The following is a 56,373-nucleotide window of genomic DNA, read 5'->3' on the forward strand; positions in this document are numbered from 1 at the left end:
GCGCCGATGTATTCGCCGGAAATCAGCTTCGGCAGGTACTTGCGTTTTTGTTCTTCGGTGCCGTTGCGCTTGATCTGGTTGACGCACAGGTTGGAGTGGGCGCCATACGACAGGCCGACCGATGCCGAGGCGCGCGAGATTTCCTCCATCGCCACGATATGCGCCAGGTAGCCCATGTTGGCGCCGCCGTACTCTTCCGACACGGTGATGCCGAGCACGCCCAGCTCACCCATCTTGCGCCACAGGTCCATCGGGAACTGGTCGCTGCGGTCGATTTCCGCCGCGCGCGGTGCGATCTCGGCAGCGGCGAACTGCTGCACGGCCTCGCGCAGCGCGGCGATATCCTCGCCATGGTCAAAGGTCAGGCCTGGGAGATGGAGCATGTCTTCCTCTATTCTGTTTTGGGTCCGGAGCAGCCATCATACGCCGATGTGACGTTAACGTAAACGTCAACTCCGGTGTCAGGTCTGACAATCGCACACAAGCTCATGTACTAATGTCAGACCTGACACCGGATTGGGTGGCCAGCATGCGTTGGCATTCGTCTTCGTGGGCCTGGATTTCGGCCAGCGACATTTCGATGTCTTCGCGCTGCTGTTCCAGCGTCTCGCGGTGGTGCGCCAGCACGCCCAGGAAGCGGTGCATCTGCGCCACCGAATCCTTGGGCGTTTCGTACATGTCGACCAGGCTTTTGATTTCAGCCAGCGACAGGCCCAGGCGCTTGCCGCGCAGCGTCAGCTTGAGGCGGGTGCGGTCGCGTCCCGTATAGACGCGGTTGCGACCGCCAGCGCCTTCGCGCGACGGGCTCAGCAAGCCCTGGTCTTCATAAAATCGGATGGCGCGCGCGGTCACGTCGAATTCGCGTGCCAGTTCGGTAATGGTGTAGGTGGACATGTTTTGTATGGATTTCCGTTTACGTCAACGTCAAGCCATTGTAGCGTGAAATACACCGTTCAAACGTAGACTTGGTGGCAATTCGTGACCTGCAAGATGCGGAATGGTATCGTGCGACGTGAAGGGCTGCGCGGCAGGATCATAGCCATCGCCGCGCTTGCACGCCGAATAAAATTCGTCTGCGGATTTCCCGGGCGTTGGCGCTGGCAGAAGATTGAATGTTAATTATAATGTCGCATTAAGTCACACTTTCCGCAACCCTCGCAGAGACTGACTTTCATAACGCAACATGAAATAGTGCAACTATGAATTCTTCTAATGAACGCGAAAGCTTTAGCCAGCGACTCCAACAGGCTCTCAAGAATGCCCACTACTCGCCTGACAGCCCGACCCGGTTGGCGCGTGAGTTCAACATCCGCTTCGATGGCCGGCCCATTACCGTGCATGCAGCGCGGAAATGGCTGGTCGGCGAGGCGATCCCGACGCAGGAGAAGCTGCGCATGATCGCCCAATGGCTGGGCGTGCCTGCGGAATGGCTGCGTTTTGGCGGTCCGGAAGAAGGCGCACCGGCGGGTGACGGCGGCGGCTCGCTGTCGCGTTTTGAATCGGCCGACGTCAAGCTGATCGCGGATTTACAGCGCCTGGATGAGCATCACCGCCAGATTGCGCGTGAATTTATCCGCATGCTGGTACGGGTCAACTACCAGAAGTAGTCATTTTTAAGTAGTACTACGGAGAGATGTTGACCGCGCCTGCTGTACCTGCTGCTTAATGATATGAAACTGGTTTAACAATAAACCGGTTTTTGTTCGGGCCTGGGCGTGCCGTCGGCAGCGCCCTTTTTATTTTCGCTACCTTTGCGAATTGTCATAGTTCCGACACGGATTTCAGGCACAATAGGGCAGAGCCTACATTTCGGGGAGTCACGCTTTGAGCCGTTTGATGAAAAGCAACTACAGCAATGCCGCACAGCTGAAAGATTTGATGACCGCCCCTCCCATGAGTGCCGCCCAGCATGCCGAAGTGATGCGCAAACGCATCGCGCAACGCCGCATGGTGGAAGAAGCCCGGGAACTCAAGCGCGCCAGCAGTTCTTACTTCGACAAGCGCTAAACCTGTTCCGCGTCGCCAGTGGCGGCGCCCTTCATGCCCGCCCAGCGCGGCGCCAGCGCGTGCTCGATGCCGAACAGGTCGATCACGCGTGCGACCGTGTGGTCGATCATCTCGTCTAGCGTTTGTGGATTGTGGTAAAAGCTCGGCAGCGGCGGGAAGATGACGCCGCCCATTTCCGTTACCGCCGTCATATTGCGCAGGTGCGCCAGGTTGAAGGGCGTCTCGCGCACCATCAGCACCAGCCGGCGCCGTTCCTTGAGCACCACATCGGCGGCGCGCGCGATCAGGTTATCCGACAGGCCGTGGGCCACCGACGCCAGTGTTTTCATCGAGCAGGGGGCGATCACCATGCCGTCGCTCTGGAACGAGCCGCTGGCGATCGAGGCGCCGACATCGCGCACCTTGTGCACCACGTGCGCCAGTGCTTCCACTTCGCGCCGCTGCAGGCCGGTTTCCTGGTGCAGCGTGAGGACTGCGGCGTCGGAAATCAGCAGATGCGTTTCGACGTCCTTGATATTTCGCAAATGTTGCAGCAGACGCACGCCATACACCGCGCCGGTGGCGCCGGTGATGGCAATCACCATCCGCCGTGGGCGATCAGGCATCCAGCAGGGCTTTCAGTTCGCCGGACTCGAACATTTCATTCATGATGTCCGAACCGCCGATGAATTCACCCTTCACGTACAGCTGCGGAATGGTTGGCCAGTTCGAGTAGTCCTTGATGCCCTGGCGAACCTCCGGATCTTCCAGCACGTTGACGGTGGCGATGTTTTCGACGCCGCACGCTTTCAGGATCTGGATGGCACGGCCGGAAAAGCCGCATTGTGGGAACTGGGCGGTGCCCTTCATGAACAGCACCACCGGGGTGTTGGTCACGGTTTCTTTGATCCAGGTTTGTACGTCGCTCATAGCTGCCTCTAGGTGTAAAAGATGTGGAATACCGGCATTTTATAAGAAAACGCCGGCGCCGGCATTTTACCCCCGCAGCTTGGCAAAGGCTGCAGCCATGCTGCCGCCGATGGCCGGCTCGCGCGCGGTCTGCCGCTGTTGATCCTTCTGCTGCTGGCCCATGGCGCGGCGGTCGTTGCGGTCGCCACGCTGCTGCGGCTGCGCACCGGCCTGCGGCGCGCTGTCGGACAGGCGCATGGTCAGGGCGATGCGCTTGCGCTTTTCGTCCACTTCGAGCACCTTGACCTTGACCACCTGGCCGGCCTTGACCACCGTGTGCGGGTCCTTGACGAAGGTGTTTGACAACGCCGAGATGTGCACCAGGCCATCCTGGTGGACGCCGATGTCGACAAAGGCGCCAAAGGCGGCCACATTGGTCACCACGCCTTCCAGGATCATGTCCGGGCGCAAATCCCTGATTTCCTCCACGCCTTCCTTGAAGGTGGCGGTAGTGAATTCCGGACGCGGATCGCGGCCCGGCTTTTCCAGCTCCTTCAGGATGTCGGTCACGGTCGGCACGCCGAATTTGTCGTCGGCATACTTGGCCGGTTGCAGTCGCTTGATCAGCGCGCTGTCACCGATGACACCCTTGATGTCTTTCTGGATGTCGGCCAGGATTTTTTCCACCACCGGATAGGATTCCGGGTGCACCGCCGACGCGTCCAGCGGATTCTCGCCACCGGTCACGCGCAGGAAGCCGGCTGCCTGTTCAAAGGTCTTGTCGCCCAGGCGCGGCACCGCTTTCAGGCCGGCGCGCGAGGTGAATGCACCCTTGACGTCGCGGTAGGACACAATCGCCTGCGCCACCGACGACGACAGGCCGGAGACGCGCGCCAGCAGTGGCGCCGAAGCGGTGTTGACGTCGACGCCGACCGCGTTGACGCAATCCTCCACCACCGCGTCCAGCGTGCGCGCCAGCTGCGTCTGCGAAACATCGTGCTGGTACTGGCCGACGCCGATCGATTTCGGATCGATCTTGACCAGCTCGGCCAGCGGGTCTTGCAGGCGGCGGGCGATCGACACCGCACCGCGCAGCGAGACGTCCATGTCCGGCAGTTCGCGCGAGGCGAATTCGGAGGCCGAGTACACCGACGCGCCGGCCTCGGAGACGACGATCTTGCTCATTTTTTGCTCAGGGAAGCGCTTCAGCAGGTCTTGCGCCAGCTTGTCGGTTTCGCGCGAGGCGGTGCCGTTGCCGATCGAAATCAGCGACACATTGTGCTTGGCGGCCAGCTTGCCCAGCGTGTGCAGCGAGCCTTCCCAGTCGTTTTTCGGCTGGTGCGGGTAGATCACGGCGGTATCCATCACCTTGCCGGTGGCGTCCACCACCGCCACCTTGACGCCAGTGCGCAGGCCAGGGTCCAGGCCCATGGTGGCGCGCTGGCCGGCGGGCGCCGCCAGCAGCAAGGCTTTCAAGTTGGTAGCGAAAACGGTGATGGCATCCGATTCGGATTTCTCGCGCAGCGCGCCCATCAGTTCGGTTTCCAGGTGCATAAAGCTTTTCACGCGCCAAGTCCAGCGGGCCGTGTCGGACAGCCATTTGTCGGCCGCGCGGCCGGCGCTCTTGATGCCGAAACGGGCGGCGATGTGGCTTTCGCATGGATTGTGCGGCGCGTCCCATTTTGGTTTTTCCGGCTCGCTATCCAGGCGCAGCGTGACGTCCAGCACGCCTTCGCGGCGGCCACGCATCAGCGCCAGCGCGCGGTGCGACGGCACAGTGCCCAGGTTTTCCGAATAATCAAAGTAATCAGCGAATTTTTCGCCTTCTTCTTGCTTACCTTCAATAACTTTCGACTCAACAATGCCATGCTCTTGCACATATTCACGCAAGGATTGCAGCAGCGTAGCATCTTCGGCGAAGCGTTCCATCAGGATCTGGCGGGCGCCGTCGAGGGCGGCCTTGGTATCGGCCACGCCCGGATTATTACCGTCGGCACTGGTGAACGCTTCACGCAGGTACTTTGCGGCTTCGGTTTCCGGGTTCAGGTCGGGATTGCCCAGCAGGCCGTCAGCCAGTGGCGCCAGCCCGGCTTCGATGGCAATCTGGGCCTTGGTGCGGCGTTTTTGCTTGTACGGAAGATATAAGTCTTCCAGGCGGGTCTTGTCTTCGGCGTGCATGACAGCATCTAACAGCTCTGGTGTCATCTTGTTTTGCTCGGTGATCGAGGCGACGATGCTGGCGCGGCGGTCTTCCAGCTCGCGCAGGTAGCGCAGGCGCTCTTCAAGCAGGCGCAACTGAATGTCATCCAGTCCTCCGGTCGCCTCTTTACGGTAGCGGGCGATGAAGGGAACGGTGGCGCCTTCGTCCAGCAGGGCGATGGCGGCGGCAACCTGAACTGGCTTGGCGGACAGTTCCAGGGCGAGACGTTGTTCGATGGAAGGCAACATGGTGATGATTCCTAGACAGACAAGCCCGGAATAATACGGCATCGGCACGCAGTTGCCAGTCTTGACAGGCAAAAAGGACGGTGAACGTTGGCAAGCCCACTTTTATGGACAGGTTTTTAAAGAAAGCATAAACACGAACGCTTCAATGGCGGATAATATTGCCTGTTGCCGTTTTTGAACCATCTTGACCAACAATGCGACCTATGGATTTTACCCGCGACGACGCCACTGATGCTCCAGCTGCTCCAGCACCGGCTGCGCCAACACGCCCCGCGCCGCCGGCGAATCAATTGTCCTATGCCGTGGCCACCTGGCTGCAGCGTGTGGATGCCGCAGCGCATCCCAAGGCCAAGCTGAGCCCGCCGCCGGTCGATAACGATCCGAAGCAAACCCAATACAAGCTGATCTACGTGCTGGCCCCCACCAGCGGTGGCCGCCATGTGGCGCTGTGCCTGTACAAGGCCCGCCTGCGGCCGAACGGTGACGTGGCGGCGGCCAGCCCGGTCAGCGAGGTGTTTTCGCTGCTGTCGACGCCACCAACTTTCATGACGCTAGCCGACGAAGACCTGATCCGCTTCTTTGTTGCCATGCGCAGCGGCCAAAATTCGCAGACCGGTTCGGCAACGGAACCGCGCGGCAAGATCGGCGCGGCGCTGCTGGACATGCTGGCGCAACAGGATAAGTTGCTGTGGGCAAATTCCTGGTCCGACGTCGGAAACGGTCTGGTTTATCCATTGAAAGGCGGCGTGCTGCGCGAAGCCAACCTGGCCTGGCGCGAGGAAGGCAAGGGCCTGCGCCTCGGCTGGCAGGTGGCGCCACCGCCCGGAGCCAAGCATGTCGGCGCCGACCAGGTCGACTACATGCTGCCGACCGATCCGCCGTGGTATATCGACAACCTGTCGTGTGGCGTATTGCAGTTGAACCAGGGCGGCACGGAAATTCCGCTGGCGGATTTGCAGGCGCTGGTCGCCCAGGCGCCGCTGCTGACCAATAACGACAAGATGCGTGTCTCGCAGCTGCTGCTGGCGCACGGCCTGCAGGGCCTGATGCCGCTGCCGCAGGCCTTGCCGCAGCGCGTACGCGACGACGTCAAGCCGCGTCCGGTGCTGACGCTGGACGCCGCCATGCTGGCCGACGGCTCGGTGCAGCGCTGGCATGACTTTGCCGTGCTGTCCTATGACTACGATGGCGAGCGCGTGTCGTTCGACCCGTCGCAGCGCGTGGTGCGCCAGAAGGGCGACGTCACGGAAATCATCCAGCGTGACGAAAGCGCCGAAGCCGATGCGCTGGCGCTGCTGAGCGAACGCCATTTCGTGCCGCCGACCACGCTGCCGCTGAGCAGCGTCAAAGGCGGGCTGTTGCTGCCTAGCCAGGCCGAGTGGATACGCTTCGCCCGCGATGGCGTTGCCGCGCTGAAGGAAGCCGGCTGGAAAATCGAAAAAACCGTCAAGTACCGTTACGACACGGTGGAAGTCGGCGACTGGTATGCCGACGTGGTGGAAGACGAGGCCGATGGCGGCCGTGCCTGGTTCGACCTGGAACTGGGCATCATGGTCAACCAGGAGCGCGTGCCGCTGCTGCCTGTGCTGGTGCAGCTGATCCGCAATGCGCCCAACGATTTCAATCCGAAAGCCATCGCCCACCATGGCGAGGAAGACCAGATGCTGGCCACGCTGGCCGACGGCAGCCGCGTCGCGCTGCCGTGGGGCCGGGTGCGTCCCATCCTCGCCACGCTGGGCGAGTTGTATTTCAGCGACAAGATCAAGAACGCGGTCCACATGGCCACGCTGGACGCCGCTCGCCTTGACGAGCTGGCGCGCAATGTCGAGATGACCTGGACCGGCGGCGAGGAGCTGCGCGAAATGGGCGCGCGCCTGAATCAGTTCGGTTCGGTGAAGCGCGTCGCCACCCCGGCCGGCCTGCAAGCCACGCTGCGCGATTACCAGACCGATGGCTTGTCGTGGATGCAGTTCCTGCGCGAATACGGCTTTGCCGGCATCCTGGCCGATGATATGGGCCTGGGCAAAACCGTGCAGACCCTGGCCCACATCCTGGTCGAGAAAGAAGCCGGCCGCCTGACCGCGCCGGCGCTGGTGATCGCGCCGACCAGCCTGATGGGCAACTGGCAGGAAGAAGCCGCGCGCTTCGCGCCGGGCCTGAAAGTGCTGCTGTTGCAGGGCAAGGAGCGCATGGGCCAGTTCGACCAGATCGACGAAGCCGACCTGGTGCTGACCACTTACGCGCTGCTGCCGCGCGACGAGGAAAAACTGCGCGAGCACGATTTCCACCTGGTCATCCTGGACGAGTCGCATTACATCAAGAACACCCGCTCGAAGGCGGCGCAAAGCGCCGGCCTGCTGCGCGCGCGTCACCGCCTGTGCCTGTCCGGCACGCCGCTGGAGAATCACCTGGGTGAGCTGTGGTCGCAATTCCACTTCCTGCTGCCCGGCCTGCTGGGTGACGAGAAGGGCTTCAACAGCGTGTTCCGCCATCCGATTGAACGCGCGGACGATCCCTTGCGGCGCGCGCTGCTGAACCGCCGCATCAAGCCCTTCCTGCTACGCCGCACCAAGGACAATGTGGCGAAAGAGCTGCCGCCGAAGACCGAGATGGTGCGCAAGGTCGAGCTGACCGGCGCCCAGCGCGACCTGTACGAAACCGTACGCCTGGCGATGGACCAGAAAGTCCGCGAGGAAATCGACCGCAAGGGCGTGGCGCGCAGCCAGATCGTCATCCTGGAAGCGCTGCTGAAGCTGCGTCAGGTGTGCTGCGATCCGCGCCTGGTCAAGTCGACCACCAAGAAACAGCAGCAGGCCGGCTCGGCCAAGCTGCTGGACCTGATGCAGATGGTTGAAGACTTGCTGGAAGAGAAGCGCAAGATCCTGGTGTTCTCGCAGTTCACCAGCATGCTGGAACTGATCCAGGAGGAACTCGAAGCGCGCGACATCCCGTATGCCTTGCTGACCGGCGACACCAAGGACCGCAGCGCCCAGGTGGCCGCGTTCCAGCAGGGCGCAGTGCCTATCTTCCTGATATCGCTGAAAGCCGGTGGCGTCGGCCTCAACCTGACCGCTGCCGACACCGTGATTCACTATGACCCATGGTGGAATCCGGCCGCTGAAAACCAGGCCACCGACCGCGCCTGGCGTATTGGGCAGGACAAGCCGGTGTTTGTGTATAAACTGATCGCCAAGGGCACGCTGGAAGAAAAGATCCAGGTCTTGCAGCAGAAGAAGTCCGATCTGGCGCAATCCATCCTGGCGGAAGGCGAGTCGCAGAAAATGGCGCTCACGCAGGAGGATCTGCAACAAATCTTCGCACCTTTGGTGGAGTAATCAATGGGTCAGACGATAGCGGAACTCCAGGCAGCATTACAGCAATCCCAAGCCAACGAAGCCCGCTATCGGCTGCTGTTGGACCACAGCAGCGAGATCAGCTGGATGGCCGACTGTGCCACGCGCCAGCTGACCTGGCTCAGTCCGGCCGCCGAACGCCAGTTCGGCTACACGCTGCACACTGCGCAAACGCTGGCCGCCGGCCTGCTGAAAGACTTGCAGGCGCGCCTGACGCGCTATGCCGATGGCGATCTCAGCCGCCGTCGCCTGCTGCGTGAAACCGAACTGGTCCATGCCGACGGCTACCTGGTGCCGGTGGAAATCGAATCAACCTTGATCCTGGATGGCAACGGCGTGCCGGCCACGGTGATCGGCGTGGTGCGCGACCTCAGCGCCCGGCGTGAGCTGGCGGCGCAGCAGAAGAAATTTGCCTCGATGCTGTCGCATGAATTCCGCACGCCGCTCTCCACCATCGACGGCGCCGTGCAGCGGCTGGAAATGACCGGCGCCCATCATGACGAAGGCACCCGCAAGCGCTACCGCAAGATCCAGACTGCGGTGGACCGCATGCTGGCGATGCTGGATGAATACCTGTCCCCCGAGCGCATGGCCAGCATCGGCCGCGAGCGCCAGCCCAATGAAATCAATCCCGCCACGTTGCTGGAAGGCGTTGCCGAGCAAGCACGCCGGCGCCGCCAGCCGGTCCGGGTGCAGACGCTGGGCTTGCCGCAATGGATGCGTTGCGACCCGGCCGGCATGCGTTTATGTCTTGAAATATTGCTGGATAATGCAATAAAGTACACAAGAGATAATATTCCGATAGAATTGGTGGGACGAATTGCCACAGAAGGTGGCGTCGAATTCCTGGTGCGCGATCACGGTGACGGTATCGTGGAAGCCGAATTAGCGCATGTTTTCGACAAAGCCTTCCGTGGCAGCAACGCTGTCGGCGTGGCTGGGTCGGGCCTGGGCCTGTATATGGCGCGGTCCATCATCGATGTCCACGGTGGTACTGTTACGGCAAGAAATGTTTCTGAAAGCGGCACGGAATTTCGGATTTGGTTGCCGGTGGCGGCCAATGCCGGGAAAAGCCTTGCGCGTGCCGATGCCAGCAGTGATAATTCCCTGGACGCAAGCTCGTAGTGTTCCCAGGTCTGGGCGCAGCTGTGCTCAACAATTGAACGAATGGCGCATCAATGACGCAAATACTGATCGTGGAAGACAATCTGGACTACGCCGAAGAGATGGCGGAGTTTCTGACTGAGCTTGAACACGAAGTACATATCACCAACAACGCTGGCGATATGTGGTCTGCCCTAAGCCAGGGCAATGTCGGCGTGGTCGTGCTGGACCTCGGCCTGCCGGATGAGGATGGCTTCAACGTCATCCCGCGCATGCGTCAGCTGTATCCGCAAATAGGCCTGCTGGTGCTGACCGGCCGCGTTGCTTTCGACAACCGCATCCTCGGCCTGCGCCTGGGTGCCGACCATTACCTGACCAAGCCTATCAAATTTCCGGAACTGGCGGCGCACATTGAAGCGCTCGACCGCCGCGTCGGGCCACAGGAAACCGTCCCGCTGCCTAGCAAGTGGACGCTGAAAGTGAGCGCTCGCCAGCTGGAGCTGCAAGGCATGGCCATTACGCTGACGGAAAAGGAATGCAACTTCCTGCACCTGCTGACGATTAATACCCGGCCGGTGCCGCGCCAGGTGATTGTGGCTGGCATAGGCGGCGACGATCCGGATGCCGGCCGCCGCGTCGACATGCTGGTGTATCGTCTGCGCAAGAAAGCGCGCACCGGTCTGGGCCAGGATCTGCCGCTGCGCAGTGCCTATGGCGAAGGCTACAGCCTGTCAGCCAGCTTCAACTTGTCCTAATAGGGACGGAGTCAACACGAAAATCTGTCCAGCGAAATTAATCAGGGACAGAGTCAGTCGACAAGGGTAGAATCGGACTTCCGATCTCCCCTTTTTTGTTATCCGCATGGCCCGACTGCCCCGTTTAATCATTCCCGACCAGCCGCACCACGTCATCCAGACTGGCGCCAACAACCAGGACGTGTTCCTCGACGCCGAAGACTACCAGACCTTCCTCGGCTGGCTGCGCACCGCCGCCAAAACCTACAAAGTCGCCATCCACGCCTACTGTCTGATGCCCAATCACGTGCATTTGCTGGTCACACCGTCCGATGACACCGGCCTGGGCCAGATGATGCAATGGATAGGCCGCTACTACGTGCCCTATTTCAACCAAAAGTATGTCCGCAGTGGAACTTTGTGGAACGGACGCTACAAAACTTCGCTGATCGATGCTGACGAATACTTCATGTTGTGCAGCCGTTATATCGAATTCAACCCGGTCCGCAATGGCATGGTCAGCCGCGCCGAGGATTATCCCTGGTCCAGCTATTGTCATCACGCCGGCATCCGCCCGGACGGGCTGGTGACAGATCACGCCAAGGTCTGGGAACTGGGCAACACGCCATTCCAGCGTGAAGCCGCCTACAGTGCGCTGTCCGAGCCGGCACTGACGTTGGAGGAAATCACTTTAATTGGCAAATCCCTGCTCAAGGGCTGGCCGCTGGGGTCGCAGACATTCCAGGCCGCCCTGCAGAACAAGGTCAAGCGCCAGGTATTGCCGGCCAAACGCGGCCGCCCATTCAAAATAAAGCCTGGTACAGAATAGGGCTATGACTCTGTCCCCAATTAAATAAATAAGCTTCTGAGGAAAATTTAATTCGACTCCGACCCTAATTGTTATGCTTGAGGTTTACGCTGCGTTGCACTAACCTTGTTTTTCAAGCCAATCAGTTTTGGAGTTTAGCCATGGAAGCACAAGGTCTGTACGATCCGTCCAATGAACACGATGCCTGCGGTGTCGGTTTCGTCGCCCACATCAAGGGTAATAAGAGTCACTCGATTGTGGAACAGGGTCTGCTGATCTTGAAAAACCTCGATCACCGGGGCGCAGTCGGTGCGGACCCGCTGATGGGCGACGGCGCCGGTATCCTGATCCAGATTCCGGACCAGTACTACCGCGACGAAATGGCCAAGCAAGGCGTGGAACTGCCGCCGCCAGGCGAATACGGCGTCGGCATGGTGTTCCTGCCGAAGGAAAATGCTTCCCGCATCGCTTGCGAACAGGAAATCGAACGCGCCGTGCGCGCCGAAGGCCAGGTGGTGCTCGGCTGGCGTAATGTACCAGTCGACTGCGACATGCCGATGTCGCCGACCGTGCGTGCCAAAGAGCCGGTCATCCGCCAGATCTTCATTGGCCGTGGCGCCGACATCATGGTGACCGATGCGCTGGAGCGCAAACTGTACGTGATCCGCAAATCGTCGGGCCACGCGATCCAGGCACTGAACCTGATACACGGCAAAGAATTCTTCGTGGCCTCGCTGTCGGCCCGTACCATCGTCTACAAGGGCCTGCTGCTGGCCGACCAGGTGGGCGTCTACTACCGCGACCTGCAGGATGCACGCTGCGTGTCGGCGCTGGCGCTGGTCCACCAACGCTTCTCGACCAACACCTTCCCGGAATGGCCGCTGGCCCACCCGTACCGCCTGATCGCCCACAACGGCGAAATCAACACTGTCAAAGGCAACTTCAACTGGATGCGCGCCCGTGAAGGCGTGATGAAATCGGCCGTGCTGGGCGACGATCTGCGCAAGCTGTTCCCGCTGATCTACGAAGGCCAGTCGGACACCGCCTGCTTCGATAACGCGCTGGAACTGCTGCTGATGGCGGGCTACCCACTGGCCCAGGCGATGATGATGATGATCCCGGAAGCCTGGGAAAATCACGGCACGATGGATGACAATCGCCGCGCGTTCTACGAATATCATGCTGCCATGATGGAGCCATGGGACGGCCCGGCCGCCATGGCCTTCACCGACGGCCGCTACATCGGCGGCACGCTGGACCGCAATGGCCTGCGTCCAGCCCGCTACATTGTCACCGACGACGACCTGGTGGTAATGGCGTCGGAATCCGGCGTGCTGCCGATTCCTGAGTCGAAAATCATCCAGAAATGGCGTCTGCAACCAGGCAAGATGTTCCTGATCGACCTGGAAGCCGGCCGCATCATCGACGACAAAGAGCTGAAAGACACCTACGCCAACGCCAAGCCATACAAGGCATGGATCAATGCGGTGCGTATCAAGCTGAACGAAATCAAGCTGAGCGAAAGCCAGCTGGCGCACAACCGCGCCAAGGACAAGCCGGCCGTCGGCGAAAAAGCCGTGCCGTCGCTGCTGGACCGCCAGCAAGCCTTCGGCTACACCCAGGAAGACCTGAAATTCCTGATGGCGCCGATGGCTGCCGCCGGCGAGGAAGCCACCGGCTCGATGGGCAATGACTCGCCGCTGGCCGTCATGTCCAACAAGCTGAAGCCGCTGTATTCCTACTTCAAGCAGCTGTTCGCCCAGGTGACCAACCCGCCGATCGACCCGATCCGCGAAGCGATGGTGATGTCGCTGGTGTCATTCATCGGTCCGAAACCGAACCTGCTGGACACCAACAACGTCAATCCGCCGATGCGCCTTGAAGTGTCGCAGCCTATCCTGGGCTTCGACGACATGGAGCGCCTGCGCAACATCAGCCTGCACACCGGCGGCAAGTTCAAGTCCTACGAACTGAGCATCTGCTACCCGCTGGCCTGGGGCAAGGAAGGCGTTGAAGCTTGCCTGGCGTCGCTGTGCGCGGAAGCGGTGGATGCGGTCAAATCCGGCCACAACATCCTGATCGTCTCGGATCGTTCGGTCGGCCCGGACCGCGTGGCGATTCCTGCGCTGCTGGCCACCTCGACCATCCACCAGCACCTGGTCAGCAAAGGCCTGCGCGCCTCGACCGGCCTGGTGGTGGAAACCGGCTCGGCCCGCGAAACCCACCACTTCGCCCTGCTGGCCGGCTACGGCGCGGAAGCGATCCACCCCTACCTGGCGATGGAAACCCTGGCCGATATGGCAGCCGGCCTGCCAGGCGATATGTCGGCTGAGAAAGCCATCTACAACTTCACCAAGGCGGTCGGCAAAGGCCTGATGAAGGTGATGTCGAAGATGGGTATCTCCACCTATATGTCGTACTGCGGTGCGCAGATCTTCGAAGCGGTCGGCCTGAACAAGTCGCTGGTCAACAAATACTTCAAGGGCACCGCGTCCAACGTGGAAGGCATCGGCGTGTTTGAAGTGGCGGAAGAAGCGCTGCGCCTGCACAACCTGGCCTTCGGCGACGATCCTGTGCTGGCCAACCACCTGGATGCCGGCGGCGAATACGCCTTCCGTATCCGTGGTGAAGACCACCTGTGGACGCCGGACGCGATCGCCAAGCTGCAACACTCGACCCGCGCCAACAATTTCTCCAGCTATAAAGAGTATGCGCAGATCATCAACGACCAGAGCAAGCGCCACCTGACGCTGCGCGGCCTGTTCGAATTCAAGATCGATCCGGCCAAGGCGATTCCGCTGGATGAAGTCGAGCCGGCGAAAGAAATCGTCAAGCGCTTCGCCACCGGCGCGATGTCGATGGGTTCGATTTCGACCGAAGCCCACGCCACGCTGGCGGTCGCCATGAACCGCATCGGCGGCAAGTCCAACACCGGTGAAGGCGGCGAAGATCCATCGCGCTACACCATGGAGCTGAAAGGTATCAAGATCAAGCAGGGCGAGACCATGGCGTCGGTCATGGGCAAGGAACAGATGGTGGTCGACATTCCTCTGCAAGAGGGCGACTCGCTGCGTTCGCGCATCAAGCAGGTGGCGTCGGGCCGTTTCGGCGTGACCGCTGCTTACCTGAACTCGGCCGACCAGATCCAGATCAAGATGGCGCAGGGTGCGAAGCCTGGTGAAGGCGGTCAGCTGCCAGGCCACAAGGTGTCGGAATACATCGCCACGCTGCGCTTCTCGGTGCCGGGCGTGGGCCTGATTTCGCCGCCGCCGCACCACGATATTTATTCGATTGAAGATCTGGCGCAGCTTATCCACGATCTGAAAAACGCCAATCCGCGCGCTTCGATCTCGGTCAAGCTGGTGTCGGAAGTGGGTATCGGCACCGTGGCTGCCGGCGTCACCAAGGCCAAAGCCGACCACGTGGTGGTTGCTGGCCATGACGGCGGCACCGGCGCATCGCCGCTGTCGTCGGTCAAGCACGCCGGCACCCCATGGGAACTGGGCCTGGCGGAAACGCAACAGACCCTGGTGCTGAACGGCCTGCGTAGCCGGATTCGCGTCCAGGCCGATGGCCAGATGCGTACCGGCCGCGACGTCGTCATCGCCGCCATGCTCGGCGCCGACGAAATCGGCTTCGCCACCGCACCGCTGGTGGTGGAAGGCTGCATCATGATGCGCAAATGCCACCTGAACACCTGCCCGGTCGGCGTTGCGACGCAAGATCCGGTACTGCGCGCCAAGTTCTCGGGCAAGCCTGAGTACGTGGTGAACTACTTCTTCTTCGTTGCCGAAGAAGCGCGTCAGCTGATGGCGCAACTGGGCATCCGCACCTATGACGAGCTGATCGGCCGCGTCGACCTGCTGGACAAGTCGAAAGCCATCTCGCACTGGAAAGCGCAAGGCCTGGACTTCAGCAACATCTTCTACCAGCCGCAAGTGCAGGACGGTCATTCGATCTACCACACGCTGGAGCAGGATCACGGCCTCGACAAGGCGCTGGACCACAAGCTGATCGCGCAAGCCAAAGCGGCGCTGGAAAAAGGCGAGCGTGTCTCCTTCATCTCGCCCGTGAAGAACTTGAACCGCACGGTCGGCACCATGCTGTCGGGCGAAGTGGCCAAGCGTTACGGTCACGCCGGTCTGCCTGACGACACCATCCACATCCAGCTGCAAGGTACTGCCGGCCAGTCGGCCTGCGCTTTCCTGGCGCACGGCATCACCATCGACCTGGTGGGCGAGGGTAATGACTATGTGGGCAAGGGCCTGTCGGGCGGCCGCATCATCGTGCGTCCTAACACGGAGTTCCGTGGCTGGGCGGTCAACAACATCATCATCGGCAATACCGTGCTGTACGGCGCGATTTCCGGTGAAGCCTTCTTCAACGGCGTGGCTGGCGAGCGTTTCGCGGTGCGTAACTCGGGCGCTACCACCATTGTTGAAGGTACCGGCGACCATGGTTGCGAATACATGACCGGCGGTACGGTTGTCGTGCTGGGTAACACCGGCCGTAACTTCGCGGCAGGCATGTCGGGCGGTATCGCTTACGTCTACGATCCGGATGGCGACTTTGAATCGCGTTGCAACACCTCGATGGTGACGCTGGAACGCGTGCTGAGCGCCAAGGAACAGTCGGTCGACAGCGCCACCTTCCACGTGCAGCACAAAGACCATGGCCGCGAGGCCGACGAAGTGATCCTGAAGCGTCTGATCGAGCGTCACTTCAAGCATACCGGCAGCACGCGCGCGCGCCTGTTGCTGGACAACTGGGCCGACAGCCGCGCCAAGTTCGTCAAGGTATTCCCAAGCGAATACAAACGCGCTCTGGCAGAAATGGCCGAAGCCGTGGCGAACGAAGCCGCCGTTGTGCAACCAGTTGCTGCTTAAGTCAGCCTTACAAGATTACGAAGGAAAAATATCGTGGGTAAAATCACCGGCTTCATGGAATTCCAGCGTCAGGAAGAAAGCTATCTGCCGCCAGCGACGCGCCTGAAAAACTACGCGGAATTCGTCATTCCGCTGACTAACGAGCAAGCCAAGGTCCAGGGTGCGCGCTGCATGGATTGCGGCATCCCGTTCTGCAACAACGGCTGCCCGGTCAACAACATCATCCCGGACTGGAACGACCTGGTGTATCGCGGCAACTACCGCGAAGCGCTGGACACGCTGCATTCGACCAACAACTTCCCGGAATTCACCGGCCGCATCTGCCCGGCGCCATGCGAGGCTGCCTGTACGCTGGGCATCAGCGAAGATCCGGTCGGCATCAAGTCGATCGAACACAAGATCATCGACGAAGGCTGGGCACACGGCTGGGTCATCCCGCAGCCGCCTAGCAAGCAGACCGGCAAGAAAGTCGCTGTGGTCGGCTCCGGTCCGGCCGGCCTCGCCGCCGCCCAACAGCTGGCGCGCGCCGGCCACGCGGTCACCGTGTTTGAGAAATCCGACCGCGTCGGCGGCCTGCTGCGCTATGGCATTCCAGACTTCAAGATGGAAAAGTCGCACATCGACCGCCGCGTCAAGCAGATGGAAGCCGAAGGCGTGACCTTCCGCACCAGCGTACTGATCGGCAAGGACTTCCCGGCCAACGTCAACAACTGGGCCAAGGAAACCATCTTCCCTGAAGACCTGCAAAAAGACTTCGACGCCGTGGTGCTGGCGGGCGGCGCGGAAGCCCCGCGCGACCTGCCGGTGCCGGGCCGCGAGCTCAAAGGCGTGCACTTCGCCATGGACTTCCTGCCGCAGCAAAACAAGATCAACGCCGGCGACAAGCTGAAAGACCAGATCAAGGCCACCGGCAAGCACGTGGTGGTGATCGGCGGCGGCGACACCGGTTCCGACTGTGTCGGCACCTCGAACCGCCAGGGCGCCGCCTCGGTGACCCAGTTCGAACTGATGCCGATGCCACCGGAGCAGGAGAACAAGTCGATGGTCTGGCCTTACTGGCCGACCAAGCTGCGCACCTCGTCGTCGCACGAAGAAGGTTGCGAGCGTGACTGGGCCGTCGCCACCAAGCGCCTGGAAGGCAAGGGCGGCAAAGTTGAAAAACTGATCGCCTGCCGCGTCGAATGGAAAGACGGCAAGATGGCTGAAGTGCCGAACTCGGAATTCGAGATGAAAGCCGACCTGGTGTTCCTGGCCATGGGCTTCGTCTCGCCGGTCGCCAACATCCTCGACGCCTTCGCTGTTGACAAAGATGCACGCGGCAACGCCAAGGCCAGCACCGATGGCGAGGGCTGCTACAAGACTTCCGTATCCAAGGTATTTGCCGCCGGCGACATGCGCCGTGGCCAATCGCTGGTGGTATGGGCGATCCGCGAAGGCCGCCAATGCGCGCGCGCGGTCGACGAGTTCCTGATGGGCAGTTCCGAGTTGCCGCGCTAAGCTCAAAGCAAGGCATCAGGCTCGGCCTGATTTCCCTGCCGGATGCAGATGGGTGATCCCTGACTGCATCCGGTTTTTTTCATTTAAGCGGCGCTGGACTGTAACAATTAGTGCCCGGTGTAAATTGCTGACTTTGGGTTCAGTAGTGTTGTATTATCTGCTACCCAATGTTGGCTCTTCATGGGCCCTTCAGCAGAGATTGACCTTTCTGCACTACAATACGGCATTCCAAAAAATGAGTTCAGTCGTGCCTAATCTCGTCGAAATCCGTGACCTACACTTCTCCTATGGCAAGCGCGCGATCCTGTCCGGCTTGAATATGGACTTCCCGCGCGGGAAGGTGATCGCGGTCATGGGCGGTTCTGGCAGCGGCAAAACCACGGTGCTGCGCCTGATCGGCGGCCAGCTGCGTCCGCAGAAAGGCCACGTCAAGGTGCAGGGCCAGGTGGTGCACAAGCTGAATACCGCCGGCCTGTATCTGTTGCGCCGCAAGATGGGCATGCTGTTCCAGCACGGTGCGCTGTTCACCGACCTGACGGTGTTTGAGAACGTCGCCTTCCCGCTGCGCGAACACACTGACCTGCCGGAAGAGCTGATCCGCAACCTGGTGCTGATGAAATTGCAGGCAGTGGGCCTGCGCAACGCCGCCAAGCTGAAACCGGGCGAAATCTCCGGCGGCATGGCGCGCCGCGTGGCGCTGGCGCGTTCGATCGCGCTGGACCCGGAACTGATGATGTATGACGAGCCGTTCGCCGGCCTGGATCCGATCTCGATGGGCGTCACTGCCAACCTGATCCGCAACCTGAACACGGCGCTGGGCTCGACCACGATACTGGTGTCGCACGACGTCAAGGAGAGCTTTGCCATCGCCGACTATGTTTATTTCCTGTCGCAAGGCAAGATCGTTGCGCACGGCACGCCGGCCGACATGCTGGTGTCCACCGACCCGTATGTGAAGCAGTTTGTCCACGCGGAAGCGGACGGCCCGGTGCCGTTCCATTATCCAGGCAAGTCCCTGGCCGACGATCTGGGCCTGGGAGTGCAAGTATGAGCTTGAAGAACTGGTTGTCCAGCCTGGGCGCGCCGCTGCGCGACTATGTAGAGAGCATCGGCTATGGCGCGCGCGCCTTCGCCAACCTGCTGAGTGTGTCGCCCGGCCTGCTGAAGCGGCCGCGCCTGGTGGTCGAGCAGCTGCATTTCATCGGCAATTACTCGATGCTGATCATCACCCTGTCCGGCCTGTTCGTCGGCATGGTGCTGGGCCTGCAAGGCTATACCACGCTGAACAAATACGGCGCCGAGCAGTCGCTGGGCGTGCTGGTGGCGCTGGGCCTGACGCGCGAACTGGGGCCGGTGATCACCGCGCTGCTGTTTGCCGGCCGCGCCGGCACTTCGCTGACCGCCGAAATCGGCCTGATGAAGGCTGGCGAGCAGTTGTCCGCCATGGAAATGATGGCCGTCAACCCGATCCAGCGCGTGCTGGCGCCGCGCTTCTGGGCTGGCGCACTGGCGGTGCCGCTGCTGGCCTCGGTGTTCAGCGCCGTGGGCGTGCTGGGCGGCTGGCTGGTCGGTGTGCAGCTGATCGGCGTTGATGACGGCGCCTTCTGGTCGCAAATGCAGGCCAGCGTCGACATCTGGAACGATATTTATAACGGCTTCATCAAGAGCGTGGTGTTTGGCATCGCGATTACCTTCATCGCCCTGTATCAAGGCTACGAAGCGCAGCCGACGCCGGAAGATGTGGCGCGCGCCACCACCCGCACTGTTGTGATTTCATCGCTGACGATCTGGTGGCTGGACTTCATGATGACGGCGCTGATGTTCAGCAAGTAATAAGAAAACAAGGAAGAAAACAAATGCAACGCAAATCTCTGGATGTCTGGGTCGGCCTGTTTATCGTTATCGGAGTGTGTGCGCTCATGTTTTTGGCGCTGAAAGTCGGTAGCATGAACTCGATCTCGTTCGGCAAGACCTATGCGATCACCGCCAAGTTCGACAACATCGGCAGCCTGCGCCCGCAAGCGGCGGTCAAGGCCGCCGGCGTGGTGGTCGGCCGTGTGGGAGAGATCAAGTTTGATGACAAGACTTATCAGGCGCTGGTAACCTTGAACATGGAATCCAGTTATGTATTTCCTAAAGACAGCTCGGCCAAGATTCTGACCGCCGGCCTGCTGGGCGAACAATACGTCGGCATTGAAGCCGGCGGCGATACCAACAATCTGGCGGCCGGCGACAAGATCGCCCGCACCCAATCGGCTGCCGTGCTGGAAGACCTGATCAATCAGTTCATCTACAGCAAGGCCGCAGACGGAAAGGACGATAAATGATCACTAAACAATTCCGCCAAGCAGCACTGGCACTGGGCGTCACCATGCTGCTGGCCGGCTGCGCCGGTCCGAACCCGCGCGACCCGTACGAGGGCTACAACCGCGCCATGTTCAATTTCAACGATACGGTCGATACCTATGCGCTGAAACCGGTGGCTACCGGCTACAAGAACGTCACGCCGCAGTTTGTGCAGACCGGCGTCAGCAACTTCTTCGGCAACCTGGGCGACGCCTGGACCGCGATCAACCAGTTCCTGCAAGGCAACGGCGAAGCCGGCATGTCGGATGTCAGCCGCTTCGCGCTGAACTCGACGCTGGGCGTGCTGGGCCTGTTCGATATCGCTTCGGAAGCTGGCTTGCAGAAACACAAGGAAGACTTCGGCCAGACGTTGGGCGTTTGGGGCGTGGAATCCGGTCCTTACCTGGTGCTGCCGCTGCTGGGCCCGTCCACCGTGCGCGATACCGTGGCGCTGCCGGCCGACATCGCCGGCGATATCTGGCGCTACAAGGACCCGACCAATGTGCGCAATATCGGCACCGTGGTGCGCGTGGTCGATACCCGCGCCAGCCTGCTGGACGCCTCGTCGCTGCTGGAAGACGCCGCGCTGGACCGCTACGAATTCCTGCGTGACGGCTATATGCAGCGCCGCGAAAGCCAGGTCCATCCGGACGGTGCGCCTCGCAAGGTACAAAAAGATGATACTGATGAAACTTCTGCACCGGTGTCATCCGAACCGGCCGCAAAAGAGTTAAACTCCGGCACACCACCGGCTGCGAACTGACGCCAGCCTGTGACCCGAAGAACCACTCATAAGGCATAAACAATGAACTTCATCAAAAATTTTATCGCTTTGGCAACCGTTTCGCTGGCGTTCACCGGCGTTGCCGCCGCCCAGGAAGCACCTGATGCGCTGGTCAAGCGCATCAGCGAAGATGTCATCAACACCGCCAAGGCTGACAAGGCCATCCAGGCTGGCGACACCAAGAAGGTCATCGACCTGGTGGAAAGCAAGATCCTGCCGCACGTCGATTTCCAGCGTATGACTTCGCTGGCTGCCGGCCGCTTCTGGCGCCAGGCCACTCCTGAGCAGCAGCAACAGCTGACCGCCGAGTTCCGCAAGCTGCTGGTGTTCACCTACTCGGGCGCGCTGTCGCAAGTGAAAGACCAGACCATCGAATTCAAGCCGCTGCGCGCCGATCCGTCGGACAGCGAAGTGGAAGTGCGCTCGCAGGTCAACCAGGCTCGTGGCGAACCGATTCCGCTGAACTACCGCGTCGCCAAGACCGCCAGCGGCTGGAAAATCTACGACATCAATGTGCTGGGCGCCTGGCTGGTGGAAACCTACAAAGGCACGTTCGCTTCCGAGATCAACAAGGGCGGCATCGACGGCCTGATCAAGGCGCTGGCGGACAAGAACCAGAAGCTGGCCAACAAGCCGCTGAACACCAACGCACCTAAGAAGTAAGCTGACATCATGTCCAACGTTGTTACCGAAGCCACCGACAACCTGCAGTCGCTCACGTCCCTGACCGTGCTCAACGCCACCGTGGCGCTGGAGCGCGGCTACGCCGCCCTCAAGGCCGGCCAGACCGTGTTCGACCTGCGCCATGTGTTGACGGTGGATTCGGTGGCAGTGTCGGTGATGCTGTCGTGGCAGCGGGCTGCACAGGAAGCAGGCATACAGCTGTCGCTGCAAAACCTGCCGCCGGCGCTGCAAAGCCTGACCAAACTGTACGGCGTGTGTTCGCTGCTGTTCCCCACCGACGTCAAGCTCGACCAGGGCTGCGACGGCGCCAGCAATCCGGCGCACGACGAATTCTCCCCGGTGGAAGCACCGGAATCGGTCTTCAGCAAGAAGACCGAACTGGCTGGCGACGCCGCCGGCCACCATCACCATTGACCCCCGCCCCACCCCGCCGCCTGTAGTAATCACCCGGTCCGGCTCGGACCGCTTGAAATTCCAATATAATTGAACGTTGCCGCAACCGCAGTGTTGCGGCCCCCGCAGGACCTTCGCGCGCGCCGGTTCGGCCGCCGCAACCTTATAGATAAGCCAAGCATGACAGCAATCCAAATTAGCAATGTCGAAAAGCGCTACAAGTCGTTGCAGGCGTTGGGCGGCGTATCCCTGAATATCGAGGAAGGCGAGTTTTTCGGCCTGCTCGGCCCCAACGGCGCCGGCAAGACCACGCTGATTTCCATCATCGCCGGCCTGATCCGCCCGGACGCCGGCTCGGTCAAGATCCACGGCCACGATGTGGTCAGCGATTTCCGCGCGGCGCGCCGCAACCTCGGTGTGGTGCCGCAGGAACTGGTGTTCGACCCGTTCTTCACCGTGCGCGAAACGCTGCGCCTGCAATCCGGTTACTTCGGCCTGAAAAACAACGACGCCTGGATCGACGAGGTGATGCACAACCTCAACCTGACCAACAAGGCCGACACCAATATGCGCGCGCTGTCGGGCGGCATGAAGCGCCGCGTGCTGGTGGCGCAGGCGCTGGTGCACAAGCCGCCGGTGATCGTGCTGGATGAACCGACCGCCGGCGTCGACGTCGAGCTGCGCCAGACGCTGTGGCAATTCATCACGCGCCTGAACCGCGAAGGCCACACCGTGGTGCTGACCACCCACTATCTGGAAGAAGCGCAAGCCATGTGCAAGCGCGTCGCCATGCTGAAGCTGGGCCAGGTGGTGACGCTGGACACGATGGCGTCGCTGGTGCGCCGCATCTCCGGTTCGCAGCTGATCGTCAACATGACGCACGGCGATTTGCCGGACGATTTGCGTCCGCTGATCACGCATCCGGAAACCACCGAGCACGGCAAGAAGTACAGCCTGCGCATCAACGAATATGCTGAAGTCGAACAGATCCTGAAACGCCTGCGCGAGTCGGGCGCCATCATCGACGAGATGCAACTGCAACAAGCGGATCTGGAAGATATCTTCTTGCAGATCATGGACAAAGGGACCGTATGAATTTCATCTCCGCCGGATTCCGCACGCTGGTCTACAAGGAAACGCTGCGCTTCTGGAAAGTCGCCACGCAGACCATCGCCGCGCCGATTCTCACCGCCATGCTGTACCTGCTGATCTTCGGCCACGTGCTGGAAGGCCGCGTCACCGTGTACCAGGACGTCAACTACACCTCGTTCCTGATTCCAGGCTTGGTGATGATGAGCGTATTGCAGAACTCCTTCGCCAACTCGTCGTCGTCGCTGATCCAGTCCAAGATCACCGGCAACCTGGTGTTCGTGCTGCTGACGCCGTTGTCGCACTGGGAGATTTTCTCGGCTTACGTGCTGGCCGCCATGGTGCGTGGCATCGCGGTGGGCCTCGGCGTGTTCCTGGTGACCACCTGGTTTGCCCACCTGACGTTCGCGGCGCCGCTGTGGATCATCGTGTTCGCGCTGCTGGGCGCCGCCATCCTCGGCACCACCGGCCTGATCGCTGGCATCTGGGCCGAGAAATTCGACCAGCTGGCCTCGTTCCAGAACTTCCTGATCGTGCCGCTGACCTTCCTGGCCGGCGTGTTCTATTCGGTCCACTCGCTGCCGCCGGTATGGCAGGCGGTATCGCATCTGAATCCGTTTTTCTACATGATCGACGGCTTCCGTTACGGCTTCTTCGGCCAGTCCGACGTCAATCCCCTGGTGAGCCTGGCCATTGTTTCGGCCTTCCTGGTGGTGCTGGCGTTCCTGGCGATTCGTTTGCTGCGCAGCGGCTATCGCCTGCGTCACTAAAATTTAGGTAAGGACACCCATCATGGCTACGACCCCAGAACTCATCCACGGCTACATCAAGGCCGGTCTCGAATGCACCCACCTTGAAGTGGACGGCGACGGCCAGCACTTCCAGGCGGTGATTGTGTCGCCTGCGTTTGCAGGCAAGCGTTTGATTCAGCGCCACCAGCTGGTGTACGCTGCATTGGGCGACCGCATGCGCGAGGAAATCCACGCGCTGTCGATGAAAACCCTCACCCCTGAAGAATACCAAGGATAAGCATGGACAAGCTTCTGATTCAAGGCGGTAACCGCCTGCAAGGCGACATCACCATCTCCGGCGCGAAGAACGCCGCCCTGCCTATCTTGTGCGCGGGCTTGCTGACCTCCGGCGATCTGGAACTGTCCAATGTGCCACACCTGCACGATGTCTCGACCATCCTCAAGCTGCTCGGCGAAACCGGCCTGAAAGTCACGCAGGACAACGACAAGGTGATCCTGAACGGCAGCGCCATCACCAAGCTGGAAGCGCCGTACGACCTGGTGAAAACCATGCGCGCTTCGATCCTGGTACTGGGTCCGCTGCTGGCGCGCTTCGGCGAAGCCAAGGTCTCGCTGCCGGGTGGCTGCGCCATCGGTTCGCGTCCGGTGGATCAGCACATCAAGGGTCTCCAGGCGCTGGGCGCCGACATCACCGTGGAAGGCGGCTACATCTACGCCAAGTGCGCCAAGCTGAAAGGCGCGCGCATCGTCACCGACATGATCACCGTGACCGGCACCGAGAACCTGCTGATGGCCGCCACGCTGGCCGAAGGCGAGACCGTGCTGGAAAACGCCGCCAGCGAACCGGAAGTGACCGACCTGGCCAATCTGCTGGTGGCCATGGGCGCCAGGATCGAAGGCATCGGCACCAGCCGCCTGGTGATCCAGGGCGTCAGCGAACTGCATGGCGCCAAACACGCCGTGATCTCGGACCGCATCGAAGCCGCGACCTTCCTGTGCGCGGTGGCTGCTGCCGGTGGCGACATCACCATCCGCAACACCCGTGTCGATATCATGGACGCCGCGCTGGACAAACTGCGCGAGATCGGCCTGCAACTGACCATCGGCGACAACTGGATCCGCGCGCAGATGGACCAGCGTCCGCACGCCGTAACCTTCCGCACCACTGAATACCCAGGCTTCCCGACCGACATGCAGGCGCAGTTCATGGCGGTGAACACCATCGCCGACGGCGCCAGCCGCGTGACGGAAACCATTTTTGAAAACCGCTTCATGCACGTCCAGGAGATGAACCGTCTGGGCGCGCAAATTGAAACCGATGGCAACACCGCCTTTATCAAAGGCGTGGAACAGCTGGTTGGCGCGCCTGTGATGGCGACCGACCTGCGTGCCTCCGCTTCGCTGGTGATCGCCGGCCTGGCTGCGCGCGGTGAAACGCTGATCGACCGCATCTATCACCTGGACCGTGGCTACGATCAGATGGAAGTCAAACTCTCCGCCGTAGGCGCCAACATCAAGCGAATCAAGTAAAACCATGAGTGCATTCCAAGCCGACTCCCAGCAGCTGATTCTTGCGCTGTCGAAGGGCCGCATTTTCGAAGACACCTTGCCGTTGCTGGAAGCAGCCGGCATCACCGTCACCGAGAATCCGGAAACTTCGCGCAAGCTGATCCTGCCGACCAACGACCCTAACGTGCGCGTGCTGATTGTGCGCGCCACCGACGTGCCGACCTATGTGCAGCATGGCGCGGCGGATTTCGGTGTGGCCGGCAAGGATGTGCTGCTGGAGCATGGTGGCGAAGGGCTGTACCAGCCGATCGACCTGCATATCGCCGAGTGCCGCATGTCGGTCGCGGTGCGCAACGGTTTCGATTACGAGACTGCCGTGCGCCAGGGCGCGCGTTTGCGCGTGGCCACCAAGTTTGTGGAAACCGCGCGCGCGCACTTTGCCAAGAAGGGCGTGCACGTCGACCTGATCAAGCTGTATGGCTCGATGGAGCTGGCGCCGCTGGTCGGCCTGTCGGACGCGATTGTCGATGTGGTCAGCACCGGCAACACGCTGCGCGCCAACGACCTGAAAGAGGTTGAGGCCATCATGGATATTTCGTCGCGCCTGATCGTCAATCAGGCCGCGCTGAAGATGAAACGCGAGCGCCTGCAACCGATTATCGAAGCATTTGAACGCGCCTCCAAAAAATGATTACCAAGCTCGATTCCAGCCAGGCCGATTTCACACAGCGCCTGGACACCCTGCTGGCGTTTGAAGCCAGCACCGACGACGCCATCGAATCCGCTGTCGGCAAGATCCTGGCCGACGTCAAGGCGCGCGGCGATGCCGCCGTCATTGAGTACACCAACAAGTTCGACCGCTTGCCGAACGGCGGCGCCACCAGCATGGCGGCGCTGGACGTCTCGCAGGAAGAACTGCAAGCCGCCTTGGCGGCGATTCCCGATGCGCAGCGCAAGGCGCTGGAAGTCGCCGCACACCGCGTACGCGTGTTCCATGAACGCCAGAAGCAGGAACTGAACGGCTTCACCTACACCGAAGCCGATGGCACGGTGCTGGGCCAGCGCGTGACGCCGCTGGACCGTGTAGGCATCTACGTCCCTGGCGGCAAAGCCGCTTATCCATCGTCGGTGCTGATGAACGCGATCCCCGCGCACGTCGCCGGCGTGGAAGAAATCATCATGGTGGTGCCAACGCCGGACGGCGTGAAGAACCAGATGGTGCTGGCTGCCGCCGCGATTGCCGGCGTCACCCGCGTCATCACCATCGGCGGCGCGCAAGCTGTGGCCGCACTGGCCTACGGCACCGATACCATTCAGGCCGTCGATAAAATCGTCGGCCCGGGCAACGCCTATGTGGCGTCGGCCAAGCGCCGCGTGTTCGGCACGGTCGGCATCGACATGATCGCCGGCCCGTCGGAAATCCTGATCGTGGCCGACGGCACCACCGATCCTGACTGGATTGCCATGGACCTGTTCTCGCAAGCGGAGCACGACGAGCTGGCGCAAGCCATCCTGCTGTGCCCAGACGCCGATTACATCGCCAAGGTCGAAGCGAGCATAGAAAAGCTGCTGCCGACAATGCCCCGCGCGGAAGTCATCCGCACCTCGCTGGGTGACCGTGGCGCGCTGGTCAAGGTGCGCGACATGGACGAAGCCTGCGCCATCGCCAACAGCATCGCCGCCGAGCATCTGGAAATCTCCGCCGTCGAGCCGCAGCAATGGGCCGACAAGATCCGCCACGCCGGCGCCATGTTCCTCGGCCGCTTCTCGTCCGAATCGCTGGGCGACTACTGCTGCGGCCCGAATCACGTGCTGCCGACTTCGCGCACCGCGCGCTTCTCGTCGCCGCTGGGCGTCTACGATTTCCAGAAACGCTCGTCGATCATTCACGTCAGCGAAGCCGGCGCGCAAACGCTGGGCAAGGTCGCTGCCGAACTGGCCTACGGCGAAGGCTTGCAGGCGCACGCCCGCAGCGCGGAGCTGCGCCTGAGGAATGACTAAGAGATGACGGACACCTGGCTCAATCAGGTCTTTTGCGAGGATGCGCTGGCCGGACTGGCGCGCATCCCCGACGGTTCCATCGATCTGATTCTGACCGACCCGCCGTATAACCTCGGCAAGGACTACGGCAATGCCTCGGACCAGCAAACGGTAGACGACTACCTGCTCTGGACCGAGCAATGGATAGACGCCGCCCTGCCGAAGCTGAAGCCCAACGGCAGCTTGTACATTTTCCTGACCTGGCGTTTTTCGCCGGAGATTTTCGTCATGCTGAAAAAGCGCATGACGATGATGAACGAAATTATCTGGGACCGCCGCGTGCCATCGATGGGCGGCAGCGTGCGCAGCTACTCGTCGGTGCATGACACCATCGGCTTTTTCGTGCGCCGCAAGGATTACTACTTCGACCTGGACGCGGTGCGCATTCCGTATGATGCCGAAACCAAGAAGGCCCGCTCGCGCTCCATCTTCATCGGCGCGAAATGGCTGGAAGTGGGTTACAACCCGAAGGATTTGTGGAGCGTGTCGCGCCTGCACCGCGAGCATCCCGAGCGCGCCGACCATCCGACGCAGAAGCCGCTGGAGATTATCGAGCGCATGGTCAAGGCTTCGTGCCCGCCGGATGGCGTGGTGCTGGACCTGTTCATGGGCAGCGGCACGACGGCGATCGCGGCCAAGCGCACCGGCCGCAATTATGTCGGCTTCGAGCTGAATCCTGAATACTGCGCCATCATCAATGAACGGCTGGCGATGCCGGAAATCCCGGCGCCGCCGCCGAAGAAACCCAAGAAACCCCGCAATTCCGTCACCTCATAGGAGCTTGAGTAAGATGTCCCCCATCGACACGCTGGTCAACAGCACCATCCGTCCCGACGTCAGAGCTGTCGCCAGCTATCACGTCGCCGACGCGAGTGGTTTCATTAAACTGGATGCGATGGAGAACCCTTACCACCTGCCGCATCATCTGCGCGAGGATCTCGCCCAGCGGTTGGCCGATGTGGCGCTGAACCGCTACCCGGTGGCCTCCTACGCCAGCATCAAGCAGCGTATCGTCGACAAGCTGGGCGTGCCGGACGGCTATGACGTCATCCTCGGTAACGGCTCGGATGAGCTGATCTCCATCCTGTGCATGGCCTGCGCCATGCAGGACCGTCGCGCCACTGTCGTCGCGCCGACACCGTCCTTCGTCATGTACCAGCGCTCGGCGCAATTCGCCGGCATGGATTACGTTGGCGTGCCGCTGAAGGCCGACATGACGCTGGACCTGCCTGCCATGCTGGCGGCCATCGCAGAGCACAAGCCGGCGCTGGTGTTCCTGTCCTACCCGAACAACCCGACCGGCAACCTGTTCGCCGCAGACGACATCGTCGCCATCATCCGCGCGCTGGACAGCAACGGTAGCGGCCTGGCCGTGGTGGACGAGGCATATGAACCGTTTGCCCAGCAAACGTTCATGCACCGCCTGCCGGAGTTCAACAACCTGGTGGTGATGCGCACCGTATCGAAGCTCGGCCTGGCCGGCATCCGCCTCGGCTATATGTCGGCGGCGCCGCAATTGCTGGCGGAATTCGACAAAGTGCGGCCTCCTTACAACATCAACGTACTGACGCAGGTTGCCGCCGAATTCGCGCTCGACCATGTGGCGGTGCTGAACCAACAGGCGGCCGCTTTGCGCGCCGCACGCGCCGATCTGACGGCTGCATTGGCCCGTATCCCGGGTGTGGAAGTTTTTCCGTCAGCGGCGAATTTTATCTTGATTCGCGTGCCGAATTCCGACGATGCCCACGCGAAACTGCTAGCCCACAAGGTTTTAATTAAAAATGTGAGTAAAATGCACAGTGTGCTGGCCAATTGCCTACGCATTACTGTCAGTACTCCGGAAGAAAATTCCGCCTTCCTCGATGCGTTCACCGCATCGCTGGCAGCCTGAACACCATCGCGAGCTTTTTTCATGAACCGCACCGCAGAAATCATCCGTAATACCAACGAGACGCAAGTCCGCGTTTCCATCAACCTGGACGGCACCGGCAAGCAAAAGCTGAACACCGGCGTGCCCTTCCTCGACCATATGCTGGACCAGATCGCCCGCCACGGCCTGTTCGACCTGGAAGTCGAAGCCACCGGCGATATCCATATCGATAACCACCATACGGTGGAAGACGTCGGCATCACGCTGGGCATGGCGGTGGCCAAGGCCATCGGCGACCGCAAGGGCATCGTCCGCTACGGCCACTCCTATGTGCCGCTGGACGAGGCGCTGTCGCGCGTCGTGCTGGATTATTCCGGCCGGCCAGGCATCGAGTACCACATCCCGTTCACGCGCGCCATGATCGGCACCTTTGACGTCGACCTGACGCTGGAATTTTTCCGTGGCTTCGTCAACCACGCGCTGGTGACGCTGCACATCGATAACCTGCGCGGCACCAATGCCCACCACCAGTGCGAGACCGTGTTCAAGGCCTTCGGGCGTGCGCTGCGCATGGCGTCGGAGCTTGATCCACGCGCCGCCGGCACCATCCCGTCGACCAAGGGCACCCTCTAAACCACATCATGAAAAAAATCGTAGTAGTTGATTACGGCATGGGTAATCTGCGCTCGGTCGCGCAGGCGCTGCGCGCCGTGGCGCCGGAGGCCGATGTGCTGATTTCCGGCGAAGTGGCGGACATAGAATCGGCCGACCGCATCGTGCTGCCCGGCCAGGGCGCGATGCCGGACTGCATGCGCAGCCTGCGCGAGTCCGGCGTGCAGGAGGCCTTGCTTACGGCCTCCCGCAACAAGCCTCTTATGGGAGTGTGCATCGGCGAACAAATGCTGTTTGATGTCAGTGAGGAAGGCAATGCCGCCGGCCTGGGCCTGTTACCCGGCAAAGTGGTGCGCTTTCAGCTCGACGGCCAGCTGCAGGAAGACGGCTCACGCTTCAAGGTGCCGCAAATGGGCTGGAACCAAGTGCAGCAAACGGCGTCTCACCCGATGTGGCAGGATATTGCCGACAACGCGTATTTCTACTTCGTGCACAGCTATTTTGCGCAGCCGGAGCAGGCCGCGCATACCGTTGGCCAAACTGTCTACGGTGCGCCGTTCAGTTGTGCCGTCGCGCGTGATAATATTTTTGCGACCCAGTTCCACCCGGAGAAAAGTGCCGCGGCCGGACTGCAGCTGTACAAGAATTTTGTCCACTGGAACCCTTGATTTCTTTTTTATACTTACTTAAACCATCATGCTGCTTATTCCTGCCATCGACCTCAAAGACGGTCACTGCGTTCGCTTGAAACAAGGCGATATGGAACTCGCCACCGTATTCTCCGAAGATCCGGCCGAGATGGCCCTGCATTGGCTGAAGCAAGGCGCGCGCCGCCTGCACCTGGTTGACCTGAACGGCGCCTTCGCCGGCAAGCCGAAGAACGAGGCGGCCATCAAGTCGATCTTGAAAGCGGTGCAGGACTACGCCGAGGAAAACGACCTGGACGAAATCCCGGTGCAACTGGGCGGCGGCATCCGTGACCTCGACACCATCGAGCGCTACCTGGACGCCGGCATCACCTACGTCATCATCGGCACCGCTGCGGTCAAAGAGCCGGGCTTCCTGCACGACGCCTGCGGCGCCTTCCCTGGCCACATCATCGTCGGCCTGGATGCCAAGGACGGCAAGGTCGCCACCGACGGCTGGAGCAAGATGTCCGGCCACGAAGTCATCGACCTGGCGAAGAAATTCGAAGCCTATGGCGTGGAATCGATCATCTATACCGACATCGGCCGCGACGGCATGATGGGCGGCGTCAATATCGAAGCCACCGTCAAGCTGGCGCAAGCCGTCAAGATTCCGGTGATCGCCTCCGGCGGCCTGCATAATCTGGCCGACGTGGAAGCGCTGTGTGCGGTGCAGGACGAAGGCATCGAAGGCGTGATCTGCGGCCGTTCGATCTACGAAGGCACGATCGACCTGGCATCGGCGCAGGAGCGCGCGGATGAGCTGAGCGGCGACCTGATCGAGGAAGAAGACGAATAACCATGCTGGCTAAACGCATCATCCCCTGCCTGGACGTGACCGATGGCCGCGTCGTCAAAGGCGTCAACTTCACCGAGCTGCGCGATGCCGGCGACCCGGTGGAAATCGCCCGCCGCTACGATGAGCAGGGCGCCGATGAGCTGACCTTCCTCGACATCACTGCCACCAGCGATAACCGTGGCCTGATCCTCGACATCATCGAAGCGGTGGCCTCGCAGGTCTTCATTCCGCTGACCGTCGGCGGTGGCGTGCGCGAGGTGGCCGATGTGCGCCGCCTGCTGAACGCCGGCGCCGACAAGGTCAGCATGAACTCATCGGCGGTGTCGAATCCGCAGCTGGTGTATGAGGCTTCGCAGAAGCACGGCTCGCAATGCATCGTGGTGGCAATCGACGCCAAGCAGACTGCGCCGGGCAAGTGGGAAGTGTTCACCCACGGCGGCCGCAAGGCCACCGGCATCGACGCCATCGAGTGGGCGAAGAAAATGGAACAGCTGGGCGCCGGCGAAATCCTGCTGACCAGCATGGACAAGGACGGCACCAAGTCCGGCTTCGACCTCGGCCTGACGCGTGGCGTGTCCGACGCCATCAGCATTCCGGTGATCGCCTCCGGCGGTGTCGGCGGCTTGCAGGACCTGGCCGACGGCGTCAAGCTGGGCAAGGCCGATGCGGTGCTGGCCGCCAGCATCTTCCACTTCGGCCAATATTCGGTCCAGGAAGCCAAGCGCTTCATGGCGCAGCAGGGCATTCCGATGCGCCTGGATGGAGTGGCGGCATGAACGCGCCGGTCCAGCCCAAGGCTGCCTGGCTGAAAAAAGTGAAATGGGACGAACACGGCCTGGTGCCGGTGATCGCCCAGGAAGCCGTCACCAACGATGTGCTGATGTTTGCCTGGATGAACCGCGAGGCGCTGGCCAAGACGGTCGAGCTGGGCGAGGCCGTCTACTGGAGCCGCTCGCGCAAGAAGCTGTGGCACAAGGGCGAAGAGTCCGGCCACGTGCAGAAGGTGCTGGAAGTGCGCCTGGATTGCGACGAGGACGTGGTGCTGCTGAAAATCGAGCAGGCCGGCGGCATCGCCTGCCATACCGGCCGTCATTCCTGCTTCTTCCAGAAATTCGAGGGCGACGCGCAGGAAGGCGACTGGCAAAACACCGAACCGGTGCTGAAAGACCCGAGCGATATTTACAAGGCAGGCAAATGAGCACCATTCTTGACCGGCTGGCGGACGTGATCGAATCGCGCAAGCCAGCCAACGGCGGCGATGCCGCCACCTCCTACACCTCCAAGCTGTTTGCCAAGGGCGACGACGCCATCCTGAAGAAGATCGGCGAGGAAGCCACTGAAACCGTCATGGCCGCCAAGGATGCGCGCGCCGGCGGCGACAGCGGCAAGGTGCTGTACGAAGTGGCTGACTTGTGGTTCCATACGCTGGTGCTACTGGCGCAGTTCGACCTGAAGCCGCAGCAAGTGCTCGATGAACTGGCGCGCCGCGAGGGCGTGTCCGGCATTGAGGAAAAAGCTTCCCGCAAAGAATAAATGGAGTCCTGAGTGGAAAACTGCATCTTTTGCAAAATAGCTGAAAAGAAAATTCCTTCGACCACCGTGTACGAAGATGATGATTTGCTGGCCTTCAAGGATATCAATCCGCATGCGCCTGTGCACCTGCTGGTGATTCCAAAAAAACACTATGCAACGTTGCAGGATGCTGCGGCCGAGCCTGAATTGCTGGGCAAGATGATGGCGCTCGCCCCCCGCCTGGCAGAGGAATTCGGCTGCTCGGTCAGCTATGATGCGGACGGCACGCCGACTCGTGGTTACAAGGCCCTGGTTAACAGTGGGCCGGATGGTGGCCAGGAGGTGTACCATCTGCACTTGCATGTGATCGGCGGGCCGCAACCATGGCGCGGCAAGCGTTGAACTGACGCAGAACAGCCTTATTTACCTGAGAAACGGCGCTTCGCGTATACTATCGCTGCGGTTCTAGGAATCAACGAATTTAATCCAGGCGCAATGCGCCTTGTAAGGGGAATATGATGGGTTCTACTAGCTGGGTACATTGGGCAATTTTGCTGGTTGTCGTGATCTTGATCTTCGGCACCAAAAAGCTGGGCAATATGGGTTCGGACATCGGCAAGGCTGTCAAAGGCTTCAAGGATGGCGTCAAGGGCGGTGAAGAAGACAAGCCAGCCGCACCTGCGCCAGGCACGATCGACGTCGACACCAAAGAGAAGAAGTAATCTCCGGCGCGTATGATCGATCTCGGTCTCACCAAAATTGCTGTCATCGGCGTGGTCGCGCTGATCGTTATCGGTCCTGAAAAGCTGCCCAAGGTGGCGCGCATGGCCGGGACGTTGTACGGCCGCGCCCAGCGTTATCTCAACGACGTGAAGTCCGAGGTGACGCGCGAAATCGAGATGGAAGAGCTGCGCAACCTGCAAAAGGAAGTGCAGGAAGCCGCGCAAAGCGTCAAGTCGGAAGTGGAAAACTCGATTTCGCAAAACATGGCGGATGTCGAGAACAGCTGGAGCGACAGCTCATCTACTTCGGAGACGGCGGCTTCGTCCGGCTATTCGGCGTACAGCCACGTCACCACCGACGACCTGGCGCGCAAGGCGCGCGAGTTCCGCCGCAAGAAGCTGGTGCGCAATTCCGCCATTCCCAACTGGTACAAGCAGCGCAACGGCGGCAAGATGCATGTGACGTCCGGCGCCGCCCGCGTGGCGCGCTTCCGTCCGCGTGGCCCGACCAATAGTTCTTTCTACTAAATGAGTACACCTAACCAGGGCGAAGAGACCTTTATCTCTCACCTGATCGAACTGCGTGACCGCCTGGTCAAGGCAACGATCGGCATTGCGATCATGTGCATCGGGCTGATGATCTGGCCGGGGCCTTCGCGCATCTATGACATCATTGCCGAACCGATGATTGCCGCGCTGCCGGTTGGCTCGAAGATGATCGCTACTGGCGTGGTGTCGCCGTTCCTGGTGCCGATGAAGGTGACGCTGGTGATTGCCATCATCCTGGCCTTGCCGTGGGTGCTTTACCAGCTGTGGGCGTTTGTGGCGCCGGGCTTGTATGCGCATGAGAAGCGGCTGATTGCGCCGCTGGTGATTTCGTCGTCGGCGCTGTTCATGGGCGGCGTGGCGTTCTGTTATTTCTTGGTGTTTGGCCGGGTGTTCCACTTTATCGCTGAATTCTCGCCGCAGTCGATTGCGGTGACGCCGGATATCGAGAACTATCTGGACTTCGTGATGTCGATGTGCCTGGCGTTTGGCGCGGCGTTCGAGGTGCCGGTGGTGGTGGTGATCCTGGTGCGCATGGGCCTGGTGACGGTGGCCAAGCTGAAGGAGATTCGTCCTTACGCCGTCGTCGGCGCGTTTGTGATCGCGGCGATTGTGACGCCGCCGGATGCGGTGTCGATGTTCTCGCTGGCGATTCCGATGTGCCTGCTGTTCGAACTGGGCCTGCTGGTCGCCCCGCTGTTCGTCCGCATCTCCACTGCGCCGGAAGAAAAAGCCTGAGCGTTACGGCAACCGGCTGATGACATAGACTAGCGCTGTGATTTGCACCGCTTGCAGCGCCAATGAAATTCCCACCATCCAATACACGGCAGTCAGCTTGCGGTCGACATACGCCCGCAAGCGCTGCTCCAATGCCTCCAATTTGGCATAGATATCCGCGCGCAACATTTCGATGCGGGCGATCATGTCGGTTCTGAGAAGAACCAGTTCGCTCGGCGCGACCGTGGCTTCTGCCAGCGCGTGACTCAGTGCGCTAGCTTGTGCCTCCGCTTGTTCCGCCGGAATGCCGGCTTCAATCAGATTCCTGACGTACTCAAGAGTATTAAATTTGATGGGCATGGTCATGATACCTCCCGGATTTGATCGTAGCAGAAAACGGCCGCGTCGCAGCCATTCCCCGTCGTATCGAATCACCTGCCCATCAGTTTGAGCGCGCGCAGGATTACTGCGTCATCAGGCCCTTGATCACGCGCACTGGCGCGCTGCCGTAGCTGAGGAATTGCTCGTGGAATTCCTTCAGGTTGAAGCGCGGACCCAGCTGCTGCTTGCGCTGCTCGCGCAATTCCATGATCTCGCTGTAGCCGCTGAAGTAGCTGGTCAGCTGCACCGACGACACTTGCACCCGGTGCCACTTCTCCACCGCTTCGGTGCGCGTCTGGAAGGCCTGGCGCGTCAGCAGATCGATGGCCTGCTCTTCGGTCATGCCCAGCACATGCACGCTGTAATCGAGGATGGTGTTGGTCACGCTACGCAGGTTCCACTTGGAATACATCAGCCACATCTCCGGCGCGTTGTCGCCATAGCCGGACTCCAGCATCATGCGCTCGCCATACACCGCCCAGCCTTCCACCATCGCGCCATTGCCGAAGATCGACTTGACGATCGATGGCGAACGGTTGGCGTACACCAGCTGCGCATAGTGGCCCGGAATCGCCTCGTGGATATTCAGAATCTGCAAGATCCAGTGGTTGTACTCGCGCAGGCTGCTTTCGGCCTGCTCCGGCGTCGCGTTATCCAGCGGCGTCACGTTGTAGAAGGTGCGGTCCTGCGGACGATACGGCCCCGGTGCATCGATGCTGGCGCCCGCCACACCAGCGGCATAGGCCGGCGTCGCACGCACTTCCAGCGGCTTGTTCGGGTCCAGCGTCAGCAGGTTCTTGCTGATCACCCAATCCTGCAGCACCGGAATCTGGCGCTTGATCTCGTTGACGAAATCCTCGCGCGCCACATGGCGCGCCGACAGCTTGTCGATCACCAGGCCGATCTTGGCAAAGCGGTCGGCCGGCTTGGCGGTGTTGCCCATGGTCTTGTCCCACAGCTCATCGGACAGCTTGTCCATATTCGCCAGCAGTTCTTCGCGCGTCGCCAGCGCTTTCTGATAGGTCTGCTCGGCGGTGCTGGCCGACTGGATATCGTAGGCAAACTTCTGCTCATACAGATCCTTGCCCAGGCGGAAGGAGCGGCGGCCCTTGGTGTCCATCTGCTTGTCCATCTCGGTCAGGAACGCCACGTAGTTGTCCACCGCCGTCAGCGCAGCATTGATGCGCTGGGTGTACTGCTGCTTCTCCACCGCCGTCAGGATCGACGCCTGCGCTGCCTTGTCAACTTCGATCAGCAGGTTCTGCACGCCAGGCGCCTGCTTGATCGCCAGGCGGGTATGTTCGCGCGTCGGGTTGATGATGTTGGCGCGCGCCGCTTCGTAGTAGTCCGGAATGCTGGCGATGCGCTTCAGCAGCGTGCGCAGGCGCTGCGGCTGGGCCGCGTATTCGGTATTCAGGATCAGGTCGATCGGACCGGCGACATTGTAGCTGGCCGGATTCCATTCCCATTCACGCAGCGTGGTCAGGCGGAAGCGGTCGGCTTCCAGCTTGTTGACCAGCAGCGCCAGGTCAGTGCGCTGCTTGGACGCCAGGCCATTGGCCTTGACCGCGCCGAAGCGCGTCAGCCAGTCGTTGATGAAGGCCAGCTCCTTGGCCTGTTCTTCCCTGTTCGGCACGGTCAGCACGGCGGCGGTGTCGTACTTGCCGGCGTAGATCGCGCTTTCCGAATCGATGCGCCACAGCGCGTTGAGGAATTGGTTGCTCAGGTTGTCGAACTGGCGGTCCTGCCAGCGTTCGGACGCTACCTTGAGCGCCGGCACGCTGGCTGCGGCGGCGACAGTGCGGCCTTTGCCGGAGGCCTTGGCTGCAGCCTTGCCATTGCCCTTGCTCTTGCCGGCCTTGCCTGATTTGCCGGCCTTGCTGCTCTTGGCCTTGCTGGCGCTGCTCTTCTTGGTCGGCACTGCTTTTTTCTGCGGCGTAGCGGCGTCGGCCGGCGCGGCGGCCAGTGCCGCCATCAGCGCCGCCAGCGCGAATTTAGTCTTGATCATCATATACAGCCTTGTCTTCGAAGCGGAAGAGATTATCATTAAACCGCCCGCTTGAGGCCGTCCGATACAAGCCGAAATTATTTCTTCAAGCCCTCTTGCAGCATCGCTAACATTTCAGAAGACGACATGCGGCCACTGACATCGCTGCCTTCCAGCAGGCTGTCGGCTAGGTCGCGCTTGTGCTGGTGCAGGTCGACGATGCCTTCCTCGATGGTATGCCGCGCCACCAGGCGGTAGATGGTCACCGGCCGCAACTGGCCCATGCGGTGGGCGCGGTCGGAAGCCTGGTCTTCCACTGCCGGATTCCACCACGGGTCCATGTGGATCACGTAATCGGCGGCGGTCAGGTTGATGCCGACGCCGCCCGCCTTCAGCGAAATCAGGAACACATCGCCGTCGCCGGCCTGGAAGGCGTCGACGCGCTTCTTGCGGTCGGCCATCGAGGTCGAGCCGTCGAGGTATTGGTAGCTGACGTTCTGCGCGTCCAGGTGTGCGCGGATCAGCGCCAGGTGGTCGACGAACTGGCTGAACACCAGCACCTTGTGCTTGTTCTCCAGCAGGCCTTCCAGCAGGTGCGCAAAGGCCGCCAGCTTGCTGCTGGCCAGTCCCAGCTCCGGCGCGATCAGGTTCGGATTGCAGCAGGCGCGGCGCAGCTTCATGATCTCGGCCAGGATCTGGATCGATTTCTTCTCGGCCGGCCCTTCGACCTTTTCCAGATTCTCCAGCGCGGCGCGGCGCAGCGATTCGTACAGCGCCGTTTCGTCGGCCGACAAATCCACTTCCAGCGTGATCTCGGTGCGCGATGGCAGCTCGGTCAGCACCTGCGACTTGGTGCGGCGCAGGATGAACGGCTGGATCAAACGGCGCAAGCGCTTGCGCGCACCCAGTTCGGCACGATGGTCCTGCGGCTTCTCGATCGGCGCGGCGAAGCGCAGGTTGAATTGTTCGATGCTGCCCAGCAGGCCCGGATTGATGAAGCGGAACAAATTCCACAGCTCGCCCAGGTGGTTTTCCAGCGGCGTGCCGGTGACGGCGATGCGGAAGTCGCCCTTCAGCGCCATCACCGCCGCCGAGCGCTTGGTGGCGGCGTTCTTGATCGCCTGCGCCTCATCCAGCACAATGGTATTCCACTGGACCTTGGCAAACAGCGCAGCCTCCAGTTGCAGCAGGCCGTAGCTGGTCACCACCACGTCATAGCCGTGCAGCGTGTTCAGCTGCTCAACGCGGTCGCCGGGGCCGAACAGCTGCACGTTCAGCGTCGGCGCGAAGCGTGCGGCTTCGCTGATCCAGTTCATGCAGACCGAGGTCGGCGCGATCACCAGCGTCGGGCCTTGCGGCGCGCGCGACAGGATCAGCGCCAGCGCCTGCAGCGTTTTGCCGAGGCCCATATCATCGGCCAGGCAGGCGCCCACGCCCCAATGCGCAAGGCGCGCCAGCCAGTTGTAGCCTTCCAGCTGGTAGTCGCGCAACTCCGCCTGCAGGGTGCTTGGCAGCTGCGGCTCAAACGCGGTTTGCTGCTGCATGCGCGACAGGTGTTCTTTCCACAGCTTGTCGGACTTGAGGCCGCCGACATCGTCGGCCAGTTCTTCCAGCGCGAACGAGGCCAGTGGATGGACACGCACGCCGTCGGCGGTGATTTCACCATAGGCGCTCACCTCTTGCAGGCGGCGGTACAGTTCATCGGTCAGCGCCATGTAGCGGTTTTCGCCCAGTTCGACGAAGCGGCCGTGGCTTTTCTCCATCATCTGCAGCAGCGTGCGCAAGTCGATGACCTTGCCCTCGTCGACTTGCAGCTCGCCGCTGGCGGCAAACCAGTCCTTGTTGCTCTTGATGGCCAGGCGCAAATGCTTGGTCTCCACCTTGTTGGTGACGCGGAAGCTCTCACCCTCGGGCCAGGCGATGACGATGCTGGCCGGATCGAGCGCTTGCAGCTCCACCAGCAGTTGCAGGCATAGCGCGGGCTGGCCCAAGAGCCATTCGCCGTGATCCTGTTCGGCCGATTCCAGCACCGGGCATTTGGCGATCAGGTCGCGCTCCGCATCGCGCTCGTCGATCAGCTTGCGGCGCGCCTGCACCGGCTTGCCGCCGATGTCGGCGATGACGCTGTCGGCGCCGTCACCCGGCTTGTAGTAGGCGCCGTTAGTCTGATGCGGCAGCGGCCGCACCAGGATCTGCATTTTCAGCCCATGCTGGTAAGGCAGCAGGTGCAGATGCAGGCGCATGTCGGCTTCCATCTGCTCCATGTCGGGCGCGGCGCCGCCGATGTCCGACTGTACCGTCACCAGCGACGAGATGGCGCTGATGGCCGACAGCACCTGCTGTTCGGCGTGCGCCGGCACATTCAATGCGTCGCCGACGATGGCGGCGATCTTGCGGTGTTCGTCGAGGATGTTGACCACCCGCAGGCGGGTTGGCGTTTCCTTGCTGATGACCACCGACGAGCTATCGTCCGGGATCGGTGGTTGCAAGCGCAGTTCCAGGTTGCCGGGACTGCGCTTGACCAGCAGTTCCGGCTCGCCGGACAGCATTTCCACCCGCATGTCCGGCAGGTCGGACCAGAACAGCAGCGGGTGATTCACCAGCATCGGTGCGGCGCGCTGCGGATCGATTTCATACGTCAGGCCGGTGGACTGGTAGCCGCGATGCGCCACGGTGATCGCTTCGGCTGCACGGATATCCTGCGGCGTCAGGAAATCGAACTGCTCGGATTCGAAGCGCAAACGCTTCAGGCCCACGGCGCGGCCCTTGCTCCACAGGCCGCGCGCATCGCGCTTCTGTTCCAGCGGCGCGATATCGGTCAGGCCGTGGCGGTGATCGTAGGTCAGCAGCCACACCAGGCGCGAACTGCCCGCCGCATCCGGCGCGGAGGGCTGGTGCAGATTGATCAGCGCGGTGAGCTGGCGCTGCCAGCCTTCCTGGCGCTCGAACCAGGTACTCAGGTCGGGGAAGCCGTAGCGCGAGCGCAGCGCCTGCGCGTGCGTCTGCATGGCGGCGTCGCCCATCTGGCCGAGCAGCGCGGCGGACTGGCTGGCGATGAACATATAGCCGGCGCGTTCGGCGTTCTTGACCAGCTCCTGCAACTGTTCCTTGCGCTCCTGTAGTGCCGGCAGCGACAGCCAGAAATACAGCAGGTACTGGAACATCTGGGTTTGCAGCGACGGTTCCCACGGCAGCGCCGATACGGCATCCACTTGCATGATGCCGGCGCGGATCTGGCGCAGCAGGTCGATTTGCTGGTACACCGAGCTATCATGATTCTTCGGCAGCTTGACCGCGATTTCCAGGTAGGCTTCGGCGTTTTTCAGGTGTTTGGCATCGCCGCTGCGCAGCGCCGACAGCAGGTACAGGTTGCCGCCCATGCCGCTGAACAGCTGCTTGCGTTTGCCGGTATCGCGGCGCAGCGTTTTCAGCGCGACGTCAAAGCCGGTGATGGCGGCACTGGCGGCGCCGCGCAGCAATACGATGATGCTGGCGAGGTACTGGCTTTGTGCGCCGGCCGTGCGTTCGAGGTAGCGTTTGGCGTCGTCCAGGCGGCCGCACAGCAGCGCGTCTTCGGCCATGGCCATGCGCAGTTCGGCGTTGATGTCGCCGTGGCGGCGCTGCATATGCATCTCGCAGTATTCGCGTATCAGCGGCGCGGTGGCTGGTTCGTGCTGGGCGTTGTGCATCAGGACCGCCAGCACGTCGTCTTGCAGCAGCGGGCTGACCAGCATGATCATGCCCGGCTCGAACGGACGGCCGAAGATGTCGACGATAGGGTGCAGCTGCGCCGCTTCATAGCTGCCCAGGCAGAACGCCAGCACCTGCTGGATCTGTTGCGGGCCGTGGCCGCGCAGTAGGCCCATGCGCAGGCGCGCCATGCCGGCGCGGTAGCTGCGCGGTTCGGTGCTGTTCCAGGTCTGGCGCATCGGCACCAGTTCCGTGTAGGCGGCGCACAGGTCTTCCATTGCGTGGGTGCCGATGGCGGAGCGGATCGCCGGCCAGCGCAGCTTCGGATTGCAGACAAAGCCGCGCCCCGTCACCACGCTGATGAAGGCCAGGCGTTCCAGCTTCGACATGGCGTCGTCCAGCGTGGCGACGGTGTACAGCTTGCCGTCGTCATTCTGTTCGATGCGCGCGTGGTTCAGATGATCGAGAATGGCGGTGCGGCCCATCGGCTCGCCGACCAGCGCGAGCAGGGCGAGTATGGCTTTTTCATGGAAGGGCAGCGCGTCGAATTCGGCGAGCAGCTTGGGATCGCTCATGCGTGGTTCAGCTTAAAGATGTTTTGATAGAAGTGCAGTTCCGCTTCCAGCGTGCGGATGATGTTCTCGGCTTTGCGGAAGCCGTGGCCTTCGCCCTCCAGTTCGACGTATTCGACCGGAATGCCGCGCTTTTTCAGCGCGTCGACCATCATTTGCGATTGCTGCGGCGGCACCACCTTGTCGTCCAGGCCCTGGAAGAAGATCATCGGGCGCGACAGCTTGTCGGTGTGGTTGATCGGCGAGCGCTGGGCGTAGACGGCGTCGGCCTGCGCTTTCGGTGCGATCAGGTATTCGTTGTAGTGCGATTCGAATTTGTGCGAGTCCTGGTCCAGCCCTTTCAGGTCGGAGACGCCGTAGTAGCTGGCGCCGGCCTTGAACACGTCGTGGAAGGTCAGCGCGCACAGCGTGGTCAGGCCGCCGGCGCTGCCGCCACGGATGATCAGGCGGTCGCCGTCGGCCAGGCCGCGTTCCACCAGCGCCCTGGCGCCGGCGACGCAATCCTCGACGTCGACGATGCCCCACTGGCCTTTGAGCAGGTCGCGGTAGGCGCGGCCAAAGCCGGTGCTGCCGCCGTAGTTCACATCCAGCACGCCGAAGCCACGACTGGTCCAGTACTGAATCTTCAGGTTCAGTGTGTTGACCGTCATGCCGGTCGGGCCGCCGTGGCCGATGACGATGACCGGCGGCTTGCTGCCTTCGGGCGCCTGCACGTCCTTGTTGCGTGGCGGGTAGTAGAAGGCGTGCGCGGTACGGCCATTGGCGCTGGAGTAGCTGATGCTGCTGGGGATCGACAGGTCGGCTTGGTCCGGCAGCTCTTCGATCGACTGGGCGAGGATTTCGACGCCTTCTTCGGTGAAATCGATGCGTGCCAGTTCCATCGGGATGCCCGGGCCGCCGGCAAGCATGGCGATGTAGCCTTTGCCGACGCGGAGTTCGCGGATTTCCTCGTACGGGTTGGCGATGGCTTCCAGCTTGCCGCTGCCGGGCAGCAGGCGCGCCAGGCGGCTGACGCCCTTGTCGATATAGGTGCAGATGATTTCGCTGGCCGAGCGGAAGCCGTACATGCTGTTGCCGAAGGTCCAGTGCGGGGAGGCGAATTCAGCCTCCATCGGACACAGGCCTTCGCTGCGCTGGCGGTCGCGGCACAGGCGGTACAGGTTCCACCAGCCGCTGCGGTCGGAGACGAAGTGCAGCAGGTTGTCGGGCGACCATTCGGGCTGGCAGATGGATTCTTCTTCGCTGCCGGCGATGCGTTGTGGCGTGGACAGGGTGCCATCGTCGTTAAAATCGGCCAGCCAGAGCGTGGTGCCCTGCCACGGCATGCGCGGATGGTCCCAGCTCAGCCAGGCCAGCGAACGGCCGTCCGGCGACACGCGCGGCGATGAATAAAAGTCCGCGCCCTGCACCAGCACCGTCTCGGCGCCTTCCGCGCCCGGACCGGCCGCCGCAGAGCTGCCGGCCGTCGTCACGCCCGCCGCCGCCGTGTTGCCCGCCGCCCCGAGGCTGATGGCGCAGATGGTGTTGCCTGGCTGGGCATGCTTGTCATCGCTATGCAGCTCGCGCACGGCGATCAGGCGATTGCGGGCGCGGTCGACTGCGAAATCGGCGAAGCGCTGCTTGCCAGGCTGCGTGATCGGCAGCGCTGCGCCGTCCGGCACCAGGCTGTAGACGACGTTGTCCTTAAAATGCGTGAAATACACCGTCTCGCCATCGACCACATAGGCGCCGCCGCCATATTCATGCACCCGCGAGCGGACATTGAAGGGTGCCGCCGTCAACTCTCCGGTAGTCACGCCATGATGGCGCAGCAGGGTATTGCGGCCCGCCTCCGCCGCCCGCCCGGCCAGCCAGAAGATATCGCTGCCATCCGTCCCACCCAGCAGCAAGGACGACATCGGCGTCGCCCCGGCCGCCACGCGCTCCGCGCTGATGGTCGACGGCCAGGCGCCATAGGCAGCGATGGTGGCAGGTGCGGAAGAGGTCATAAGGCGGCTCCAGAAAGGTCTATGCGCAGCATTGTACCGGGGAGCTTCCCCCTGCGGACCATGCTTACCAGCGGAAAATCGGCGTGGGATGCGATAATAGCGCCTTTGAATGTCCTGGATTGCCTTCCATGCCACAATTTGCTCCGCTCAAGAATGACACCTTCCTGCGCGCGTTGCTGCGCCAGCCCACCGACTACACGCCAGTGTGGCTGATGCGCCAGGCCGGAAGGTATCTGCCAGAATACCGCGCCACCCGCGCCAAAGCGGGCTCCTTCATGGGCCTGGCCACCAATCCGGACTACGCCACCGAAGTCACCATCCAGCCGCTGGACCGCTTCCCGCTGGACGCCGCCATCCTGTTCTCCGACATCCTGACGGTGCCGGACGCGATGGGCCTGGGCCTGCACTTTGTCGAAGGCGAAGGCCCGAAATTCGAGCGTCCGCTGAAAACCGAAGCCGACGTGCTGGCGCTGCGCCAGCCGGAAGCCGGTTCGCTGGACTATGTCTTCAATGCCGTGACCCAGATCCGCACCGAGCTGAATGGCCGCGTGCCGCTGATCGGCTTCTCCGGCAGCCCATGGACGCTGGCCTGCTATATGGTGGAAGGCGAAGGCTCGCGCGAGTTCCACACCATCAAGAAGATGCTGTACAACCGCCCGGACCTGATGCACCGCATCCTGGAGATCAACGCCAAATCCGTCGCCGAATACCTGAACGCGCAGATCGACGCCGGCGCCCAAGCGGTGATGATCTTCGACTCGTGGGGCGGTGCGCTGGCCGACGGCGCCTACCAGGAGTTTTCGCTGAAATACATGCAGCAGGTGGTGTCGCTGCTGAAGCGCGAAAAAGACGGCGTCAAAATCCCGGCCATCGTCTTCACCAAGGGTGGCGGCCACTGGATCGAGCAAATCGCCGACATTGGCGCCGACGCGCTGGGCCTGGACTGGACCGCCAACCTAAGCAAGGCGCGCCAGCTGGTCGGCCACAAGGTCGCGCTGCAAGGCAATCTCGATCCTGCCATCCTGTTCGCCAGCCCGGAGCAGATCACCGCCGAAGTCCACAAGGTGCTGGACGCCTTCGGCAAGCCGGATGCCAACGGCAGCGGCCACGTATTCAACCTGGGCCACGGCATTTCGCAGTTCACGCCGCCGGAGAACGTTGCGGCCATGGTGGAAGCGGTACACAGCTACAGCAAGGCCCAGCGCGCAGCCTGAGCTGATCTGTGAACAAGGGGCACGTGTCCTTCGGGAACGTGCCCTTTTTCATTGGTGCGAACGGACTACTCAAGCCGACTTATGCACAATTTTTTTTGCTGCGGAAATAATAGGCAGCCACTTTTCGCTAGCCCTTGAGCACTTTGTAAGTATATGATTTGCAAGGATAATTTTTATGACTCGCAGGGCAATATTTAGCAAGCCGTAAACCTTGTGCAGAACTATCATCCGCTTTATTTCTTCATTTTCCACAAAGTTATCCACAAAAACTGTGGACAATAAATAAAATGACTTAGTAAACCGTGACTTAGCTTTAATGTTGCTGTTTTGCTTTAGGATTATGTTGCGTTGCACGATTTTTAAGCAAAAATAGCAGCCTTGCCAAGCCTGTTATCAAGTCGCAAAGCTTGAGGTGAGCATAAGTATAAAATTTGGTACGCTTGTGCTGCGCAATATCGCCAAAACGCGCAAAAAAGTGCTTGATTTCGAGGAAAAAAACATCCTAAATACTTCACTTATGCACAGCTGGCCGGAAGCGATGACGAATTTCCAGCCTCTGGGAAGCGTTTTCCAAGTTACTGATTTTAAAGAGAAAAAATTTTGAATTTTTACCCGGTTTTGGACGATACCAACGTGGATGTCACGGCTTTCCGGGGAATAAGATTCCATTGTCCACAAAGTTATCCACAGAAACTGTGGATACATACAGCATCGATAAATTTGCAGGGTGCAGCATGAATAATCCACGCCCTTGCTACCTTCAAATCGCCATTGATACGCCGCTGAATGCGGTTTTTGATTACCGCTGGCAATGCGAGCCGGCCGAGCGGCCGCAAGTTGGCCAGCTGGCGCTGGTGTCCTTTGCGCGGCGCGAGGTGGTGGGCCTGATCGTCGGCGTGGCCGATGAGTCCGATGTGCCCGTGGATAAGTTGAAAGATGCGCTGGCGGTGCGCAGCCAGCTGTCGCCGCTGTCGCAGAAATGGCTGGCGCTGGCCGGCTTTGCCGCCGATTACTATCAGCGTCCGCTGGGCGAAGTGGCGCTGCCGGGCCTGCCGAAGAATCTGCGCGTGCTGACCACGGTGGCGCTGGACCGCGCGCTGAAGAAACTGGCCAAGCTGGATGCGCCGCACGACGCCACGCCAGCCAATATGCCGGCGCTGAACCCGCAGCAGCAGCAGGCGGCGGACTTTATCGGCGGCGCGCAAGGTTTCACGCCGTCGCTGCTGTACGGCGTCACCGGCAGCGGCAAGACCGAGGTCTACCTGCAAGCCTGCGCGCAAGTGCTGGCGCGCGCGCCGGACGGCCAGATCCTGATCCTGGTGCCCGAGATTAACCTGACGCCCCAGCTGGAAGGCAATATCCGCGCGCGTTTCCCCGGCGTCATGCTGGCGACCTTGCACAGCAGCCTGTCCGAAGGCGAGCGCATGCTGCACTGGCTGGCGGCGCATGAGGGCAAGGCGCGCATCGTGCTGGGCACGCGGCTGGCGATCCTGTCGTCGTTGCCGAACCTGAAGCTGATCGTCATCGACGAGGAGCACGATCCATCGTACAAGCAGCAGGAAGGCTTGCGTTACTCGGCGCGCGACCTGGCCGTGTGGCGCGCCTGGCAGTTGCAGATTCCGATCGTGCTGGGTTCGGCGACGCCGTCGCTGGAAACCTGGCATCACGCGCAATCGGGCCGCTACCGCAAGCTGGAGCTGCGCGAGCGGGCAGTGAAAAACGCCGTGCTGCCGCAGGTGAAGCTGATCGACATGGAGCGCGACAAGCCGAAGGACGGCCTGACCTCGCAGCTGGTGGCGGCGATCCGGCAGCGCATGGAGCGCGGCGAGCAGTCGCTATTGTTCCTGAATCGTCGCGGCTATGCGCCGGTGATCTGCTGCGAATCCTGTGGCTGGATCAGCGAATGCACGCGTTGCACATCGTTCATGGTGCTGCATCGTCCCGAGCATCGCTTGCGCTGCCACCATTGCAGCCTGGAGCTGCGCATTCCGCGCCATTGCCCGACCTGCGGCAACGTCGACCTGCAACCGCTGGGACGCGGCACGCAGCGCGTGGAGGAAGGCTTGCAGGCGCTGTTCCCGGAGGCGCGCGTGCTGCGCATCGACGCCGACTCCACCCGCAAGAAGGGCAGCGCGCAGGAGGCTTTCGATACCGTGCACCGGGGCGAGGTGGATATCCTGGTCGGCACGCAGATGGTCGCCAAGGGACACGACTTCAAGAAGCTGACGCTGGTGGGCATCATGAATCCGGATACGGCGCTGTTTTCGCAGGATTACCGCGCCAGCGAGCGGCTGTTTGCGCAGCTGATGCAGGTGGCCGGCCGCGCCGGGCGGGCGGGCATGCCAAGCGAGGTGCTGATCCAGACGCGTTATCCGCAGCATCCGCTATACGGCGCGGTGGTGCATCACGATTACGATCACTTTGCCTCGGCCTTGCTGGAGGAGCGCGAGCAGGCGGCCTTGCCGCCCTATCTGTTCCAGGCGCTGCTGCGGGCGGAGGCGCGCGAGCTGGCGACAGCGATCGAGTTTCTGACCATTGCGCGTGATTGTTTGCAGCATCCGGGCATCACCATCAACGATCCGATTCCGATGACGATGACGCGCGTGCACAACGTCGATCGCGCGCAATTGCTGGTGGAGTCGCCATCACGGCCGGCGCTGCAAGCCTTCCTCAAGGAGTGGTTGCAGACGCTGCGCGACATGAAAAGCCGCGTGAAGTGGTCGCTGGAAGTCGATCCGCTGGATATTTAGGGCAGCAGATTGCGCCTGGCGGTGGCGATGACCTGTTCCGACAGCGCGCGGGTGAACGGCGTATCCAGGTTCCACGCATGCCAGTTCAGCGCGACATCAACGAAATGTCCCGGCGCCAGGTCGACCAGCCGCTCGTCGTTCAGCGCCGCCGACACCTGCTGCCACGGCAGCAGGCCATACGCCAGGCTGCCGAACACGCACTCGGTGGCGGCCGCCGACAGCGGCAGCGTGTGATGCGGATAGGCGCCGCGCAAATCCAGCACCTCGTGCAGGAAGCCGTCCATCATGTCGCGGTCGCTGACCACGGCCGGCGCCAGCCGCGCCGCCTCGATCGAAAAGCCATCGCCAAACCAGTGCCCGGCAAACGCCTTGGTGGCCACGCACACGTAGCGCATGCGGCCCAGCGGCGTTATTTGCGGGCCATTCGCCTGCGCTTCGGACGGCCCGGCAGCCACGCAGCCGAACACACTGCCTTCGCTCACCAGGTGCAGCGCCATATCCGTGCCGGCCTGCTGCACATTCAGCTGGCAGCGCGGCGGCGACAGCAACGGCTGCAAGCCCAGCGGGAACCAGGTCGCCAGGCTGGCCGCGTCCACCGCCAGCGCGATTTCCGGCATGCTGACCTGGTTGCCGAGGTCGATATCCAGCGACGCCTCCATCAGCTTGACGTTGCGGTGGTGGGACACCAGCCGCTGGCCCAGCCCGGTCGGCACGGCCGGCTGGCCGCGCACGATCAGCAGGCGGCCGGCTGCATCCTCCAGCGCCTTGATGCGCTGGGATACGGCCGATTGGCTGATGCCGAGCGCCAGCGCGGCTTTTTCAAAGCTGCCCTGGCTGACCACGGCATCCAGCACGGCCAAGGCCCGGTAATCCAGATTATCCATAAGTCAAACTTATAAAATTTGAAAACGATAAGTAATACTAATACTGATTTGCTTTGAAGTAAAACACGATTGGCAATCAGGAGTAGACTTATTCCATGAAAACCTTACGCACTGAAGTCGCCGTCATCGGCGCAGGCACCGCCGGCATGACCGGTTATCGCGCCGCCAAGGCCGGCGGCAAGCAAACTCTGCTCATCGAGGGGAATGTCTACGGCACCACTTGCGCGCGCGTCGGCTGTATGCCGAGCAAGCTTCTCATTTCCGCCGCCGACGCGGCACACATGTTGCAGGCGGCGGCCGGGTTCGGCGTTCATGCGGGTGACGTGCGCATCGACGGCAAGGCGGTGATGGCGCGCGTGCGCAGCGAGCGTGACCGCTTTGTCGGTTTCGTGGTCGAGAGCGTGGACGGCTATCCGGCCGAGGACAAGCTGCATGGCCATGCCCGCTTCCTCAGCGCGACCCGGCTGCAAATCGACGATCACACCGTGGTGGAGGCGGAACGCTTCGTCATCGCCGCCGGTTCGACGCCGATCGTGCCGGACGAGTGGCGCGCCGCCGGCCCGCGCGTGATCACCAGCGATGAAGTGTTTTACTGGGACGACCTGCCGGAATCGGTAGCGGTGGCCGGCACCGGCGTCATCGGGCTGGAACTGGGCCAGGCGCTGCATCGCCTCGGCGTGCGCGTCACCATCTTTGGCCGTGGCGGCAGCGTTGCCCAACTGAGCGATCCGGAAGTGCTGGACGTGGCGCGCAGCGCCATGCTGGACGAACTGGACGTGCGCTTCAAAACCAAGGTGGTGAAAGTGGTACAGCAGGGCGATGGCCTGGCTGTCACCAGCGAAGACACCAACGGCGACCAGCACACCGAACACTTCAGCTACCTGCTGTCGGCCATCGGCCGCCGGCCGAATGTGCATCAGCTGGGCCTGGAAAACACCGGCTTACAGCGCGACCATCATGGCATTCCTGTCTACGACAAGCAGACCATGCAGTGTGGCACGTCCGCCATCTTCATCGCCGGCGACGCCAACGACGAGCGCCCGCAGCTGCCGGAAGCCGCCGACCATGGCCGCATCGCCGGCGCCAACGCGGCGCGCTATCCTGACGTGCAGCCGGGCCTGCGCCGCACGCCGCTGGCGATCACCTTCACCGAGCCGCAGATCGCCACCATGGGCAGCAGCTACAGCGAATTGTGCGTCACGCATGCCGGCCGTTTTGCCGTCGGCAAGGTGTCGTTCCACAACCAGGGCCGCAGCCGCGTGATGTTGCAGAACAAAGGCCTGCTGCGCGTATATGCGGAGTACCATACCGGCCGCTTCCTCGGCGCCGAGATGATCGGGCCGCGCGCGGAAAATATCGGCCATCTGTTGTCCTGGGCAGTCCAGGCAGGACTGACCGTGGACGCCATGCTGGACATGCCGTTCTACCATCCGGTGGTGGAGGAAGGCGTGCGCACTGCGCTGCGCGACCTGGCCCACCATCTGGAACATGAGCCGGCGCATGACTGCCCTTGCGTCGACTGTACGCCCGCTCCCTGATCCTTATTTTTAAATCAAAGATACAAAAAAACTCACACATTCTCACGTGAAAAGCCGTATGCTTCACCCATGAACATACGTAAAGTGACAGCAGCGGATTTAAAGTTGGGCATGCTGCTACCGTGGGATGTGTACGGTGAAAATGGCGCTTTGCTGGTTCGCAAGGGACACCTGATCGCCAGCGCCAACCAGATCGCCTATCTGATCGAGCGCGGCGTGTTTGAAGACGGCCAGCCGCCTGAGGAGGCGCCCGAACCACCGTCCGTGCTGCGCAAGCTGAACGCAGCCTATCTTGAATTGCACACCTTGCTGCAAGCCGTGTCGCTGGGCGTGGCGCCGCCGGATGTTGTCCGCAAGCTGGACGACATCGCGCTGCTGGTGCACGCCGCCGTCGACCTCAACGCCGATATCGCCACCGCCAGCGTGCTGCATAATCAGCAGGCAGCGCCGTATGCGGCGCGGCATAGCGTCAACACGGCAGTGATCGCGGTGCTGCTGGCGCGTGCCCGCCAGCGTTCGCGCAACGACGTGATGACCGTGACGCTGGCGGCGCTGACGATGAATGTCGGCATGCTGGCGTATCACCAGCGCTGGCATGACGACGCCGAGCCGCTGGACCGCATCCGCATGCAGGCGCACCCGGAGCGCAGCGTGCAGTTACTGCGCCAGGCCGGCGTCAACGACGAAGCATGGCTGCAATGCGTGCTGCATCATCACGAAAACGAGGACGGCAGCGGCTACCCGCATGGCAAGGTGGGTGCGCAGATTCCGCTGTTGTCGAAACTGGTGGCGCTGGCCGACCGCTATTGCGCCCGCATTTCCGAGCGCCGCTACAAGCCGCCGCTGACGCCCAACGGCGCGCTGCGCGACATGCTGCTGGAGGCGCGCACCACACTGGACACCAACCTGGTGTCGCTGGTGATACGTGAACTGGGGATTTATCCGATCGGCACCTGGGTGCGCATGGTGAACGGCGAGGTGGGCGTGGTGTCGCGCCGTGGCCTGCAATCGACCACGCCGCATGTGGAGTCGGTGATCGGGCCGCGCGGTGCACCGCTGCAGGTGTTCCTGCAACGCGATACCCGCAATGCACTGCACGCCATCCGCGAAGTGCTGAGCAGCGCGCAGGTGGCCGCGCTGCACGCCCCGCCGCTGCGCATGGCGCAGGTGTGGGGGCGCGCGGCGCTGGCCGACTAGTTCAGCATGGCGTCCAGCCGGCCCTGCTGCGCCAGTTCGCGCAGCATGCCGATGGTGTCGATGTCCGACTCGACATAAGCCGAGCGGCGGAATTCATCGTACATGGCGTTGGCTTCGTCGGTGGCGGCGTCGTGGCTGTCCTCGTACTGGAAGCGCACGAACAGCGTGTCCTCGGTCGGCTGCTCGATGGTCATGGTCAGGCTGGACTCGGCGATGTCCTGCTGCGCGGCCACGCGGTAGCGCACCTGGCGCATCGGCTCCAGCTCCACCCGGTCTTCCACCACCAGCTCGCCGTAGCGCAGGCGGCGGCGGAAGCCGTGGTCGCTGCGCTCGTCGATGATGGCCTCGTCCAGATGCGGCACGAACAGTTTCGGCGACTCGGCGCGCAGCACCAGGCCGGCCCAGACTTGCTTGACGCTCAGCACATCGATCAGCGGATTGAGTGGGTCGTTGACTTCGATTAAGTGTTCAAATTTCATAATTGCAACCAGTATAAGGTTAGGCGGTGGCCGCGATTCCCGCATGTTAGCGCATCATCAGCGCCGCATCATGCGGCATATCAGTGGCGGCCGCCGCGACTGATACAATGTGGGGCTGTTTGTCTGTTTTACTAGCCCTCGTCCGATGTCCACCAAAGTTCCCGTTTTCGGCCTTAATTTGCCTCAGAGCCAGGCTGTTACCTACCTGGATGGTCCATGCCTGGTGTTGGCAGGCGCCGGCTCGGGCAAAACCCGCGTCATCACGCAGAAGATTGCCCACCTGATCGAGGACCGGGGCTACGATCCGCGCACCATCGCCGCGCTGACCTTCACCAACAAGGCGGCATTGGAGATGCAGGAGCGTATCGCCAAGCTGCTGAAACAGCCGAAGCAGGCCAAGCAGCTGACGGTGTCGACCTTCCACTCGCTGGGCGTGAAGATCTTGCGCCAGGAAGCCAATGGCGTCGGCCTCAAGGACCGCTTCTCGATCATGGACGCCGACGATTGCGGCTCGCTGGTGCAGGATATGGCGCTGACCACCGACAAGCAGGTGGTACGCCGCATCCAGACCGATATCTCGCTTTGGAAGAACGGCCTGGTCGACCCGATGACCGCGCTGCACCAGGCCAAGGACGAGGACGAGGCGCAGTCGGCGCGTGTCTACGCCAGCTATGTGGCGACGTTGTCGGCCTATCAGGCGGTGGATTTCGATGATTTGATCCGCTTGCCGGTGGAACTGTTCCGCAACAACGATCCGGTGCGCGACAAGTGGCAGCGCCGCCTGCGCTATTTGCTGATGGACGAGTACCAGGACACCAACACCTGCCAGTACGAGCTGGTCAAGCTGCTGGTGACCGGCATCGGCAAGAAGCCGATGTTCACCGCCGTGGGCGACGATGACCAGGCGATCTACGCCTGGCGCGGCGCCTCGGTGGAAAACCTGAAGACCTTGCAGACCGATTTCCCCGACCTGCAAGTGATCAAGCTGGAACAGAACTACCGTTCCACCACGCGCATCCTGCAGGCGGCCAACTCGGTGATCGGCAACAATCCCAAGCTGTTCGAGAAATCGCTGTGGTCGGAGCACGGCCTGGGCGAGCCGATCCAGGTGACGTCGATGCCGACCGATGACGCCGAAGCCGACCAGGTGGCGATGCTGATCTCGGTCGACCATTTCACGCGCAAGAACAAGTGGTCGGACTACGCGATCCTGTATCGCGGCAATCACCAGGCGCGTATCATCGAGCAGGCCTTGCGCAAGGAGCGTATTCCGTACACGATTTCCGGCGGCCAGTCGTTTTTCGACAAAGCGGAAATCAAGGACATCATCAGCTATCTGCGGCTGCTGGCGAATACCGACGACGATCCGGCCTTCATTCGCGCGGTGACCACGCCGCGCCGTGGTGTCGGCCAGTCGACCATGGAAACGCTGGGCACCTTCTCCGGCCAATGGCAATGCTCGCTGTTCGAAGCGGTGTTCAAGGGCGGCATCGAGGGCCTGCTGCCGGATCGCCAACTGAATCCGCTGCGCGACTTCTGCAACTTCATCAACAACCTGGAAGCGCGCGCCAGCCGTCCCGGCCCGGCGGGCAGCGGCGACAACGCGGCGCAGGTGCTGGATGACCTGCTGGAGGCGATTAATTATGAAAACTATTTATACGATATGTTCGACGAGCGCGCGGCCCAGAGCAAGTGGCAGAACGTGCTGGAATTCGTCAACTGGCTGAAGGATCGCGGGCGCGGCGGCAAAGACCGCGACGGCGAGGAAAAGAATGTGCTGGAGCTGAGCCAGATGGTGGCGCTGATGTCGATGCTGGAAGGCCAGGACGAAGACCCGGATGCAGTACGCATGTCGACGCTGCATGCGTCGAAAGGGCTGGAGTATCCGCACGTGTTCCTGGTCGGCGTGGAAGAGGGCATCCTGCCGCACAAGGGCGACGCCGACGCGCCGGCCGAATCGATCGCCGCGCGGGTGCAGGAAGAGCGGCGGCTGATGTACGTCGGCATCACGCGTGCGCAGCGCACGCTGCACATCACCTGGTGCAAGAAACGCAAGCGCGCGGGCGAGCAGGTACACTGCGACCCGTCGCGCTTCATCAAGGAAATGAAGTTGGATGAAGGCACGGCCGTGCCGATGGAATCCGAAGTGCTGACGCCGAAGGAACGCCTGGCGCGCATGAAGGAACTGCTGGCCACGCCGAAACCCGACAAGGAACAACCATGAATACCGAAGACCGCTTCATCGACATCGAAATCAAACTGGCCTACGCCGAAGACATGGTGGACTCGCTCAGCCAGCGCATCCACGAGCAACAGCAGCAGATCGACAAGCTGGAGCAACTGTGCGCCTCACTGGTCCAGCACGTTCGCAACGCCGCCCAGAACAACGGCGGCGGCCAGCTCCCCCACGAACGCCCACCGCACTACTGATCATCTGCGCCAGCGCAAACGCGCGGCGATTGCGAACCGTTAGATTGAGGTTTAATCTACACGGAGCGCAAGGTGATTACCTCATTCAAGCATAAAGGACTTTACGGGTTCTATGCACGTCGTGACAGACGGGGAATTCCTGCTGTATTTTCCGCGCGGATCGAGCGAATTATCGAACGTCTGGATAGCAGTGTTTGCCCAGAGGATATGGATTTGCCGGGCTACAAATTCCACGCTTTGAAGGGAAAGCGCTTGGGAATTTTTAGCGTGCATGTATCAGGCAACTGGCGCATCACTTTTGGTTTTGATCAGAATGACGCAATTGAAGTTAATCTGGAGGACTATCATTGATGAAATCCTTACGAGATCCCCGCCGGCGTCCCACTCATCCTGGTGCCATATTGCGGGAGGACGTGTTGCCTGCCCTGGAAATGACACAAGGCGAGTTTGCGCAACGTATTGGTTTGAGTGAGGCCGATCTGTCCGATTTGCTCCAAGAGAAGCGTGCGCTTTCGATAGATAGCGCGCGCAGCATTGCCCTGTTTTTAAAAACGACCAGCGAGAGTTGGCTGCATATGCAGCAAGCAGTCGATGCCTGGGATGAGATGCACTCGATTGCTTAAATTAGCACGGCGCGCAGGGCTTCGATGACCAGGGCGTGGTCTTCGGCCTGGCGCAGGCCGGAGACGGTGGCGGTGCCGATGATGCCGGTATCCTTGATGGTGATCGGGAAGGCGCCGCCGTTGGCAGCGTAGTCCACCGGTGGCAGGTATTGGATGTCTTCGAACACCACGCCACGTTGCTTGTGATCGATACCGACATAAAACGAGCAGCGGCCGAAGCGCGCCACCACATTGTTCTTGCGCCGTATCCACTCAGCCTGGTCGGCCGATGCGCCCTGCATGGCGTGATGGAACAGCACCTTGCCGTTGATGGTGATATTGACCGTGATGACCTTGTCGCGCGCCTTGGCCAGCTCGACAATCTTCAGGCCCAGCGCCAGTGCGGTGTCGCTGCTGAAGGCGGTGAATTGTAAGTCTTGCTCTTGCTGCGTCAGCGTGTCCAGCAGTTCCGCGTAATTTTCCATGCATGCTTCCGTTTGTTAAGGGATGTAAGTTCAGAGTGTAGCCCAGTCGAGCTTGCTATACTGCACGCCTTCCCCTCTTTTGCCTTCCCGTATGCATCTTGATGTTGCTTCTTTGCTCATAGCCATGACGCTCAACCTGCTGGCGATCGCCGCCGCATTGTTGGCGGTGATGGGCAAGGTCAACCTGGCCGCGCGGCGGGCGCAGATCGGCATCCTGCTGCAAACGCTGGGCTGGGTGCTGCTGATGGTCTCCGGCCAGGTCGAGTCCGGCTCAGCCATCGACCGCCTGCTGTCGACGCTGGCCATGGGCGGCATCGCTGGCGGCCTGGCCTACAGCGCCATCGCCTTCGACCTGTGGTGCGGCCGTGCGACGGTGGCGCGGGCGCCGGCCATCATCGCGCTTATCATGACGGTCGGCTATTGCATCGGCTTTGACAGCTATCCGTTCCGCGTCGGCTGGGCGAATGGCTTGCTGACCCTGCAAGTGGCGCTGGTGGTGGTGGCGCTGTGCCGCAAAACCGAGGTGCCGGTCGGCGCCTGGCGCTGGCTGCTGGTGGCTTCGCTGCTGGTACAGATGGTGGTGACCGCCTCGCGCGGCGTGCTGGGCGCCTTCTACACCGAACTGTTCCCGAATTTCTTCACCCCGCATCCGGCGAATGTAACGTTCGCGCTGGCCACCAATGTGACGGTGGTAATGTCGCTGGTCGGCATCCTGCTGGCGCACCGCGACGAGGCCCAGCGCGAACTGGAGCGCCAGGCCAGCACCGACGGCATCACCGGCGCGCTGAACCGCCGCGCCTGGCTGGAGCGCGCCACGCTGGTCGTCAGCGACAGCCAGCGCTTGCAGCAACCGCTGTGCGTGCTGTTGCTGGACCTGGATCACTTCAAGGAAATCAACGACACCTACGGCCACGAAGCCGGCGACCGCGCGCTGAAGCTGTTTGTCGACGGCATGAACACCGTCGGCGGTCAGCGCAACCTGGTTTGCCGCTACGGCGGCGAGGAATTCAGCGTGCTGAAGCGCGATGCCGACCTGGAAGCGATCCGTGCCTACGACCAGCGCCTGCGCGTCTGGCTGGCCGAGGCCGGACCGCGCGAGCTGGGCATGCCGCTGACCTACAGTGCTGGCATCACCCTGCTGCAAGGCCAGCACGACACGGTGGAATCCATGCTGCGCCGCGCCGATTCCCTGCTGTACAGCGCCAAAATGCTTGGCCGCAACCGCACGCTGGACGAGCAGGCGCTGGAATTAAGTCTGCAGTAGCGGCGTGTGTCGATTTCCGCTACCCTCGTTCGTCGTGGAGGTAGGCCAACTTTTTTTGAAGGGAATCGACCATGACCACCAATACCGTACAACTGCAGCGCGTGCTCAAGTCCAGCGCCGAGCGCG

Annotated in this window: 55 protein-coding genes (2 of these 55 only partly in view); 43 read left to right on the forward strand and 12 right to left on the reverse strand. The window is 61.7% G+C overall.

The window, feature by feature from the left end; all coding sequences use genetic code 11:
• Together BLS51_RS24905 and BLS51_RS24910 are read right to left on the reverse strand one after the other, a co-directional pair.
• On the reverse strand, positions 1 to 383 hold the start of the coding sequence (locus BLS51_RS24905; protein WP_090190729.1) for an isovaleryl-CoA dehydrogenase. It extends 802 nt beyond the left edge of the window; 383 of the gene's 1,185 nt are visible here — the first part of the coding sequence; the start codon lies at positions 381 to 383; its stop codon lies off the left edge, out of view.
• A 103-nt stretch (positions 384 to 486) separates the two neighbouring features.
• Positions 487 to 894 carry a MerR family transcriptional regulator gene (locus BLS51_RS24910; RefSeq protein WP_090190726.1) on the reverse strand — a complete coding sequence of 136 codons (408 nt, stop codon included), beginning with the start codon at positions 892 to 894 and terminating at the stop codon, positions 487 to 489.
• Between the two features lie 305 nt (positions 895 to 1,199).
• Between BLS51_RS24910 and BLS51_RS24915 the strand changes: the two genes are divergently transcribed.
• Positions 1,200 to 1,607, forward strand: coding sequence for a hypothetical protein (locus BLS51_RS24915; protein WP_090190722.1), 408 nt, complete (start codon positions 1,200 to 1,202; stop codon positions 1,605 to 1,607).
• A 229-nt stretch (positions 1,608 to 1,836) separates the two neighbouring features.
• Entirely contained in the window at positions 1,837 to 2,007 is a 171-nt protein-coding gene (locus BLS51_RS29835) for a hypothetical protein (protein WP_175472684.1), read from the forward strand.
• Here the strand turns inward: BLS51_RS29835 and BLS51_RS24920 are convergent.
• The 3 genes from BLS51_RS24920 to BLS51_RS24930 form a co-directional block, all read right to left on the reverse strand.
• A complete protein-coding gene (locus BLS51_RS24920; RefSeq protein ID WP_090190720.1) occupies positions 2,004 to 2,612 on the reverse strand; it encodes a UbiX family flavin prenyltransferase in 609 nt (202 codons plus the stop codon). The two genes, BLS51_RS29835 and BLS51_RS24920, sit on opposite strands and share 4 nt — an antisense overlap.
• Positions 2,605 to 2,916 (reverse strand): Grx4 family monothiol glutaredoxin, encoded by a 312-nt coding sequence (gene grxD, locus BLS51_RS24925; protein WP_008443113.1) that lies wholly within the window; start codon positions 2,914 to 2,916, stop codon positions 2,605 to 2,607. The genes BLS51_RS24920 and grxD overlap by 8 nt, the downstream gene beginning before the upstream one ends.
• Positions 2,917 to 2,982: 66 nt before the next feature.
• Positions 2,983 to 5,343 (reverse strand): Tex family protein, encoded by a 2,361-nt coding sequence (locus BLS51_RS24930; RefSeq protein ID WP_090190718.1) that lies wholly within the window; start codon positions 5,341 to 5,343, stop codon positions 2,983 to 2,985.
• Positions 5,344 to 5,546: 203 nt separating this feature from the next.
• Between BLS51_RS24930 and BLS51_RS24935 the strand changes: the two genes are divergently transcribed.
• From BLS51_RS24935 to tatC, 30 genes are all read left to right on the forward strand, one after another.
• Positions 5,547 to 8,678, forward strand: coding sequence for a DEAD/DEAH box helicase (locus BLS51_RS24935; protein WP_090190716.1), 3,132 nt, complete (start codon positions 5,547 to 5,549; stop codon positions 8,676 to 8,678).
• A gap of 3 nt (positions 8,679 to 8,681) precedes the next feature.
• Positions 8,682 to 9,821, forward strand: coding sequence for a PAS domain-containing sensor histidine kinase (locus BLS51_RS24940; RefSeq protein ID WP_090190714.1), 1,140 nt, complete (start codon positions 8,682 to 8,684; stop codon positions 9,819 to 9,821).
• A 53-nt stretch (positions 9,822 to 9,874) separates the two neighbouring features.
• Positions 9,875 to 10,555: a response regulator transcription factor gene (locus tag BLS51_RS24945; protein WP_090190712.1), complete on the forward strand. Its 681-nt coding sequence runs from the start codon at positions 9,875 to 9,877 to the stop codon at positions 10,553 to 10,555.
• Between the two features lie 106 nt (positions 10,556 to 10,661).
• On the forward strand, positions 10,662 to 11,363 hold the full coding sequence (locus BLS51_RS24950; protein ID WP_090190710.1) for an REP-associated tyrosine transposase: 702 nt from the start codon (positions 10,662 to 10,664) through the stop codon (positions 11,361 to 11,363).
• 140 nt (positions 11,364 to 11,503) lie between these two features.
• Positions 11,504 to 16,228, forward strand: a complete 4,725-nt coding sequence (locus BLS51_RS24955; RefSeq protein WP_090190705.1) for a glutamate synthase-related protein — start codon at positions 11,504 to 11,506, stop codon at positions 16,226 to 16,228.
• A 33-nt stretch (positions 16,229 to 16,261) separates the two neighbouring features.
• Positions 16,262 to 17,725, forward strand: a complete 1,464-nt coding sequence (locus BLS51_RS24960; RefSeq protein ID WP_090190703.1) for a glutamate synthase subunit beta — start codon at positions 16,262 to 16,264, stop codon at positions 17,723 to 17,725.
• Between the two features lie 247 nt (positions 17,726 to 17,972).
• Positions 17,973 to 18,776 carry an ABC transporter ATP-binding protein gene (locus BLS51_RS24965; protein ID WP_090191014.1) on the forward strand — a complete coding sequence of 268 codons (804 nt, stop codon included), beginning with the start codon at positions 17,973 to 17,975 and terminating at the stop codon, positions 18,774 to 18,776.
• On the forward strand, positions 18,773 to 19,558 hold the full coding sequence (gene mlaE, locus BLS51_RS24970) for a lipid asymmetry maintenance ABC transporter permease subunit MlaE (RefSeq protein WP_090190701.1): 786 nt from the start codon (positions 18,773 to 18,775) through the stop codon (positions 19,556 to 19,558). Before BLS51_RS24965 ends, mlaE begins: the two co-directional genes overlap by 4 nt.
• 23 nt (positions 19,559 to 19,581) lie before the next feature.
• Complete coding sequence (mlaD, locus tag BLS51_RS24975; protein WP_090190699.1) at positions 19,582 to 20,052, forward strand: outer membrane lipid asymmetry maintenance protein MlaD; 471 nt, start codon at positions 19,582 to 19,584, stop codon at positions 20,050 to 20,052.
• Positions 20,049 to 20,834, forward strand: a complete 786-nt coding sequence (locus BLS51_RS24980) for an MlaA family lipoprotein (protein WP_090190696.1) — start codon at positions 20,049 to 20,051, stop codon at positions 20,832 to 20,834. The genes mlaD and BLS51_RS24980 overlap by 4 nt, the downstream gene beginning before the upstream one ends.
• Positions 20,835 to 20,876: 42 nt before the next feature.
• The gene (locus BLS51_RS24985; protein WP_090190694.1) at positions 20,877 to 21,518 is read left to right on the forward strand and encodes an MlaC/ttg2D family ABC transporter substrate-binding protein; all 642 of its coding nucleotides are present in this window, start codon (positions 20,877 to 20,879) and stop codon (positions 21,516 to 21,518) included.
• 9 nt (positions 21,519 to 21,527) lie between these two features.
• The gene (locus tag BLS51_RS24990; protein ID WP_090190692.1) at positions 21,528 to 21,953 is read left to right on the forward strand and encodes an STAS domain-containing protein; all 426 of its coding nucleotides are present in this window, start codon (positions 21,528 to 21,530) and stop codon (positions 21,951 to 21,953) included.
• A gap of 159 nt (positions 21,954 to 22,112) precedes the next feature.
• Complete coding sequence (locus tag BLS51_RS24995) at positions 22,113 to 23,027, forward strand: ABC transporter ATP-binding protein (RefSeq protein WP_090190688.1); 915 nt, start codon at positions 22,113 to 22,115, stop codon at positions 23,025 to 23,027.
• Positions 23,024 to 23,791, forward strand: a complete 768-nt coding sequence (locus BLS51_RS25000; protein ID WP_090190686.1) for an ABC transporter permease — start codon at positions 23,024 to 23,026, stop codon at positions 23,789 to 23,791. Before BLS51_RS24995 ends, BLS51_RS25000 begins: the two co-directional genes overlap by 4 nt.
• Positions 23,792 to 23,813: 22 nt before the next feature.
• Positions 23,814 to 24,050, forward strand: a complete 237-nt coding sequence (locus tag BLS51_RS25005; protein WP_090190683.1) for a BolA family protein — start codon at positions 23,814 to 23,816, stop codon at positions 24,048 to 24,050.
• A gap of 2 nt (positions 24,051 to 24,052) precedes the next feature.
• Complete coding sequence (gene murA, locus BLS51_RS25010; RefSeq protein ID WP_090190681.1) at positions 24,053 to 25,303, forward strand: UDP-N-acetylglucosamine 1-carboxyvinyltransferase; 1,251 nt, start codon at positions 24,053 to 24,055, stop codon at positions 25,301 to 25,303.
• Between the two features lie 4 nt (positions 25,304 to 25,307).
• The gene (gene hisG, locus BLS51_RS25015; protein WP_090190679.1) at positions 25,308 to 25,973 is read left to right on the forward strand and encodes an ATP phosphoribosyltransferase; all 666 of its coding nucleotides are present in this window, start codon (positions 25,308 to 25,310) and stop codon (positions 25,971 to 25,973) included.
• Positions 25,970 to 27,283 (forward strand): histidinol dehydrogenase, encoded by a 1,314-nt coding sequence (gene hisD, locus BLS51_RS25020; protein ID WP_090190677.1) that lies wholly within the window; start codon positions 25,970 to 25,972, stop codon positions 27,281 to 27,283. Before hisG ends, hisD begins: the two co-directional genes overlap by 4 nt.
• A 3-nt stretch (positions 27,284 to 27,286) precedes the next feature.
• On the forward strand, positions 27,287 to 28,099 hold the full coding sequence (locus BLS51_RS25025) for a DNA-methyltransferase (protein WP_090190675.1): 813 nt from the start codon (positions 27,287 to 27,289) through the stop codon (positions 28,097 to 28,099).
• A 13-nt stretch (positions 28,100 to 28,112) separates the two neighbouring features.
• Positions 28,113 to 29,213, forward strand: coding sequence for a histidinol-phosphate transaminase (gene hisC, locus BLS51_RS25030; protein ID WP_090190673.1), 1,101 nt, complete (start codon positions 28,113 to 28,115; stop codon positions 29,211 to 29,213).
• Between the two features lie 21 nt (positions 29,214 to 29,234).
• Positions 29,235 to 29,825 (forward strand): imidazoleglycerol-phosphate dehydratase HisB, encoded by a 591-nt coding sequence (gene hisB / locus BLS51_RS25035; RefSeq protein WP_090190670.1) that lies wholly within the window; start codon positions 29,235 to 29,237, stop codon positions 29,823 to 29,825.
• An 8-nt stretch (positions 29,826 to 29,833) separates the two neighbouring features.
• A complete protein-coding gene (gene hisH, locus BLS51_RS25040; protein WP_090190668.1) occupies positions 29,834 to 30,472 on the forward strand; it encodes an imidazole glycerol phosphate synthase subunit HisH in 639 nt (212 codons plus the stop codon).
• Positions 30,473 to 30,500: 28 nt separating this feature from the next.
• The gene (gene hisA / locus BLS51_RS25045; RefSeq protein WP_090190666.1) at positions 30,501 to 31,289 is read left to right on the forward strand and encodes a 1-(5-phosphoribosyl)-5-[(5-phosphoribosylamino)methylideneamino]imidazole-4-carboxamide isomerase; all 789 of its coding nucleotides are present in this window, start codon (positions 30,501 to 30,503) and stop codon (positions 31,287 to 31,289) included.
• Positions 31,290 to 31,291: 2 nt separating this feature from the next.
• The gene (gene hisF, locus BLS51_RS25050; protein ID WP_090190663.1) at positions 31,292 to 32,065 is read left to right on the forward strand and encodes an imidazole glycerol phosphate synthase subunit HisF; all 774 of its coding nucleotides are present in this window, start codon (positions 31,292 to 31,294) and stop codon (positions 32,063 to 32,065) included.
• Positions 32,062 to 32,487, forward strand: coding sequence for a phosphoribosyl-AMP cyclohydrolase (gene hisI, locus BLS51_RS25055; protein WP_090190661.1), 426 nt, complete (start codon positions 32,062 to 32,064; stop codon positions 32,485 to 32,487). The genes hisF and hisI overlap by 4 nt, the downstream gene beginning before the upstream one ends.
• The gene (locus tag BLS51_RS25060; RefSeq protein WP_090190659.1) at positions 32,484 to 32,822 is read left to right on the forward strand and encodes a phosphoribosyl-ATP diphosphatase; all 339 of its coding nucleotides are present in this window, start codon (positions 32,484 to 32,486) and stop codon (positions 32,820 to 32,822) included. Before hisI ends, BLS51_RS25060 begins: the two co-directional genes overlap by 4 nt.
• A 12-nt stretch (positions 32,823 to 32,834) precedes the next feature.
• Entirely contained in the window at positions 32,835 to 33,203 is a 369-nt protein-coding gene (locus BLS51_RS25065; protein ID WP_090190656.1) for a histidine triad nucleotide-binding protein, read from the forward strand.
• Between the two features lie 116 nt (positions 33,204 to 33,319).
• Positions 33,320 to 33,523, forward strand: a complete 204-nt coding sequence (gene tatA, locus BLS51_RS25070; protein WP_090190654.1) for a Sec-independent protein translocase subunit TatA — start codon at positions 33,320 to 33,322, stop codon at positions 33,521 to 33,523.
• 12 nt (positions 33,524 to 33,535) lie between these two features.
• Positions 33,536 to 34,051: a Sec-independent protein translocase protein TatB gene (gene tatB, locus BLS51_RS25075; protein ID WP_090190652.1), complete on the forward strand. Its 516-nt coding sequence runs from the start codon at positions 33,536 to 33,538 to the stop codon at positions 34,049 to 34,051.
• Positions 34,052 to 34,807 (forward strand): twin-arginine translocase subunit TatC, encoded by a 756-nt coding sequence (gene tatC / locus BLS51_RS25080; RefSeq protein WP_090190650.1) that lies wholly within the window; start codon positions 34,052 to 34,054, stop codon positions 34,805 to 34,807. It begins immediately after the preceding gene.
• A gap of 3 nt (positions 34,808 to 34,810) precedes the next feature.
• On the opposite strand, the gene BLS51_RS25085 is transcribed toward tatC, so the two are convergent.
• The 4 genes from BLS51_RS25085 to BLS51_RS25100 form a co-directional block, all read right to left on the reverse strand.
• Positions 34,811 to 35,152 carry a hypothetical protein gene (locus BLS51_RS25085; protein WP_090190647.1) on the reverse strand — a complete coding sequence of 114 codons (342 nt, stop codon included), beginning with the start codon at positions 35,150 to 35,152 and terminating at the stop codon, positions 34,811 to 34,813.
• A 97-nt stretch (positions 35,153 to 35,249) separates the two neighbouring features.
• The gene (locus BLS51_RS25090) at positions 35,250 to 37,175 is read right to left on the reverse strand and encodes a DUF885 domain-containing protein (protein ID WP_090191012.1); all 1,926 of its coding nucleotides are present in this window, start codon (positions 37,173 to 37,175) and stop codon (positions 35,250 to 35,252) included.
• Between the two features lie 77 nt (positions 37,176 to 37,252).
• Positions 37,253 to 41,419, reverse strand: coding sequence for a DEAD/DEAH box helicase (locus tag BLS51_RS25095; protein WP_090190646.1), 4,167 nt, complete (start codon positions 41,417 to 41,419; stop codon positions 37,253 to 37,255).
• The gene (locus BLS51_RS25100; protein ID WP_090190643.1) at positions 41,416 to 43,404 is read right to left on the reverse strand and encodes a S9 family peptidase; all 1,989 of its coding nucleotides are present in this window, start codon (positions 43,402 to 43,404) and stop codon (positions 41,416 to 41,418) included. The genes BLS51_RS25095 and BLS51_RS25100 overlap by 4 nt, the downstream gene beginning before the upstream one ends.
• 128 nt (positions 43,405 to 43,532) lie before the next feature.
• Here BLS51_RS25100 and hemE point away from each other — a divergent pair, with 128 nt between their 5' ends.
• From hemE to BLS51_RS25110, 3 genes are all read left to right on the forward strand, one after another.
• Complete coding sequence (gene hemE, locus BLS51_RS25105) at positions 43,533 to 44,618, forward strand: uroporphyrinogen decarboxylase (RefSeq protein ID WP_090190641.1); 1,086 nt, start codon at positions 43,533 to 43,535, stop codon at positions 44,616 to 44,618.
• 442 nt (positions 44,619 to 45,060) lie between these two features.
• Positions 45,061 to 45,222, forward strand: a complete 162-nt coding sequence (locus tag BLS51_RS29840) for a hypothetical protein (protein WP_175472685.1) — start codon at positions 45,061 to 45,063, stop codon at positions 45,220 to 45,222.
• 130 nt (positions 45,223 to 45,352) lie between these two features.
• The gene (locus BLS51_RS25110) at positions 45,353 to 47,368 is read left to right on the forward strand and encodes a primosomal protein N' (RefSeq protein WP_090190638.1); all 2,016 of its coding nucleotides are present in this window, start codon (positions 45,353 to 45,355) and stop codon (positions 47,366 to 47,368) included.
• On the opposite strand, the gene BLS51_RS25115 is transcribed toward BLS51_RS25110, so the two are convergent.
• Positions 47,365 to 48,252: an ArgP/LysG family DNA-binding transcriptional regulator gene (locus BLS51_RS25115; RefSeq protein WP_090190635.1), complete on the reverse strand. Its 888-nt coding sequence runs from the start codon at positions 48,250 to 48,252 to the stop codon at positions 47,365 to 47,367. The two genes, BLS51_RS25110 and BLS51_RS25115, sit on opposite strands and share 4 nt — an antisense overlap.
• 95 nt (positions 48,253 to 48,347) lie before the next feature.
• On the opposite strand from BLS51_RS25115, the gene BLS51_RS25120 reads away from it, so the two are divergent.
• Positions 48,348 to 49,790: a dihydrolipoyl dehydrogenase gene (locus BLS51_RS25120; RefSeq protein WP_090190632.1), complete on the forward strand. Its 1,443-nt coding sequence runs from the start codon at positions 48,348 to 48,350 to the stop codon at positions 49,788 to 49,790.
• Between the two features lie 69 nt (positions 49,791 to 49,859).
• Entirely contained in the window at positions 49,860 to 50,987 is a 1,128-nt protein-coding gene (locus BLS51_RS25125; protein WP_090190629.1) for an HD-GYP domain-containing protein, read from the forward strand.
• Here BLS51_RS25125 and BLS51_RS25130 read toward each other — a convergent pair.
• A complete protein-coding gene (locus tag BLS51_RS25130) occupies positions 50,984 to 51,466 on the reverse strand; it encodes an SRPBCC family protein (RefSeq protein WP_090190626.1) in 483 nt (160 codons plus the stop codon). The two genes, BLS51_RS25125 and BLS51_RS25130, sit on opposite strands and share 4 nt — an antisense overlap.
• A 145-nt stretch (positions 51,467 to 51,611) precedes the next feature.
• Between BLS51_RS25130 and BLS51_RS25135 the strand changes: the two genes are divergently transcribed.
• From BLS51_RS25135 to BLS51_RS25150, 4 genes are all read left to right on the forward strand, one after another.
• A complete protein-coding gene (locus BLS51_RS25135; RefSeq protein ID WP_090190623.1) occupies positions 51,612 to 53,690 on the forward strand; it encodes a UvrD-helicase domain-containing protein in 2,079 nt (692 codons plus the stop codon).
• Positions 53,687 to 53,896 carry a SlyX family protein gene (locus BLS51_RS25140; protein ID WP_090190621.1) on the forward strand — a complete coding sequence of 70 codons (210 nt, stop codon included), beginning with the start codon at positions 53,687 to 53,689 and terminating at the stop codon, positions 53,894 to 53,896. Before BLS51_RS25135 ends, BLS51_RS25140 begins: the two co-directional genes overlap by 4 nt.
• 72 nt (positions 53,897 to 53,968) lie before the next feature.
• Positions 53,969 to 54,247, forward strand: a complete 279-nt coding sequence (locus tag BLS51_RS25145) for a type II toxin-antitoxin system RelE/ParE family toxin (protein ID WP_090190618.1) — start codon at positions 53,969 to 53,971, stop codon at positions 54,245 to 54,247.
• Positions 54,247 to 54,519, forward strand: a complete 273-nt coding sequence (locus BLS51_RS25150) for a HigA family addiction module antitoxin (protein WP_090190615.1) — start codon at positions 54,247 to 54,249, stop codon at positions 54,517 to 54,519. Before BLS51_RS25145 ends, BLS51_RS25150 begins: the two co-directional genes overlap by 1 nt.
• Here BLS51_RS25150 and BLS51_RS25155 read toward each other — a convergent pair.
• A complete protein-coding gene (locus BLS51_RS25155) occupies positions 54,516 to 54,983 on the reverse strand; it encodes a heme-degrading domain-containing protein (RefSeq protein WP_090190613.1) in 468 nt (155 codons plus the stop codon). The genes BLS51_RS25150 and BLS51_RS25155 overlap by 4 nt on opposite strands.
• Before the next feature lie 124 nt (positions 54,984 to 55,107).
• On the opposite strand from BLS51_RS25155, the gene BLS51_RS25160 reads away from it, so the two are divergent.
• Together BLS51_RS25160 and BLS51_RS25165 are read left to right on the forward strand one after the other, a co-directional pair.
• Positions 55,108 to 56,247 carry a GGDEF domain-containing protein gene (locus BLS51_RS25160; RefSeq protein WP_090190610.1) on the forward strand — a complete coding sequence of 380 codons (1,140 nt, stop codon included), beginning with the start codon at positions 55,108 to 55,110 and terminating at the stop codon, positions 56,245 to 56,247.
• Positions 56,248 to 56,318: 71 nt separating this feature from the next.
• On the forward strand, positions 56,319 to 56,373 hold the 5' end (the start) of the coding sequence (locus tag BLS51_RS25165; RefSeq protein WP_090190607.1) for an SRPBCC family protein. The gene runs 395 nt beyond the window's last position; only the first 55 of its 450 coding nucleotides appear in the window; its start codon is at positions 56,319 to 56,321; the stop codon falls past the right edge of the window.

Origin of the sequence: Duganella sp. OV510 (assembly GCF_900100205.1) — a bacterium.
In the GTDB taxonomy this organism is placed as follows: domain Bacteria; phylum Pseudomonadota; class Gammaproteobacteria; order Burkholderiales; family Burkholderiaceae_D; genus Rugamonas.

What these genes read in the sequence shown, in the direction of transcription:
- BLS51_RS24910 (WP_090190726.1), bottom strand. Translation starts at nt 894, where the DNA reads ATGTCCACCTACACCATTACCGAACTGGCACGCGAATTCGACGTGACC.
- BLS51_RS24915 (WP_090190722.1), top strand. Translation starts at nt 1,200, where the DNA reads ATGAATTCTTCTAATGAACGCGAAAGCTTTAGCCAGCGACTCCAACAG.
- BLS51_RS29835 (WP_175472684.1), top strand. Translation starts at nt 1,837, where the DNA reads ATGAAAAGCAACTACAGCAATGCCGCACAGCTGAAAGATTTGATGACC.
- BLS51_RS24920 (WP_090190720.1), bottom strand. Translation starts at nt 2,612, where the DNA reads ATGCCTGATCGCCCACGGCGGATGGTGATTGCCATCACCGGCGCCACC.
- grxD (WP_008443113.1), bottom strand. Translation starts at nt 2,916, where the DNA reads ATGAGCGACGTACAAACCTGGATCAAAGAAACCGTGACCAACACCCCG.
- BLS51_RS24930 (WP_090190718.1), bottom strand. Translation starts at nt 5,343, where the DNA reads ATGTTGCCTTCCATCGAACAACGTCTCGCCCTGGAACTGTCCGCCAAG.
- BLS51_RS24935 (WP_090190716.1), top strand. Translation starts at nt 5,547, where the DNA reads ATGGATTTTACCCGCGACGACGCCACTGATGCTCCAGCTGCTCCAGCA.
- BLS51_RS24940 (WP_090190714.1), top strand. Translation starts at nt 8,682, where the DNA reads ATGGGTCAGACGATAGCGGAACTCCAGGCAGCATTACAGCAATCCCAA.
- BLS51_RS24945 (WP_090190712.1), top strand. Translation starts at nt 9,875, where the DNA reads ATGACGCAAATACTGATCGTGGAAGACAATCTGGACTACGCCGAAGAG.
- BLS51_RS24950 (WP_090190710.1), top strand. Translation starts at nt 10,662, where the DNA reads ATGGCCCGACTGCCCCGTTTAATCATTCCCGACCAGCCGCACCACGTC.
- BLS51_RS24955 (WP_090190705.1), top strand. Translation starts at nt 11,504, where the DNA reads ATGGAAGCACAAGGTCTGTACGATCCGTCCAATGAACACGATGCCTGC.
- mlaE (WP_090190701.1), top strand. Translation starts at nt 18,773, where the DNA reads ATGAGCTTGAAGAACTGGTTGTCCAGCCTGGGCGCGCCGCTGCGCGAC.
- mlaD (WP_090190699.1), top strand. Translation starts at nt 19,582, where the DNA reads ATGCAACGCAAATCTCTGGATGTCTGGGTCGGCCTGTTTATCGTTATC.
- BLS51_RS24980 (WP_090190696.1), top strand. Translation starts at nt 20,049, where the DNA reads ATGATCACTAAACAATTCCGCCAAGCAGCACTGGCACTGGGCGTCACC.
- BLS51_RS24985 (WP_090190694.1), top strand. Translation starts at nt 20,877, where the DNA reads ATGAACTTCATCAAAAATTTTATCGCTTTGGCAACCGTTTCGCTGGCG.
- BLS51_RS24990 (WP_090190692.1), top strand. Translation starts at nt 21,528, where the DNA reads ATGTCCAACGTTGTTACCGAAGCCACCGACAACCTGCAGTCGCTCACG.
- BLS51_RS24995 (WP_090190688.1), top strand. Translation starts at nt 22,113, where the DNA reads ATGACAGCAATCCAAATTAGCAATGTCGAAAAGCGCTACAAGTCGTTG.
- BLS51_RS25000 (WP_090190686.1), top strand. Translation starts at nt 23,024, where the DNA reads ATGAATTTCATCTCCGCCGGATTCCGCACGCTGGTCTACAAGGAAACG.
- BLS51_RS25005 (WP_090190683.1), top strand. Translation starts at nt 23,814, where the DNA reads ATGGCTACGACCCCAGAACTCATCCACGGCTACATCAAGGCCGGTCTC.
- murA (WP_090190681.1), top strand. Translation starts at nt 24,053, where the DNA reads ATGGACAAGCTTCTGATTCAAGGCGGTAACCGCCTGCAAGGCGACATC.
- hisG (WP_090190679.1), top strand. Translation starts at nt 25,308, where the DNA reads ATGAGTGCATTCCAAGCCGACTCCCAGCAGCTGATTCTTGCGCTGTCG.
- hisD (WP_090190677.1), top strand. Translation starts at nt 25,970, where the DNA reads ATGATTACCAAGCTCGATTCCAGCCAGGCCGATTTCACACAGCGCCTG.
- BLS51_RS25025 (WP_090190675.1), top strand. Translation starts at nt 27,287, where the DNA reads ATGACGGACACCTGGCTCAATCAGGTCTTTTGCGAGGATGCGCTGGCC.
- hisC (WP_090190673.1), top strand. Translation starts at nt 28,113, where the DNA reads ATGTCCCCCATCGACACGCTGGTCAACAGCACCATCCGTCCCGACGTC.
- hisB (WP_090190670.1), top strand. Translation starts at nt 29,235, where the DNA reads ATGAACCGCACCGCAGAAATCATCCGTAATACCAACGAGACGCAAGTC.
- hisH (WP_090190668.1), top strand. Translation starts at nt 29,834, where the DNA reads ATGAAAAAAATCGTAGTAGTTGATTACGGCATGGGTAATCTGCGCTCG.
- hisA (WP_090190666.1), top strand. Translation starts at nt 30,501, where the DNA reads ATGCTGCTTATTCCTGCCATCGACCTCAAAGACGGTCACTGCGTTCGC.
- hisF (WP_090190663.1), top strand. Translation starts at nt 31,292, where the DNA reads ATGCTGGCTAAACGCATCATCCCCTGCCTGGACGTGACCGATGGCCGC.
- hisI (WP_090190661.1), top strand. Translation starts at nt 32,062, where the DNA reads ATGAACGCGCCGGTCCAGCCCAAGGCTGCCTGGCTGAAAAAAGTGAAA.
- BLS51_RS25060 (WP_090190659.1), top strand. Translation starts at nt 32,484, where the DNA reads ATGAGCACCATTCTTGACCGGCTGGCGGACGTGATCGAATCGCGCAAG.
- tatA (WP_090190654.1), top strand. Translation starts at nt 33,320, where the DNA reads ATGGGTTCTACTAGCTGGGTACATTGGGCAATTTTGCTGGTTGTCGTG.
- tatB (WP_090190652.1), top strand. Translation starts at nt 33,536, where the DNA reads ATGATCGATCTCGGTCTCACCAAAATTGCTGTCATCGGCGTGGTCGCG.
- tatC (WP_090190650.1), top strand. Translation starts at nt 34,052, where the DNA reads ATGAGTACACCTAACCAGGGCGAAGAGACCTTTATCTCTCACCTGATC.
- BLS51_RS25085 (WP_090190647.1), bottom strand. Translation starts at nt 35,152, where the DNA reads ATGACCATGCCCATCAAATTTAATACTCTTGAGTACGTCAGGAATCTG.
- BLS51_RS25090 (WP_090191012.1), bottom strand. Translation starts at nt 37,175, where the DNA reads ATGATCAAGACTAAATTCGCGCTGGCGGCGCTGATGGCGGCACTGGCC.
- BLS51_RS25095 (WP_090190646.1), bottom strand. Translation starts at nt 41,419, where the DNA reads ATGAGCGATCCCAAGCTGCTCGCCGAATTCGACGCGCTGCCCTTCCAT.
- BLS51_RS25100 (WP_090190643.1), bottom strand. Translation starts at nt 43,404, where the DNA reads ATGACCTCTTCCGCACCTGCCACCATCGCTGCCTATGGCGCCTGGCCG.
- hemE (WP_090190641.1), top strand. Translation starts at nt 43,533, where the DNA reads ATGCCACAATTTGCTCCGCTCAAGAATGACACCTTCCTGCGCGCGTTG.
- BLS51_RS25110 (WP_090190638.1), top strand. Translation starts at nt 45,353, where the DNA reads ATGAATAATCCACGCCCTTGCTACCTTCAAATCGCCATTGATACGCCG.
- BLS51_RS25115 (WP_090190635.1), bottom strand. Translation starts at nt 48,252, where the DNA reads ATGGATAATCTGGATTACCGGGCCTTGGCCGTGCTGGATGCCGTGGTC.
- BLS51_RS25120 (WP_090190632.1), top strand. Translation starts at nt 48,348, where the DNA reads ATGAAAACCTTACGCACTGAAGTCGCCGTCATCGGCGCAGGCACCGCC.
- BLS51_RS25125 (WP_090190629.1), top strand. Translation starts at nt 49,860, where the DNA reads ATGAACATACGTAAAGTGACAGCAGCGGATTTAAAGTTGGGCATGCTG.
- BLS51_RS25130 (WP_090190626.1), bottom strand. Translation starts at nt 51,466, where the DNA reads ATGAAATTTGAACACTTAATCGAAGTCAACGACCCACTCAATCCGCTG.
- BLS51_RS25135 (WP_090190623.1), top strand. Translation starts at nt 51,612, where the DNA reads ATGTCCACCAAAGTTCCCGTTTTCGGCCTTAATTTGCCTCAGAGCCAG.
- BLS51_RS25140 (WP_090190621.1), top strand. Translation starts at nt 53,687, where the DNA reads ATGAATACCGAAGACCGCTTCATCGACATCGAAATCAAACTGGCCTAC.
- BLS51_RS25150 (WP_090190615.1), top strand. Translation starts at nt 54,247, where the DNA reads ATGAAATCCTTACGAGATCCCCGCCGGCGTCCCACTCATCCTGGTGCC.
- BLS51_RS25155 (WP_090190613.1), bottom strand. Translation starts at nt 54,983, where the DNA reads ATGGAAAATTACGCGGAACTGCTGGACACGCTGACGCAGCAAGAGCAA.
- BLS51_RS25160 (WP_090190610.1), top strand. Translation starts at nt 55,108, where the DNA reads ATGACGCTCAACCTGCTGGCGATCGCCGCCGCATTGTTGGCGGTGATG.